The organism is Spirosoma arboris, from assembly GCF_009754945.1.
GTDB classification, from domain to species: domain Bacteria; phylum Bacteroidota; class Bacteroidia; order Cytophagales; family Spirosomataceae; genus Spirosoma; species Spirosoma arboris.
On sequence record NZ_WPIN01000020.1, the window covers coordinates 1 to 57,671 of the forward strand.

At 46.8% G+C, this 57,671-nt stretch carries 46 protein-coding genes; 32 read left to right on the plus strand and 14 right to left on the minus strand.

The window, feature by feature from the left end; genetic code table 11:
- Nucleotides 1–132: 132 nt before the first annotated feature.
- From GO755_RS33670 to GO755_RS33680, 3 genes are all read left to right on the plus strand, one after another.
- Nucleotides 133–1,704, plus strand: a complete 1,572-nt coding sequence (locus GO755_RS33670; RefSeq protein ID WP_157589844.1) for an aryl-sulfate sulfotransferase — start codon at nt 133–135, stop codon at nt 1,702–1,704.
- A gap of 146 nt (nt 1,705–1,850) precedes the next feature.
- The gene (locus tag GO755_RS33675; protein ID WP_157589845.1) at nt 1,851–2,432 is read left to right on the plus strand and encodes a Crp/Fnr family transcriptional regulator; all 582 of its coding nucleotides are present in this window, start codon (nt 1,851–1,853) and stop codon (nt 2,430–2,432) included.
- Nucleotides 2,433–2,532: 100 nt separating this feature from the next.
- Nucleotides 2,533–3,276 (plus strand): hypothetical protein, encoded by a 744-nt coding sequence (locus GO755_RS33680; RefSeq protein WP_227687188.1) that lies wholly within the window; start codon nt 2,533–2,535, stop codon nt 3,274–3,276.
- Nucleotides 3,277–3,297: 21 nt separating this feature from the next.
- Here GO755_RS33680 and GO755_RS33685 read toward each other — a convergent pair whose 3' ends face one another.
- Complete coding sequence (locus tag GO755_RS33685) at nt 3,298–3,654, minus strand: hypothetical protein (protein ID WP_157589846.1); 357 nt, start codon at nt 3,652–3,654, stop codon at nt 3,298–3,300.
- A gap of 40 nt (nt 3,655–3,694) precedes the next feature.
- Complete coding sequence (locus tag GO755_RS33690) at nt 3,695–5,269, minus strand: FG-GAP repeat domain-containing protein (protein WP_157589847.1); 1,575 nt, start codon at nt 5,267–5,269, stop codon at nt 3,695–3,697.
- A 359-nt stretch (nt 5,270–5,628) separates the two neighbouring features.
- On the opposite strand from GO755_RS33690, the gene GO755_RS33695 reads away from it, so the two are divergent.
- From GO755_RS33695 to GO755_RS33745, 11 genes are all read left to right on the plus strand, one after another.
- Nucleotides 5,629–6,609 (plus strand): peroxiredoxin family protein, encoded by a 981-nt coding sequence (locus GO755_RS33695; RefSeq protein WP_227687189.1) that lies wholly within the window; start codon nt 5,629–5,631, stop codon nt 6,607–6,609.
- A 315-nt stretch (nt 6,610–6,924) separates the two neighbouring features.
- Nucleotides 6,925–7,740 carry a hypothetical protein gene (locus GO755_RS33700; protein ID WP_157589849.1) on the plus strand — a complete coding sequence of 272 codons (816 nt, stop codon included), beginning with the start codon at nt 6,925–6,927 and terminating at the stop codon, nt 7,738–7,740.
- Entirely contained in the window at nt 7,706–8,608 is a 903-nt protein-coding gene (locus GO755_RS33705) for an SEL1-like repeat protein (protein ID WP_198175007.1), read from the plus strand. Before GO755_RS33700 ends, GO755_RS33705 begins: the two co-directional genes overlap by 35 nt.
- A gap of 276 nt (nt 8,609–8,884) precedes the next feature.
- On the plus strand, nt 8,885–12,850 hold the full coding sequence (locus GO755_RS33710) for a hybrid sensor histidine kinase/response regulator transcription factor (RefSeq protein ID WP_198175008.1): 3,966 nt from the start codon (nt 8,885–8,887) through the stop codon (nt 12,848–12,850).
- A gap of 67 nt (nt 12,851–12,917) precedes the next feature.
- Nucleotides 12,918–13,058: a hypothetical protein gene (locus tag GO755_RS33715; RefSeq protein ID WP_157589852.1), complete on the plus strand. Its 141-nt coding sequence runs from the start codon at nt 12,918–12,920 to the stop codon at nt 13,056–13,058.
- A gap of 30 nt (nt 13,059–13,088) precedes the next feature.
- Complete coding sequence (locus GO755_RS33720; RefSeq protein ID WP_157589853.1) at nt 13,089–13,454, plus strand: hypothetical protein; 366 nt, start codon at nt 13,089–13,091, stop codon at nt 13,452–13,454.
- A 114-nt stretch (nt 13,455–13,568) separates the two neighbouring features.
- Nucleotides 13,569–13,991 (plus strand): BLUF domain-containing protein, encoded by a 423-nt coding sequence (locus GO755_RS42240; RefSeq protein WP_157589854.1) that lies wholly within the window; start codon nt 13,569–13,571, stop codon nt 13,989–13,991.
- A 251-nt stretch (nt 13,992–14,242) separates the two neighbouring features.
- Nucleotides 14,243–14,980 carry a (Fe-S)-binding protein gene (locus GO755_RS33730; protein WP_157589855.1) on the plus strand — a complete coding sequence of 246 codons (738 nt, stop codon included), beginning with the start codon at nt 14,243–14,245 and terminating at the stop codon, nt 14,978–14,980.
- Complete coding sequence (locus GO755_RS33735; RefSeq protein ID WP_157589856.1) at nt 14,980–16,353, plus strand: lactate utilization protein B; 1,374 nt, start codon at nt 14,980–14,982, stop codon at nt 16,351–16,353. Before GO755_RS33730 ends, GO755_RS33735 begins: the two co-directional genes overlap by 1 nt.
- 132 nt (nt 16,354–16,485) lie before the next feature.
- Nucleotides 16,486–17,070 (plus strand): LutC/YkgG family protein, encoded by a 585-nt coding sequence (locus tag GO755_RS33740; RefSeq protein ID WP_157589857.1) that lies wholly within the window; start codon nt 16,486–16,488, stop codon nt 17,068–17,070.
- 70 nt (nt 17,071–17,140) lie between these two features.
- Nucleotides 17,141–18,094 carry a hypothetical protein gene (locus GO755_RS33745; protein WP_157589858.1) on the plus strand — a complete coding sequence of 318 codons (954 nt, stop codon included), beginning with the start codon at nt 17,141–17,143 and terminating at the stop codon, nt 18,092–18,094.
- Between the two features lie 19 nt (nt 18,095–18,113).
- Here GO755_RS33745 and GO755_RS33750 read toward each other — a convergent pair whose 3' ends face one another.
- The 4 genes from GO755_RS33750 to GO755_RS33765 all read right to left on the minus strand — a co-directional run bounded on the left by GO755_RS33750 (nt 18,114) and on the right by GO755_RS33765 (nt 24,260).
- A complete protein-coding gene (locus GO755_RS33750; protein ID WP_157589859.1) occupies nt 18,114–19,097 on the minus strand; it encodes an alpha/beta hydrolase in 984 nt (327 codons plus the stop codon).
- A 12-nt stretch (nt 19,098–19,109) separates the two neighbouring features.
- Nucleotides 19,110–21,674 carry a glycoside hydrolase family 38 C-terminal domain-containing protein gene (locus tag GO755_RS33755; protein ID WP_157589860.1) on the minus strand — a complete coding sequence of 855 codons (2,565 nt, stop codon included), beginning with the start codon at nt 21,672–21,674 and terminating at the stop codon, nt 19,110–19,112.
- Between the two features lie 21 nt (nt 21,675–21,695).
- On the minus strand, nt 21,696–23,204 hold the full coding sequence (locus tag GO755_RS33760; protein WP_157589861.1) for a sialate O-acetylesterase: 1,509 nt from the start codon (nt 23,202–23,204) through the stop codon (nt 21,696–21,698).
- Between the two features lie 156 nt (nt 23,205–23,360).
- Entirely contained in the window at nt 23,361–24,260 is a 900-nt protein-coding gene (locus GO755_RS33765; protein WP_157589957.1) for a helix-turn-helix domain-containing protein, read from the minus strand.
- 207 nt (nt 24,261–24,467) lie between these two features.
- Between GO755_RS33765 and GO755_RS33770 the strand changes: the two genes are divergently transcribed.
- The 8 genes from GO755_RS33770 to GO755_RS33805 all read left to right on the plus strand — a co-directional run bounded on the left by GO755_RS33770 (nt 24,468) and on the right by GO755_RS33805 (nt 33,060).
- Nucleotides 24,468–25,229 carry an SDR family NAD(P)-dependent oxidoreductase gene (locus GO755_RS33770; RefSeq protein WP_157589862.1) on the plus strand — a complete coding sequence of 254 codons (762 nt, stop codon included), beginning with the start codon at nt 24,468–24,470 and terminating at the stop codon, nt 25,227–25,229.
- Between the two features lie 28 nt (nt 25,230–25,257).
- A complete protein-coding gene (locus GO755_RS33775; protein ID WP_157589863.1) occupies nt 25,258–25,737 on the plus strand; it encodes a (R)-mandelonitrile lyase in 480 nt (159 codons plus the stop codon).
- A 27-nt stretch (nt 25,738–25,764) separates the two neighbouring features.
- A complete protein-coding gene (locus tag GO755_RS33780; protein WP_157589864.1) occupies nt 25,765–26,940 on the plus strand; it encodes an NAD(P)-dependent alcohol dehydrogenase in 1,176 nt (391 codons plus the stop codon).
- 23 nt (nt 26,941–26,963) lie between these two features.
- Nucleotides 26,964–27,701 (plus strand): carboxymuconolactone decarboxylase family protein, encoded by a 738-nt coding sequence (locus tag GO755_RS33785; RefSeq protein WP_157589865.1) that lies wholly within the window; start codon nt 26,964–26,966, stop codon nt 27,699–27,701.
- Nucleotides 27,702–27,778: 77 nt separating this feature from the next.
- A complete protein-coding gene (locus GO755_RS33790) occupies nt 27,779–28,189 on the plus strand; it encodes a putative quinol monooxygenase (protein WP_157589866.1) in 411 nt (136 codons plus the stop codon).
- Nucleotides 28,190–28,229: 40 nt separating this feature from the next.
- Complete coding sequence (locus tag GO755_RS33795) at nt 28,230–30,440, plus strand: outer membrane protein assembly factor BamB family protein (protein WP_157589867.1); 2,211 nt, start codon at nt 28,230–28,232, stop codon at nt 30,438–30,440.
- A 32-nt stretch (nt 30,441–30,472) separates the two neighbouring features.
- Nucleotides 30,473–31,324, plus strand: a complete 852-nt coding sequence (locus GO755_RS33800; RefSeq protein ID WP_157589868.1) for an NHL repeat-containing protein — start codon at nt 30,473–30,475, stop codon at nt 31,322–31,324.
- A gap of 86 nt (nt 31,325–31,410) precedes the next feature.
- Nucleotides 31,411–33,060, plus strand: coding sequence for a DUF4980 domain-containing protein (locus tag GO755_RS33805; RefSeq protein ID WP_157589869.1), 1,650 nt, complete (start codon nt 31,411–31,413; stop codon nt 33,058–33,060).
- An 83-nt stretch (nt 33,061–33,143) separates the two neighbouring features.
- Here the strand turns inward: GO755_RS33805 and GO755_RS33810 are convergent, their stop codons facing one another.
- Both GO755_RS33810 and GO755_RS41080 read right to left on the minus strand, forming a co-directional pair.
- Complete coding sequence (locus GO755_RS33810) at nt 33,144–37,778, minus strand: glycoside hydrolase family 9 protein (protein ID WP_157589870.1); 4,635 nt, start codon at nt 37,776–37,778, stop codon at nt 33,144–33,146.
- Entirely contained in the window at nt 37,699–37,920 is a 222-nt protein-coding gene (locus tag GO755_RS41080) for a hypothetical protein (RefSeq protein ID WP_198175009.1), read from the minus strand. Before GO755_RS41080 ends, GO755_RS33810 begins: the two co-directional genes overlap by 80 nt.
- 125 nt (nt 37,921–38,045) lie before the next feature.
- Here GO755_RS41080 and GO755_RS33815 point away from each other — a divergent pair, with 125 nt between their 5' ends.
- The 4 genes from GO755_RS33815 to GO755_RS33830 all read left to right on the plus strand — a co-directional run bounded on the left by GO755_RS33815 (nt 38,046) and on the right by GO755_RS33830 (nt 42,519).
- The gene (locus GO755_RS33815) at nt 38,046–39,287 is read left to right on the plus strand and encodes a multidrug effflux MFS transporter (RefSeq protein WP_157589871.1); all 1,242 of its coding nucleotides are present in this window, start codon (nt 38,046–38,048) and stop codon (nt 39,285–39,287) included.
- A 72-nt stretch (nt 39,288–39,359) separates the two neighbouring features.
- Nucleotides 39,360–40,331, plus strand: coding sequence for a zinc-binding alcohol dehydrogenase family protein (locus GO755_RS33820; protein ID WP_157589872.1), 972 nt, complete (start codon nt 39,360–39,362; stop codon nt 40,329–40,331).
- A 9-nt stretch (nt 40,332–40,340) separates the two neighbouring features.
- On the plus strand, nt 40,341–41,198 hold the full coding sequence (locus tag GO755_RS33825) for a phosphotransferase family protein (RefSeq protein ID WP_157589873.1): 858 nt from the start codon (nt 40,341–40,343) through the stop codon (nt 41,196–41,198).
- Nucleotides 41,199–41,406: 208 nt separating this feature from the next.
- Entirely contained in the window at nt 41,407–42,519 is a 1,113-nt protein-coding gene (locus tag GO755_RS33830; RefSeq protein WP_157589874.1) for a sensor histidine kinase, read from the plus strand.
- Nucleotides 42,520–42,541: 22 nt separating this feature from the next.
- Here GO755_RS33830 and GO755_RS33835 read toward each other — a convergent pair whose 3' ends face one another.
- Both GO755_RS33835 and GO755_RS33840 read right to left on the minus strand, forming a co-directional pair.
- Nucleotides 42,542–43,303, minus strand: coding sequence for a peptidase associated/transthyretin-like domain-containing protein (locus GO755_RS33835; protein ID WP_157589875.1), 762 nt, complete (start codon nt 43,301–43,303; stop codon nt 42,542–42,544).
- A gap of 152 nt (nt 43,304–43,455) precedes the next feature.
- Nucleotides 43,456–43,848, minus strand: a complete 393-nt coding sequence (locus tag GO755_RS33840) for a RidA family protein (RefSeq protein ID WP_157589876.1) — start codon at nt 43,846–43,848, stop codon at nt 43,456–43,458.
- 276 nt (nt 43,849–44,124) lie between these two features.
- Here GO755_RS33840 and GO755_RS33845 point away from each other — a divergent pair, with 276 nt between their 5' ends.
- Entirely contained in the window at nt 44,125–44,517 is a 393-nt protein-coding gene (locus GO755_RS33845) for an ASCH domain-containing protein (protein WP_157589877.1), read from the plus strand.
- Between the two features lie 74 nt (nt 44,518–44,591).
- On the opposite strand, the gene GO755_RS33850 is transcribed toward GO755_RS33845, so the two are convergent.
- Together GO755_RS33850 and GO755_RS33855 are read right to left on the minus strand one after the other, a co-directional pair.
- A complete protein-coding gene (locus GO755_RS33850) occupies nt 44,592–45,287 on the minus strand; it encodes a cyclase family protein (RefSeq protein WP_157589878.1) in 696 nt (231 codons plus the stop codon).
- 70 nt (nt 45,288–45,357) lie between these two features.
- Nucleotides 45,358–47,043, minus strand: a complete 1,686-nt coding sequence (locus GO755_RS33855; protein ID WP_198175010.1) for a hypothetical protein — start codon at nt 47,041–47,043, stop codon at nt 45,358–45,360.
- A gap of 209 nt (nt 47,044–47,252) precedes the next feature.
- Here GO755_RS33855 and GO755_RS33860 point away from each other — a divergent pair, with 209 nt between their 5' ends.
- The 3 genes from GO755_RS33860 (at nt 47,253) to GO755_RS33870 (ending at nt 49,651) form a co-directional block, all read left to right on the plus strand.
- On the plus strand, nt 47,253–48,272 hold the full coding sequence (locus tag GO755_RS33860; RefSeq protein WP_157589879.1) for an ankyrin repeat domain-containing protein: 1,020 nt from the start codon (nt 47,253–47,255) through the stop codon (nt 48,270–48,272).
- Between the two features lie 132 nt (nt 48,273–48,404).
- Nucleotides 48,405–48,836, plus strand: coding sequence for an acyl-CoA thioesterase (locus GO755_RS33865; RefSeq protein WP_157589880.1), 432 nt, complete (start codon nt 48,405–48,407; stop codon nt 48,834–48,836).
- Between the two features lie 206 nt (nt 48,837–49,042).
- Nucleotides 49,043–49,651, plus strand: coding sequence for a GDSL-type esterase/lipase family protein (locus GO755_RS33870; protein ID WP_198175011.1), 609 nt, complete (start codon nt 49,043–49,045; stop codon nt 49,649–49,651).
- Nucleotides 49,652–51,048: 1,397 nt separating this feature from the next.
- Here GO755_RS33870 and GO755_RS33875 read toward each other — a convergent pair.
- Entirely contained in the window at nt 51,049–52,026 is a 978-nt protein-coding gene (locus tag GO755_RS33875; protein WP_198175012.1) for a GntR family transcriptional regulator, read from the minus strand.
- A gap of 225 nt (nt 52,027–52,251) precedes the next feature.
- Between GO755_RS33875 and GO755_RS33880 the strand changes: the two genes are divergently transcribed.
- Nucleotides 52,252–54,321, plus strand: a complete 2,070-nt coding sequence (locus GO755_RS33880; RefSeq protein ID WP_157589882.1) for a glycoside hydrolase family 127 protein — start codon at nt 52,252–52,254, stop codon at nt 54,319–54,321.
- A gap of 163 nt (nt 54,322–54,484) precedes the next feature.
- The gene (locus tag GO755_RS33885) at nt 54,485–56,977 is read left to right on the plus strand and encodes a family 16 glycoside hydrolase (RefSeq protein ID WP_157589883.1); all 2,493 of its coding nucleotides are present in this window, start codon (nt 54,485–54,487) and stop codon (nt 56,975–56,977) included.
- Nucleotides 56,978–57,013: 36 nt separating this feature from the next.
- Here GO755_RS33885 and GO755_RS33890 read toward each other — a convergent pair whose 3' ends face one another.
- On the minus strand, nt 57,014–57,610 hold the full coding sequence (locus tag GO755_RS33890) for a hypothetical protein (RefSeq protein ID WP_198175013.1): 597 nt from the start codon (nt 57,608–57,610) through the stop codon (nt 57,014–57,016).
- Between the last annotated feature and the right edge of the window lie 61 nt (nt 57,611–57,671).

The window sequence follows — 57,671 nt, forward strand, 5'->3', positions numbered from 1 at the left end:
GTGAAAATTGCTGAATAGTTTGTCAGATTTTACCGCAGACATAAATTGAGTTTAACGTAGAAAATCCATTAACAAAGCAACACTGTCTGATTAAATCACGTAAGCCATAAAGTAAACCGTAAAACCTGCTTTATGAAATACGTACCATTCCTACTAATTTCCTTGTTAGCGTTTAATAGCTGTAAACAATCCTTAACCGATACGCCTATCGCACCTGTCGCGCCCATCGCTTTTAGTGTGCCTGCCGATTCGATCAAATTAAATCCTTATGGATATACTCCTCTGGCTGCTTTAGTCAGTTTCTCGACTCCAGTGGCGGGTAAAACCTTTATTCGTGTTCAAGGGAAGCATGGCAAATTGACTACTATTGAGCATACCTTTACTGATACAGGTACTCAGCACTCAGTACCTGTAATTGGTTTATATGCAAACTATGCGAATACCGTGGATATACGCGTCGTTAACGATAGTGGCGATACACTCGCTAACAGCACCGTGACTATTCAAACGGGCGATTTACCACCAAATATGCCAGCGTCAATTACAGCGGCTCCTTTTGATGAAACTAAGGTAGCTTCCGGGCTGATTTTAGTAAGTAATTATAGTACGCTTGGTACGAGTAGTCCATCGACTCCGTACTTCATGGATGCTTATGGGGATATCCGGTGGGTATTAGATTACCGAAGTCATGATCAATTAAAAGCCCTGAGCTTTGATGATGGCATTGAGCGATTAAGAAATGGCAATTTCTTTTTTGGCGATATCAATACGTCTGTTATTTACGAAGTTGATCTATTTGGTAAGCTAGTTAATCACTGGGATCTATCCGGTTATATCTTCCACCACAACGTGATTGAAAAACCCAATGGTAACTTTGTTCTGACGGCTAGTAAGCCTGGTAGCACGAAAACTGATGGAACAGCTACTATTGAAGATTACGTAATTGAAATTGACCGCCAGGAGGGAAATATTGTCAATGTGTGGGATCTGAAACAATCTCTTGATGAACAGCGGACTGCATTATCCCAGAGTTCCTATGTCACTGCCAGCGATTGGTTCCACGGTAATTCAGTGGTTTACGACTCCACAGACAATACCATTGTTGTTTCAGGGCGCCATCAGGGGGTGGTTAAACTAGATTATCAGAATAACGTCAAGTGGATTTTAGCCCCCCATAAGGGTTGGACTGTTAACCGACGTAACGAAGATTTAACGCAGTATTTATTAAAACCTGTCGATGCTAATGGCAATTTGATTACTAGTTCCGATGTTATGAACGGCTTAATAACTACGGCTGATTTTGAATGGAACTGGTACCAGCATAGCAACATTTTTTTGCCCAACGGCGATATAATGGTCTTTGATAACGGCGATATTCGTGAGTATAATAGTGCTGCGAGTAGATACAGCCGGGCTGTTGCCTATAAGATCAACCCCACTACTATGACGGTTCAGCAAACCTGGACGTATGGCCAGGAAAGAGGGATAGAAACCTACTCGCAGATCATCAGTAGCGTCCAGTTCCTGGCTGCATCGAACCACGTTATATTTGGGCCAGGCTATCAGGTTTCTAACACTACTGGCCAGGGCGGAAAAGTAGTGGAAATTGATTATGCAACCAAAGAGGTGGTTTCTGAGATTAGCATTTCATCAGCTAATGGCTGGGGTTTTCACCGGGCGAAGAAAATGAGTGCTTATCTTTAATTTAACCTTTCTTGTCCTTCCAACGTTAGAGGGAATCTTAAAGCCCCATATCAACCAGGCTTGAGATTCCTCCTGGCGTGGGAAGGGCAAAAAGTAAGCTCATATTTTCTTGACCGCATTGGAATAATAACGACAAGTGGTAGACAATGAGTAAAGAAGCGCTACGAAATTACATTCAACAGAATTCACCTGCATCCAGGCTAATTGTTGAAACCATTGCAGAACATTTTGAACCAAGAGAATTTTCAAAAAACGATTTCTTTCTAAAGGAAGGTAAAATCAGTAATGACTATTTGTTTTTGGCTGAAGGCTTAATGCGGGCATTTAGTTATGATACTAACGGGAATGAAGTAACCACTTATTTCTATCCTGAGAATCGAATGGTATTTGAAGCGGCTTCTTTTTTTACACATACCATTTCTGCTGAAAATATACAGGCTATCACTGTTTGTAAAGGATTTACGATAACGTTTGAAAAATTAAATATGCTTTTTCATTCCATCCCCGAATTCCGTGAATTTGGTCGATTTATGTTAGTGAAAGGATTTGTTGAATTTAAGCAACGAACACTAGCCTTAATTACTAAACGTGCAGAAGAACGATATGAAGATTTAATTACGTCTAATCCGGAAATTTTTCAATATGTACAGCTAAAACACATAGCGTCTTATCTCGGCATTACCGATACCTCATTGAGCAGGATACGAAAAGAATTTTCAAAAAAATAAGGCCAGTTTCATTTCTTGCCATTTGGCAAGTGCTTTTGTCTGGAGTACTAGTTCCTTTACATCGAAATTGAATCAATGAACAACGAGATTCTTTCTGACGATGACTAGTATCAACACTACCCCAATCGCCTTTAACGGCTCTTTCCCAATACATTATATGGAGAACATGCCACTTTATGTCTATTTGACATTTGGGGCAACTGTTCTGGCAGCGGTCTGGTTATTCTTTATAGCCACCAACCAGTCAAAAATTTTTTTAGTCTCGATCGGTGCATGGATAGTACTTCAATCTGTGCTTAGTAGTATAGGATTTTACAGTGATCCCGTGTCGGCATCTAAGCGATTTCCAATGCTGTTTCTGCCGCCGTTGATTTTCTTTGTATCTCGATTTTTTACTAAACAAGGGAAGCTTTTTATTGACGGTCTGGATATTAAAACACTAACTATTATTCACATAATAAGAATACCTGTTGAGCTCGTTTTATTCTGGTTATTTGTTCATAAATCAATTCCTGAAGCCATGACGTTTGAGGGTAGAAACTTCGATATCCTATCCGGTCTGACAGCTCCACTAATTTATTACTTTGGGTTTGTAAAAAATAAGCTCAGTAAATCTGTGATAGTAGCCTGGAATTTTGCTTGTCTTGCCTTGCTTATCAATGTCGTGTCAGCGGCCATATTATCCTTACCGGATCGATTTCAACAATTCGGCTTTGAACAACCGAACACAGCTCTCGGCTATTTTCCATTTGTGTTGCTACCAACCTGCTTAGTCCCCTTAGTAATCTTTTCAAATTTGGCGGCTATTCGGCAACTACTTATAGGAAAGACGATTGCTGTATAAACTTCACTTTTTTAGAAAATCCTAAGCTGCTTTTTGCGATGGTTTCAGCTCTTGATTCAACGTAGGAGAAATTGCACCATGTGCTGTATAGGCGGCTAACAAAATGTCGAAAATTCCAAAATAGGCGTAAACATTTGCCAGCATAGTTTCGGGCTTTTGAGTTTTTGTCTGCAACTCTTTATAGCTTATTTCCTGGCCTGTTTGTAAGCCAGAATAGATACCATAAGCAAGTAGCTTTCTGAGTAGGAGAAAAACCGTGTTCCACTCTGGAAACTCCTGATGCAATTCATGTAACTGCTTTGGGGTTTCTCCAGAATCAATTTCAGTAAAGTAGCGCCTAATCTCCTCGATCTCTTGTTGGCTAAATTGTATAGTCATTGGATGTATTGTTTTGGTATGCAATGCAGAAAAGACAACGCTACCGAATCGTGTTTTCCAAAACAATGACCGAAGGTCCGGTTGTTAGCCATTTTTTACCTAGTCCGGTGGTATCGCCTTGTGGTATGAAATACACAAACGAACCCAAAACAAGATCAATATCTCCGTCGGCATCCATGTCGCCAGCATCCATAACCACCCATCTTCCCTTAGAGGCTTCTGGAAATGAATAGTCGTCAAATTTTAAATGCCCTTTATTTTCCAAATAGATAAAGCTTTCCTCTGGATAGCGAAGATAGTCTGGGAAAAATGAGATGGCAGCAATATCCAGGTCACCATCCAGATCATAATCTCGCACCATCGCCTTATAAGCGCCATTCAATTGGTAGAAATACGATTGTTTAAAGTTGGATTTTCCGTCATTAAGAAAAATATAAATGCCGTGATAATTCTTCAATATTGGTGTTTTGTCCGCATTGTCTCCGCAGACATAGACGATATCGTCAAAGCCATCTTTATTAAAATCAGCCAATTCAATATGCTGGGACCCATTGAGTGGCAAGAAGGATAACAACCGCTTCTCCTGAAACTTTCCCGATCCTTGATTTATATAAAGAAAAATACCCTCATCACCCTGCGCCATAAGCACATAAATATCCATCAGCCCATCGTTGTTGGCATCCTTAATAATGGCCGTGATCGCACCGGGCTTATCACGCAAAACTCTTTTCTCGTAGCCTCCTTTTCCATTATTTTCATACCACGCCAATTGACCCGTTTGATTGCCAAATTCACAGGCCACTACGTCTTCTAATCCATCTTTATTCAGATCGCCGTAGGCCATATAAACAGGCCGCCGTAAATCTGGAATCGCTATACTTTCTAGTTTATACCCTGGCTCCGATCCACTTTTTACTAATCGTTGCATGGTTCCATTGGAGGCATCAGTTGGAAAAACTCCCTTTCCAATCGTTGTCAGGTATAGTTCATTTGATTTTTCATAAAACTGAATTGGTGTTGATTCGACCCGCATACTATACTTCTCCTGAAGATCGGGGGTTAGAAATGTCAAATTATTACGCCTACTTTTTCCATCACTAAATACAATCCCTCGATTGTTAGGAAGAATTTTGACCATTGCGGTCAATGCAGGTCGATTCGAGAAAGAGGGCTCTCTGTAGTTGAAATGGGGTAACCCTACTCGAATTTTATGTTTACGAAGAGGAGGTAAAATGGTGTCTGGCGCATTCTCAATATAATAGTTCTCTATTTTACGCCAATCTTCTTTTGCCAAAATTGGTCTTTCCGGAAAGATGTTGGCAGCACGCACAATTGAGCCGCTCTCGCCCTCATCAAACAAACTGTCGGGTCTGGAGCCACCACTGTATATACCCATGCGATGCCCCATTGCCGGAAGTACATCTCGCCAATTCGTTTTTGCTAATAATTCGGGCTTTACAAAAGCATGGCACCGACTACAGTGTGCTATCGACAGTTCTTTTCCCGAGAGTGCCGAAACAGGTATATCGTTAAATTCAATTTTATCATTTTGCCTTTTAGCCGTACATGAGACAAGTAGGTATAATAAAATATAGAATGGGATTAGTTTTCTCATTAGACAAAAAACGAAGTCGGGCGATTGGCAACTAGCATAGGTCAACAAAGCAGAATTGAACTTTGCTTTTTAGTAAAAGTAAAGAATTAACATAAGCCTACTACTTCAGGACTGATGGCTGGCGTGTGATTTCTGGGGTTCTGGAGTTGGTCAATACAGATGATCCAGCGCAGTTGCCTGAACCTTTGTGAAACTGCGAATGTCTATTTATCGACTTTACTAATCAGCAATCAACCAACGCCATGAGATTTGTCTTTTTACTAGTTGTATTCTGTAACCATGTAGCCTTCTCCCAATCAGCTACTGTAAAAGGGTTACTTCCGGTAAGATTTTCTGGAAAGCCGGTGCAGTTAACGCTCATGAATTATGAAACACGGAAAGACAGGAAAGTTCAGGAAGTAGTGACAGATGCGAAAGGGGCGTTTCAATTTACCATACCGTTGAAAGAACCCCTCATTTATACAATTAGCGTTGCAGACTCGGGCTTGGTGCAGGTATTGGCAAAGCCGGGGGATGCCATCAATTTGCAATTCAAAAAAGATGAAATTCTGAGTTCTGGTTCTCAGGACACTCAATACCTGATCGACTATGAGCGTAATCGCAAGAATGTGTTTAACAAATACCTCAAGCGTACTTACGATTCATCGGCAGTGGCCGTAAAAAGTGGAGATAAGGCCCGAATTGAGTATTGGAACGTTGAACATGAGAAAGCATCTGAAAATTATAAGGCCGAGCTGGCTACCTGGGTGAAACAACCTTTCTTTATCAACTCGCTCGCTGCGGTTCATCACAGCATGCGCTGGCATTCAGATAATGACATTGACCTGATGGACCAGATGGTTGCCATCTTTCAGAAAAAATACCCCAATACTGAATTGACGCGACAGCTTGTCAGCAAGGTGACGACAACCAAACGCATTGCGTTGGGAGCTATAGCGCCAGAATTTATGTCAAAGGATACCGCTGGCCATAGCGTTGATTTGAAAAATTATCGAGGAAAATACACCTTGATTGATTTCTGGGCTTCCTGGTGCGGACCGTGTCGGCAGGAGAGCCCAACGCTGGTGCGGCTTTATTCGACCTACAAAGACAAAGGATTCTCTATTTTAAGTGTGTCGATCGATACGGATAAATCCAGGTGGGAGAATGCCATCAAGAAAGATGGTTACACCTGGGAGAATGTGTCCGAACGGGATGGTTACTCTGGTTCAACGGCCGCTTTGTACACGGTTACGGCCATACCTAATAGTTTTCTGCTTGATAAAGACGGGAAGATTATTGCCAAAAATCTGAGGGGAAAAAATCTTGAGGCTAAATTAATTGAGCTCATGGGCAAGTAAGCTAGGCCCCAATGTTGACCGTATACAATTGATTGACGCCTGGTCGGAGCGCTGTACGACTACTAGTTTAAGAATGATCAGATTGATGTCTGAGGGCTGTCTGTATGGAGCTGCACCGAGACAACTTGGCTATCATAAGATTAAGTTTACATATTCCCCATTCGATAAATTTGTAATTACATACATAGTACAGAAGTGCTACTCTGTTGTTTTCACTATTGAAAATATCAATACTTTTGTGGGGTAAATTGTCCCTTTGGCCCCCGAATAGACATTGCCTAAGGCATCTATCTGCATTTAACTTGTACTATAAACATGAGAAAAACTCTGTTAAGTTTCGGGGTTTTAATTGCCCTGGCAAACGAAATTCAGGCCCAAGACAAAGTAGGCTCTTCTGTGGAAACGCTTACGCAGCAGTTAACCTATTATCAACAGAAATCGGTCTATTTATCGAAACGTTCTAAGGTATTAACGCGAAAGTTATTACTGGTTGACAACAGGAATAAGAGGCTGATATTTAAGGTTGAAGAACTACGTCGTGACAGTCTTCAGTTACGCAAGGTTCTTCAGGATGCCCTCGACGACAATCAACAGCTGGTCAAATCTTATGAAATGCGAATTCAGGGAATGGCCGGTGAGTTGCATGCGCTTCATGATTCGCTCGCTGATCTGAAAATAGTCAAGCGTGATATGGATATTATCAAACGCTATTTTGACTCAGCTTTACTAGCTAAACGAGAATACGGCTTGCCAGTCTACAAAGTTGTTCAGGCGCTGAACGATAGATTCAGGAAAGCAGACTCTCCCTACCAAATTAAGCTCAGTTCTGGCCAGGAGCTGGTTATTACGGAAGACTTTACGTTGAAACGGCCAGCATTTCTTTTTTTGAAATCGAACATTCACCTGCAAGGGGAGTATAAAATTAGCTTAAAGCCTCACCCATTTGACGAAGGGAGAACCCTGGTTGATTGCCAGAATAGCTTTCTGAGAAAGCATGGCAATACGTTACTTTATGATAGTCAATACGGAAATAAGGAACAGACTGAAAATCGGCTCTTCCGTTTTATAGATCAAGCTATCTATTCAAATGACGTACATGCTAAAGTATCTAGTCATAGTCTTGTCTATTAAAACTGTTTGTCTGGCCAAATTAGATGACACGCTTATCCATAGACAGATTCATTTTCCAGATACAACGGCTACCTCTTTTTTACGATCTCAAATCGAAGATGGGCTTTGTTATTGGAAAGTAGGTGACTATAATCAGGCTGAGCGGTGCTTCAGATTGGCTGCCGATCATAAATATAGTTGGGGCCAGTATAACCTGGCTCTTTGCTATTTCCACGGCAAAGGCGTAGCAAAAGACCTGGTAAAAGCAGCTAGCTTAATGCGACTGGCATCTAGTCAGGGTAATCAGGAAGCTCAAAGTGCATTGGGTAGTATGTATTGCTATGGGCTAGGTGTTGAGAAGAATTATGAAGAAGCTTTGAAATGGTATCAGTTAGCGGCTAAAGCAGGGAACACTACGGCCTATACATATATTGGTTATCTGTATGAGTTTGGACTGGGCGTTCCACAAAACTATTACATGGCCTATGAGTGGTATCAAAAAGCGGCTGATAAAGGCAGTGGCGATGCAATGCAATGCTTAGGGGGATTGTATGAAAATGGAAAGGGTGTTGAAAAGAATATAAACGAAGCGTTAAAATGGTATAGAGCAGCTGCTGAACAGAGTCTTCCTGAAGCCTGCTATCGAGCTTTTCGCATTTACTACTATGATCTATTGGACACCGTAAACAGCTATAATTATTTGGCTAGGGCAGCGGCTCAAAATCATGTTGCGGCACTATATGAACTGGCAGAAGCCTATTATCTGGGCCTGCTAGGACGCTCAATTGATAAGCAAAAGGCATTTCAGTATTATCAAAAGGCAGCAAACTCAGGTAGCTCGCTGGCACACATGGCGCTCAAAAACAGAACCTTTAGTAGTTCTAATTAGACTGGATTTTCGGTAGTAAGCCTGATAGCTATTAAAAAAGAAGCTGCAATTATACCTCTCCTAACAATCTTCCTCCGATACTGGAGTATCAGAAACTTGCCCGGCTAGTGCATTTATAAGTATACGTATATAGATTATCGTTAGCGTATACTTAGTGAATGACAGATAAGAACCTAAAGCTATACCAGCCGAAATAAAAAGTTGCTCAACTTACCAAAGCTGGATGCTTACAAAGAAAAGTAAATGAGAAAGGCGGCCCTGACTCATATCTTACTAATGCTAGTTGCCTTTTACGCAACGGCGCAAAAGGCAACGTTCGAGTTTTTCACAACCGCCGACGGACTAACAGGAAATCGAACTTCTTCGGTTACTCAAGACGATCAGGGGTTCATCTGGTTGGTGAATGATGGCAAAATTCACCGTTATGACGGACGAAATTTTGTTGTGTATCCAGTTCCGAAGAAACTACTAACTAATAAGGAACACTTATTGGGTTTAGCTTCCTGGCAGGATTCGTTGTTGTTTGTATGGAGCGAGAATTTTCCATTCCTCTTCAATCCCAAAACAGGGAATTGGCAATCCATAAAATTAAAGGAGAAGGGGACTAAAAACGATGGAAGCCATTTTTGGCAAGGTTTGGGGAGCGAGAATGCTGTAATGAGCAGAGTGAAAAAAGGCTTTGGAGCAGCTTATGTCTGGCGTTCTCAGGATAGTCAGTTGGTGCCTGGCCCTCTTTATAAAGCCCCTAGCTTGCTAAACACCTACTATTGGTCTGGTATTGATTCCTTCGACTATACAGAGTTAGCTTATCAAGATACGCTATACCACGTAGACAAATCAGGCAGTATTACCAAAGTAACACTACTGGATAATATTTGTACTGACTGCTCTAATCTTTGGTTTCAACCTGGTTCGAATGGGACAGTAGTAATGCTGTCAAAAAATCAATTTTATAAGCTGGATAAGGCTAAAAATAGGTTTGTGCCACATCCTGCCAACCGCTTCCTACATTCAGATAAAGGTTATTTGCTCCGATTTATTTTGGAAAAAAATGGTAGCATCTGGGCTTGTGGTCCCGACAGAAACCTCATTTATTATGATGTCGAAAAGGATACCCTGTATAATTTTCAGGACGAATTGAAACAGTTACTGCCCCATCGCAATGATTTTATGGGGTTATTTCAAGACAAAACCGGGATTATTTGGGTAGATACAAGGTTGGGGTTACTAAAGGTAAGGCCCCGGTATAATCCGTTTGATACGTATCTTAAGGGATTGGATCAATCCAATTCCTACTATAGTTTCAGAGGATTTACGGAAGATCCACAGGGAATGATATACGGGGTATATTACAATGGAATTGCAAAGTTTGACCCCGCAAAAAAACAACCGCCACGACTTTATACATTCAATCCGCTTCCCGCCTTATTTGACCTTTCTACAGAAAGGAATATGATCTGGATAAACGGCGGACAGCTATTAGATCCAAAATCAGGTAAGGTAACCAATGTGCCAAGTCCATTTCATGAAAATCCACTTATTGACAACGGTTTTTTTGCCAGAGATAAGGATGGGACATTATGGTGGGCTTCCCATTACGTATTGTATCGATTAACTAAGTCGACAATCGGTTTTTATTGGACGAAGGAATTGACATTGCCGGAGAAAATTTTAAATAGAACTGAGGCACTTTATTCAGGGATGCAAAGCGGAAAATTATGGCTCAGCTTTAACGGGAAATTACTACAGTACGATCCGAAAACGAAAAAACAGCATTGGCTTGACCCCAAAGACTGGGGATTGCCGGTTGCCCGTATCCTGACCATTCAGGAAGATCGGGTCGGGAAACTTTGGCTAGGTACCGATGTGGGTCTTGTTCAGGTTGACCCTGCCAGGGACATTAGCTGGCACTACACCGTAACTGATGGCTTGCCCAATAATTTTATTTGCGGTATGCTGACCGAAGGCGATTCCTGCCTATGGCTGAGTACGAATCATGGTCTTTCCCGCTTTCATATCCCAACCAAAACGTTCATCAACTTTTTTGAAGAAGATGGCCTGACTTACAACGAATTCAACTGGAAATCTTATTTCAAAGCTCGAAATGGCCGACTGTTTTTTGGCGGAATGCGGGGAGTTAATGCCTTTTTTCCTCAGGAGGTGATGAAAGCGTACCGAAACAGGAATCAGGGAGCCAATATGGTGCTTACGGCATTTGAGTATACAGATGAACGCCGGGATACAGTGATGCGGGAAACTCAATTTACAGCTACTCCCCAAATTGATATCAATCACTGGGACTGGTCGTATTCATTTGAATATGCGCTGACGGACTACAAAAATCCGAAAGAAGTAGTCTACAGTTACAAAATGGAAGGCTATAAAGACAGTTGGTCAATACCTTCTAAATTCAACTTTACTCGATTCAATAGTTTACCTAGCGGACATTATATTTTTCGGGTAAAAGCGCGGGATAGCCAGGGGCGATGGCATCCTAATGAATTGGCGGTGAAGGTAGTTGTCTATCCGCCCTGGTGGGCTACCTGGTGGGCTTATGGCACTTACTTTCTGCTGCTTTCTGGCATTTCCTACGCCATTTATTCGTTTCTGAAAAATCGTCTGATGCTCCAGAATGAATTACGACTGAAAGCGGAGGAAGCCCGGCAACTGAAAGAACTGGATTTGGTCAAAAGTCGTCTCTATACGAATCTGACCCACGAATTCAGGACTCCACTTACGGTTATTCTTGGGATGGTCGAGCAAATCCTCGCCCAACCGGAAAAATACCTCGGAGAGGGAATGCGACTCATCCAGACCAATGGTAGAAATCTGTTGCGACTAATCAATCAATTACTCGACCTATCCAAACTTGAAAATAAATCGTTCCAACTCAATCTACAGCAGGACGATGTTGTATCCTATCTTCGGTACATCGCTGAATCGTTCCGATCCTACGCCAACAGTCTGAATCTGTCACTCCAGTTTTTTACCAATCTGGAATCACTGGTGATGGACTTCGATCCTGAACAACTAAAACAGGTGCTGACCAATCTGATTTCCAATGCCCTCAAATTCACGCCATCAGGAGGGGATATCATGGTTCAATTGACAGAGATCGGAGATCAGTTGTGGATTGAAGTCCAGGATACAGGCATTGGCATTGCAGAAGACAAGTTGCCGTATGTATTTGACCGTTTTTATCAGGTTGACAGCTCACATACTCGCCAGAATGAAGGCACTGGTATTGGCCTGGCTCATACACAGGAGTTGGTAAAGTTGATGGGTGGTACCATCAGTGTAAAAAGTGAACCTGGTCAGGGAACCACTTTCATAGTTAAGATTCCGGCAACAAAAACTGCCCCAAGAAGTGATGGAATGGCTTTGGGCTATGTCTCAACAAATGAGATAGTTGCTTCAAATGATTTCCGTGTATTCTCAGATGATACACCCTACACCCTACATCATACAGCCCTACCGCAGCTCCTTCTTATCGAAGACAATCCTGATGTTGTTAGTTATCTCAAAACCTGTCTCGATGGGTTATATCAATTGGATGTGGCATATAATGGGAAAATCGGTATCGAAAAGGCGCTCTCGACTATTCCTGACATCATTATCAGCGATATAATGATGCCCGAAAAAGATGGTTATCAGGTTTGTGACACCTTAAAAAACGACGATCGTACCAGTCATATTCCAATTATATTGCTAACCGCCAAAGCGGGCGTCGAGGCCAAACTAGCTGGTCTGAAACGAGGTGCAGATGCCTACCTGCTCAAACCGTTCGATAAACAGGAGCTACTGATACAACTGGAAGTATTAGTTGAGAGGCAAAAGCGACTGATGGCTCATTTCTCAAAAAACGGTCCTGTTGAAGTACCCCCTCTGTCTCCAGAAGCTCAACCCGACGAAGCATTTGTGCTGGAGGACGTTTTCGTGAAAAAAGTGCAGGAGATTGTGGCCAAAAATTTTGCCGACGAAGCATTTGGCCTGACTCAACTTTGCGAGGAAGTCGGCATGGGCCGATCTCAACTGTTCCGCAAAATGAAAGCCTTGATGAATACCACACCTGCCGATTTTATTCGTTCTTATCGCCTTGCCAGAGCAAAAACTCTGCTTGAGACCGGTACATTTAGTATCTCGGAAGTGGCCTGGCAAACGGGCTATAAAAGCCCCAGCCATTTTTCGAAATCCTTTCAGGAGGAATTTGGGTTCTCACCGAGTGAAATTAGAAATAGCTGATTATAAGCAAAAAAAATACGGTTTCATTAGCTACTAGTAGCTAATGAAACCGTATTTTTTTTGCTTAATGGAACGAATAGACACGAATTTGGGACGAATTGACCAGTCATTTAAGCCTGGTACACTCAACTTTGCACCGGTATCGCTAAAAGAAAAGAAGTTGATCCAGGCTTATTTCATACCTCCTGGCATTGCTTACCAGTTTTAAATCAATGTCCAAAAGTCCCCACCCCAAATCATGAAAACTAGTTCACTATTTGATGATGGCCGTGCCAATACGGTTTCAGGCATATTAATAAATTGGCTTGATGCCATAGAGCACTTTTATTCAAACTATAAAGCACTCTCATTTCTATCGGAGAGCAAAGCAGGACGCTCTTATTTACATCCACAAAACCAATTCATTGGTCAATGCCCCATTCGCCGAATAAATCTGCTAATGCTGCAATTCGACAAGCAAATTACCGTACTGCATAAAGATATAGATTCATCTACCAGTGCGCCTTCCAATTATCGTCTCTTAATCGCTCATACCCAACTCCTGAACGAGTTGAACCGTCAGGCCCAGGAACTTCTATTGCTGGCAGCAGTTAGCAATGACTAAGATTACGTATATAGGTCATAGTGCCTAATTTACTAGCTCACTTCTTTTGTCCAGTAGTACCTCGCCAATCGCCGGGTTGCCTATCTAATCCATAATACACTTTATTTTATTAGCATGAAATGCTGTATCGTTTATACCAGCTGTTTCCGCGATTTGTTGTCAATCAGTGAATTAACCCAAATGCGGTGCCAGGGTCAACGCACTAATCAGGCATTAGGGATAACGGGTGTTCTACTCTATTGCAATGGGAGCGTTATACACGTATTGGAGGGTTCGGAAGCAATTGTAGAGAGACAATATAAAATTTCCCAGAAAGATTACCGACAAAGCCTTATAATCCAATTGTACAAAAGACCGATTGAGCACCGCTGTTTTTCGAACTGGTCAATGGGATACAAAACTTCATCTGTAAGCGAGTTTACTCATTTAATGGATTTGCTCCCATTTTTAAAAGACCCCTACTTCCCGTGGCCAAAGCAGGATAATGACGTTCTGTCTTTATTGCAAATCTTTTATCTAACCAATTATCGAAACTGAAAGACAAGCGAGTGAAAAGCTAGTCTAGGTGCAGCCAGGCAAAGATTCAGTAGGTTGCTGGTGGCTTGCCTGCTTACGCTACTCCAGTCTTATGGGATTCTCTGGATTATATCCTGATAGAAACAGCGGTAACCGCCGTGGTCGCGTTAGCCGTTTATCTGATCAACCGAAAGTTGATAAGTTAGTAAGATAGCCGACTTCACAGCTTTAGAGGATAATACGCCTACTAACGCTGATCTATATTTCCCTCTATGAGAGTCGGACTTTTTATTCCCTGCTACGTAAATCAGTTTTATCCGCAGGCAGCGATTGCTACGTTGCAATTGCTGCGAAAACTTGGGGTCGACGTGGTTTATCCGCCCAGGCAAACCTGTTGTGGACAACCCATGGCCAACTCGGGATTTGAACATCTTACACAGGAATGTAATGATCTTTTTCTGGAAAACTTTTCCGGATTTGATTACATCGTAGCCCCTTCTGCCAGTTGCGTTCTGCATGTGAAGCAGCACTTACATTCGGCTACTGATCCGGCTCTGGCAGATCGAATTCGATCAAGCGTGTATGAATTGGTCGAGTTTTTAACCGATGTCCTGAAAGTAGACAATCTGAAAGCTCGTTTCCCGCACAAAGTGGGTATTCATCAGAGTTGCCACGGGTTGCGGGGGTTGTACCTGGCTCAGATGAGCGAACTCAATGCGTTGCCTTTTTCTAAACCAGTCCATTTACTAAACATGGTAGACGGCCTGGAACTGGTTACGCTGGATCGCCCGGATGAGTGCTGCGGCTTTGGCGGAACCTTTTGTGTAGCCGAGGAAGCCGTGTCTGTAAAAATGGGGAAAGATCGGGTTACCGATCATACAAAAAATGGCGCGGAGTACATTACGTCCGTCGATCTTTCCTGCCTGATGCACCTGGAAGGAATTCTACAGCGGAATAAAAGCGCCGTAAAAGCCGTACATATTGCTGAAATTCTAAACTCGACCTTGTGATGGAAAAACAGACAAAGGATCACGCTGCCCTGGCCGAAGCGTTTATCCAGGATGAGGAGCATGTCAACTGGCACGATGGGGCGCTCTGGTGGATACGGCAAAAACGGGATATTGCGTCTAAGCAAATTCCGGAGTGGGAAGCCTTACGGGAAGCGGCATCCCAGATAAAAAGCAACGTGTTATCTAATCTACACGACTACCTGGTGCAGTTCGAGGCCAATGCGATCAAGAACGGAATAAAGGTGCACTGGGCGGCTGATGCCGAAGAACATAATGCCATTGTTTATTCTATTTTGAAAGAAAAGGACATTCGCCAGATGGTCAAGAGCAAATCGATGCTTACCGAAGAATGTCATCTGAACGAATACCTGATTGAACGGGGCGTCGACGTTATCAACTCCGATCTGGGGGAATACATTCAGCAACTGGATAACGAACCACCCAGCCATATTGTGCTACCCTGCATTCATAAGCGAAAGGAAGAAATTGGGGAGCTTTTCCATGAACATCTGGGAACAGAAAAAGGAGTATCGGATCCCACCTTGTTAACTCGGGTTGCCCGTGGTCACTTACGTAACGTTTTCGTTACCAGACGGGCTGCACTGACGGGGGTGAATTTTGCCGTAGCAGAAACCGGCGAATACGTGGTATGTACCAACGAAGGAAATGCCGACATGGGTGCTCATTTATCTGAAGTGCAGATTGCTTCGATGGGACTCGAAAAGATCGTTCCCCTAAAGAAACACCTGGGCGTTTTTCTGCGACTACTGGCCAGAAGTGCAACCGGCCAGCCGATCACCATCTACTCCAGTCATTTTAAAAAACCGCGCGAAGGTCAGGAAATGCACCTGATTCTGGTCGACTATGGTCGCAGTCGCCAGCTGGGTCGGCCCGAATTTCGGGATTCGTTAAAGTGTATTCGTTGTGGAGCCTGTATGAACACCTGTCCGGTGTATCGGAAGAGTGGCGGATTAAGTTACCACAACACTATTTCCGGACCTATCGGAGCCATTCTGGCACCTAACCTGGACATGAAAAAACATGCTGATCTTCCCTTCGCGTCGACGCTTTGCGGCTCCTGTTCAAATGTGTGCCCTGTAAAAATCAATATTCATGATCAACTGTATCAATGGCGGCAGGTGATTGTCCGGGAAGGCTATGCGGCTAATACCAAAGTGTTGAGTATGAAGGCTATGGCCTGGACGTTATCCTCGCCGACGTCATACTCTACAATGGGGAGAGCCGGGCGATGGGTTTTAAATAATATTCCATTTGCGGTCAATAATAAATTCAATCCCTGGTATAAACAACGGGAAATGCCTGATGGCCCGAAAGAGTCATTTGGCGAATGGTATGCCAAAAACAACGGCTAGACCAATGAAGAGGGGAGTCATTCGAAATAGATTGTTTTTTTTCGACAGGATTGACAGGATAAAACAGGATTGGAGAATAGAAAGAATCCTGTTTTTATCCTGTCGAAAAACCTTTAACCAACGAAAACCGGAATGAGTATCCGCGAAAATATATTAGCCGCTGTGTTGAAAAATCAGCCACCAGCCAGCCCATTACCTGATATTGATTCTTTTAAGGGCGACGCCCAGGATATTATCAGTACGTACTGCGATGTTTTTACCAGCATTGGTGGACAGGTATTCGTAGTAAAGAATTTTACAGAGGTTGCCGCGCTCATCAAAAAAAACTTCGACTCCACGAAGCGTATTGTTACGACTTTGTCGGAGTTGAGTGATGTGTTTGAATTGCTCTCAACTTCCGTTGATCCGCATACCTTCAATGATGTTGAACTAGCCATCATTAAAGCTGAACTCGCTGTCGCTGAGAATGGAGCGGTTTGGCTCCCAGAACAGCGGATGGGCCAACGAATCATTCCCTACATCTGTCAGCATTTAGCCGTAATCGTACCGGCCGAAACCATCGTTCCTACACTGCATGAAGCGTATCGTCAAATTGGAGAAGGGCAATACGGTTTCGGTGCGTTTATTGGGGGACCATCCAAGACGGCAGATATTGAACAGGCATTAGTGTTGGGAGCGCATGGACCCATTACCATGACGGTTTTCGTTCTGAAATAGAATAATGACTCGCCTGTCCCCATTTAATTCCGCCTTGTCGTTTATCCGTAAAACAACGTACGTTTGCTGTATGAGAAATAACCTCATTATTCACTTGTTTTTTGTCCTTTTGTTAGTGCTTTGTCGGGCCGTTCATGCGCAACCTTCCCCAGACATATATCCGTCCCGGCAGTTACTGCTACGTGACGAGGGCCTCTCCAAATTGAACTACATAGACTTGGCGCATCCCGAACGAAACTACTTCGTATCCGTTCCGGCGGGTCGGGATTTACAACTGATTGGCCAGGGTCGGGTGATGATTGGCACCGGCAAAGGCTACGAAGAACGAGACATTAAAACGGGTGCCAAAGTAGCCGAACTGACTACGTTCGACGGTACTATTGCCGCCCGACGTTTACGCAATGGAAATACGATGCTCGTGGGCTTAAACTGGCAGCAGAAAAAAGGCATCGTCCTCATTGAGCTGGATAAAAACCTGACACAGAAACGAATCATTAATTACCCTGACTTTACCTATGTTCGGCTGATTCGGGAAACAGTTGACGGTAATTTCCTGATTACGTCCAATGATCAGGTCTTTGAAGGCAAACCAGATGGCTCTATCCTATGGCAGGCACAGCTTGCGAAACAGGCCAAAGCTCAACATGCCTGGCAGGCGCAGCGACTGGGTAATGGCCATACGCTGGTAAGTGGTGGCTATTCAGGCAATTTTCAGCGATTCGACCAGAAAGGGGTTTTGGTGGATAGCGTCAGTGGGCCGCCAGTTGTACATCCAGATTTTTTTGCTGGTTTTCAGATATTGAAAAATGGGAACTGGGTAGTCGCCAATTGGCAGGGACACGGTCCCGGACACGGGGCAAGTGGTACGCAGGTGCTGGAATATACTTCAGCCGGCAAGCTGGTCTGGTCTTGGAAACAAGATCCCAACCAGCAGTCGTCTATACAGGGCGTTTTGGTATTGGATGGCTTGGATATAAACCGCCTGCATGTGGAAGATGCACAAGGACGGTTGGTACCTAATTGAAAAACTTAAGCATCCCAGCTTATTTACCCGGCAAGACTTTATTCAGAAAATCAGTTATATACGCTAGCGTGGGCGTGAACCAGGGATTAAAGAACATGAACGTATGGGGAGCCTCAGGAAACGTATGGACTTCCGAATAGATACCCAACGCATTTAGTTTTTTTATGAGATCGTCACGCCCGCCGTGCATCCGGTCTACTGAACTGTTCAGGAATAAAACTGGGGGTGTATGCTTGTCGATGTGGTTAAGCGCCGAAGCTTGCTGCCATAAATCGGGGCGTTGCGTTTTTGAGTAACCAAACCAGTAGGTAGCTGCCGAAGTCGACTTCGAGTCATCGCCCTCGCCCGATTCGGGATGAATAAATGCCAGCACCCCGTCGATGTCGACGATACTCTGTACGGTGCTTGAATAACGTGCATTACCCCCTGACCCTTCAAAAGTTGCCAGCCCGTTTGTCGTTCCAATCAAAGTGGCTAACTGCCCTCCTGCCGAAAAACCCAGTACTGCAATCCGTTTAGGATCAACAGCGTATTTAGTCGCATTAGCCCGAATCCAACGAATGGCCGCTTTGATGTCATGCACGGCGGCTGGATACAAAGCTTCTGTCGATAAACGGTATTCGACGGGAATAGCAACAAAACCTTTGGCAGCCAATTGCCCGGCCAGCGTGTTGTTGTGCGATCGGTCGCCAGAACGCCAGCCTCCCCCGTGAATCATCACAACCGCCGGGCGAATTTTACCAGAAACGGCGGGTTGAGCATACACGTCCAACAGGAGATTTCTTCCTGCGATGGGCGTACTATACGTAATCGCTTTCGCAATGCGGACTCCGGCTGGCAATGTTGAGTCGGCCAGCGTAATCTCGGGGTGGTATTGCTTCTCGCGCAGGTAAGAGCCTCGTACAGAGAACGACGTATCTTTCCCACCAGTCGGTCCTAATTGGGCATAGGTGACGTTGGTACTCAAGGCCATGATAAGGAATAGAGAAATAAGTCGATGCATATAATTTTAGGATTAATATCCTTTAAAGTTTTTCAGTCGAATAGTTCGCAGGCCAAACCGAGGCATACCCACCATCAGGGCACTGGTTGACTGGTTCTGTTGTAACGTCAACGTTTCCTTGACATTCCCGTTCAATTCAATCAGCTCGGCTGCTGTGGCATGCCCGCCAATGGTTACTTTTTTCCTATTGCTGTCGCCTTCTGCGTTGAAAAGACGTACCAGTAAATCAGTTCCATCGGCCAAAACGGTGGTTACCTGCAAACCCGTTCCTGTTACGTCTACCAGCGACTTTTCTGGGCTGCCGCTGGTGGAGGTCAGTGCAGCCGCTAATGGCTCATTCCACTGCATGGCTTCGGTCGAAATTCGGGCTTTGTCCCATCGGCCTGCGTGCGGCACCAGGGCATAGTTGATGGTTGTCGGGCCGGTTAAAGTGTGGTTTCTTCCCCACAGGCCGGCTCCTGAATACTGAATGTTTAAGGCAAGAGGAAAATCTTTGCCATGTGCGTAGGTAGTGGTGTGGTCGGTCATTAGGGCAAAACCCTGATCATTCTTCTCGTCATACACATCCACCCAACTGATCAGAAGGTTGTGTTTGATGCTGTCCCAGCGACTGAAAAACGTATCCGTCAACTTGCTTTCCGTTACGTCGAAGGGGGCATCTTTATAAATTTTCTGCGACGAAAAATTGACCGGGAAAAAGGCGAGCAGTTTCTGACTGTCGTCATAAAATGGTTTGGTATAATCTGTTTTATCCAATCCGCCGTGTTGTTTGTAATCGCTGCCAATGCCGATGTTTTTCTGCCAGTCGATGGTGAGGCTACACGCAATCTTTCGGTCGCCCTGTTTCAACGTAATCGTTTGGGTGTAGGGATTTGATACGATCTCACCTTTCAGTTCGACTTTCACCACCAGTGGGCCATTCTCCACAACGCGCACCGTCACTGGTTTTTCGGAACTGGAATGAAAGCCGCCATTGTCGAAGAAGTTGCCCCGTAATTCAGTAAAGCCCCGCTCGTTTTTCGTATCCACCAATTCTTTGTTGTTCAGCGCTTTATCGATCAGACTCTTAATCGTGCCTTTTGATTTGTCGATAACCAGTTTGTATAGATCGCTTTCCAGAATAACATCGCCGTTTTTGGTAACCACCGCCCGCGCTCCTGATGAACGGGTTGATTGTTGATTCATCAATGTATAGGTACTGAAACCCATTGCCGGAACACGCGCCCTGAAGTAAACCGTGGTACCTGACTGACTTCCCAACGTACTGACCTGGATTGGTACTACGTTGTTTTTGCCATCGACCACACGAATTGCATTTGCCTGAGTGCCGGTCGGTAAAACCAGCTCAACTGTTTCGTTTCTAACCGTACCCGTTGTGTTGTACACGTTTACGGTAGGTCTGTTCGCCGATTCTGATACGTGCTCGCGACGAACCGCACCGCCGATTATGTCATCACTAATGCGGTTGGTGTTGTTAGTCCAGGCCACAACTTTATCGGCCCAGGTCTGGCCGGGTTTTCCGTTGTAAGGCACAATCCAGCAGTCATGGTGTTGTGATAGCATGAGGGTTCGCCAGGCTTCATCAATCGCTTTTTGCGGCCAGGGAGTGTTTTGATACACCTCACTAAGAGCCGCTATTTTTTCGGCCATCACGAGTTTATTTTCCGATACCCGTACCTGCTGTGCTATTTTTTGTAACACCTGCGAGCCCCAAACCAGGCTGACTAACATATCCTCCTGCGAAAAATGCCAATCCTGTGTGGGCGTTTTGATCGATAGGTTAGCTACGTAATCCCGCCAGGTTGTGTATTCCGTAGGTTGATAGCCCTTGTCCCCGTTGCCAATCCAGGGGCCGTTTCGCCAGCCTGCATCCTGTAAGGTCATGGCCACGGGATGTTTTATGCCGTAAGCGAGGGCATCGTTGATGTATTTCGGGGAGTTTGTCCAGGCTTCGGTTTGCCAGGTCGAGTTTGGGAGCAGGCCTTCTGTAGCGTATCGGGGCACGGTAGTGATCTGGGTGCCATCGGGACCAATCCAGTTGACTAAGTCACCCCCAAACGCTCTTGTATAGCCGCCCCAGCAGGTGTTGGGGTTTTTCAGGGAAGCGTACTTGTATCCGAATGAGGTCAGAATTTGTGGTAAAGCAGACGTAAAACAAGGCTCCTCCGACGAATAGGTTGTAAAGACGGCCCCCGGAAAATGCTGCCTGACTTTCTTCATGCCATAGTCGAAATGCCGAATGATACTCTCGCCCGATACGTTGTACATGTAACTTTGCCCATAGGCCGGGCTGATGTATTCAATTCGGCCCGTAACGGATTGATCGGCAAATAGCTGTTGTAATTCTTTCAGGGCTTCTGGCTCTCGCACCAAAACCGAATCCCAGGTTTCAGGCTCAATTTCGAGATTGATTTTCCAGAACGGATTCTTTTTCAGTTGATCAACGATGAATGGGGTATAGCCTTTGGGGTAATGCCCGTAAACACCTCCGTGGTAGCCATCGATGAAATACGCTTTCTGGGCCGAGCTGGACAGAGCCAAAAACAGAAACGGAATAATGAACAGGGGACGAGGCATGTTGGGCGAGTTGAGCAACGGTTACTTTTTGGTAGTCCAGACTGGCTCTTTCCAGTCGTCGCTTCGGAAAGGCAGCGCAGGAATATGGTCGGTATTCTCCAGATTGGTCACGGGATAGTTAGTGAAGGCATACCGGACCGCAACGGGTTTTCGGACTTTATCGGAATAAACCTCGATTCTGTTACCTACGATTTTGGCGCCTGCCGGATAAAATACCTGATCGCTTCCGGACAACTGAAAATGCTGGGGTAACTTACCATCATTCGTCGTTAATCCGGTATTGACCGATTCCGGTTTAAAATGAACAAATGCCTTATGTCCATTAAATTCAGCGTATTCGAATTGTGGTCCCTGGTAGCGAACGTCCAAAAAGCCATATGTCCTGTTCAATGCCGTATTGGCCAGCCGGACACCAATTGGTTTCTTGTTTTTCGGATGCAGGTCTTTCGATTCGCCTACGTCCATCGTAACCACCATTTCGGTATTGCCCAGTTCAGAAATCCGTTCCTGAGCTTCGCGGAAAAAGGCGTAATCTGCCCGAACCGGGTCTTCAATGTCATAAAAAAAGGGCGCTACCTGTACATAATAAAACGGCAGATTTCCCTGACTGAAATTTGTTCGCCACGACTCGATCATCGCATACATCAACCGGGTATAGGTACCGCGCTCGTTCCGGTTCGATTCGCCTTGGTACCAGCAAAAGCCTTTGATCGATAGATTGGTAAAGGGATTGATCAGAGCATTATATAAAAGATACGGCCTGGTTACCTTCTCGAACGTAAAACCTCCGTCGATTTTTTCTTTGGATTTTTCAGAGCGCAGATAAGGTTCCAGATACGCAGAATCCAGTGTAGGATGCGCCTTCAGCACCTCTTTCGGTACGTATGCCTGGGCTGCTGAGGCCCCGATTCCGGTAAACAAAAGGCCGACTGGAACATTCAGCTTTTTCTGGAGTGTTTCGCCAAAATAGTACCCCACCGCCGAAAACTCCCGGACACTCTGGGGTGTGCATTCCATCCAGTTGCCCGTCACGTTTTGAATCGGCGTGTCGCTAAAATTTAATTTCGTATTGAACAGCCGGATATGGGAATTGGTAGCCTTCGCAATTTCTGCTTCGGCATTGGGAACCTCCTTCATGGAAAATTGCATATTGGACTGGCCACTGCAAATCCATAGTTCGCCAATGAGTATGTTGGCTAATTGCTTGCTTTCTGTGCCCGACAATAAGGTTAACGTGTGCGGCTTATAATCACCTTCCTGAATAGCAGGTACCGGTACAATCCCCTTGAAATTCCCTGTTTCAGTGGATTTTACCGTAATGGGGGCGGTCCAATCCGGAGTTATGGTTATCTCAGCATTCGGATTCGCCGTTCCCCAAACCGTAAAGGGTTTGTTTTGTTGAACGACCATGTTGTCTGTCAGGGGATCAGCGAATTTCAGGGGAGTTCTATCCTGCGCCTTTATGAACGGGAGAAAACCCATCCCCAACAAAACAACCAGTATGACTTTTACCGACTTGTGCTCTATCATCTTTCGCTACGATTGACGCTTATAAACGCACTCCTATTTACCTGCAAATTCGGAATGGTGCTGTAAAGAGCAAATTCAGATCGTATGTTACTGATTGAAACGTACTACACAACGATAATATCAGTATGACCAGTTGAATGGGTTAACAATCAGGTCTCAATTGAGCGAGTTTCGGTACTCTTTGGGTGTGTGACCGACGTGCTGTTTAAAGAGCCGGGTGAAGTGTTGCGGGTACTTGAAGCCAAGCTCGTAGGCAATTTCACTGACCGAGGCCGTATCGCTCAGTAGTTTTTCTTTCGCCACATCCAGCACTTTCAACTGGATATATTCCAGCGTGGTTTTACCAGTTTCCTTTTTGATCAGATCACCAAAATAGTTGGCTGATAAATTCAGCTGATCGGCGCAATAACTGACGGTTGGCAGACCTTCCGTTTGCGGTTTGTCAGAGTTAAAATAGGCAGTCAGCAATGCTTCGAATCGTTCGATGGTGTCGCTGTTAGCATCGCTGCGGGTGATGAACTGCCGGTCGTAAAACCGTCGGCAATAATTCAGGAACAACTCAATGTTGGCCGCAATCAGGGTTTTGCTGTGCTTATCGGTTCCCTGTTCCAGTTCGTATTGGATCTTGGCAAAACAATCCAGCACCAGCCTTCTTTCCTTTTCCGACAGGTGCAGGGCTTCCCTGGATTGATACGCGAAGAACGTGTACTCATCAATGTGTTTGCCCAGCGATGTGCCGCGGATCAGGTCGGGGTGGAACAATAAGGCAAAGCCCTGCGGCTTGTAATCCTGATTGATGTCCACGTTGATTACTTGCCCCGGCGCGACAAATACCAGCGTCCGATCCTGATAATCATAGGTATGCCGACCATACTTCATATCTCCGCATTTCACATCTTTTAGATACACGGCATAAAAACCGAAGTTCATTCGGGATTCATATTGCTCGGGTACCCGACCCGTAAAGTCGATCACACTGACCAGCGGATGCAGATTTTCCTGATGGTAAAAGGCATCGTGTTCACTGACTATATCAATCCTCAGAATGGTATCCATTGCCTTGTTGGTTATAACGGATACAAAATTACCCATTCCTTCCCGCCAGCCATATCCGCCAGCGCCAATCAGTGAAATTGGTAGGTAAATCCGTAACCTGTATAAAAACGGATGCGGGTCGGTGCAAGACCTTTGTACCACGAGACTGTGGAACCGGAAAATAGTCCATTGAAACGGCCATTTCTCGGCGTAAACCAAGTAATAGATATGGAAAATTGGAAGGATAAAGTCGCTCTGGTAACCGGAGCCGCATCTGGAATTGGGCTGGCAACGGCCAGAGCATTTGCCGAAGCGGGCGCGTCGGTGGCGTTGGCCGATTGGGATGAAAAAGCGGTTCAACATGCGGCCGCACAACTGGCCGCGGAAGGGTACAACACGTTGGCTATCGTTTGTGATGTGTCGGACGATGAGCAGGTTGAGGCCATGATCCAGAAAACGGTCGCTGCGTTCGGTCGGCTGGACGCGGCTTTTAATAATGCTGGCGTACAAAACGAACTGGTCGGGGCTGCCGATCAAACCCGAGCCGACTTCGACCGGGTTACGGGCATCAACCTGCGGGGCGTCTGGAGCTGCATGAAATTTGAGTTACAACACATGCGTCAGCAGGGCAGCGGTGCCATTGTCAACTGCTCGTCGATTGGGGGCATTTTGGGTGGAGCCGAGCGGGGAACGTATCACGCGGCCAAACACGGCGTTATCGGTCTGACCAAAAGTGCGGCACTGGAATACGCTTCGCAGGGAATTCGGATCAACACCGTTTGTCCGGGCCTTATTCATACGGCAATGGCCGATAAGATGATTGCCGGTGGCCAGAAAGAAGCGTTGGATGCCATGCTTCAGGCCGTGCCAGTCGGTCGGCTGGGTCGCCCGGACGAAATTGCGTCGACGGTTGTCTTTCTGTGCAGCGATGCCGCCAGTCTGATCGTAGGGCATACGCTGGTGGTGGATGGCGGGTACAGTATCCAATAATCACGTCAACCCCCAATCAACAAACGCTATGAAAACAATCATTCTGCTTGGTGGCCTGATGCTAGTCGGCAATCTGCCTGGCAAGGCTCAGTCGACCGGAAACGCAATTCCGGCGCAAACCGCCATTTTCCCCAAAGGCGACAAAGCTCCGGCTACAAACTTCACCGGGACTGTATGGGTACAAACGCTGGTGCCCAACGATTCCACCATGAACTGCCTCGTGGGAAGCGTCACCTTTGAACCCGGAGCTCGAAGCAACTGGCATACGCATCCGACCGGACAGATATTACTGATTACGGCTGGTACGGGCTATTACCAGGAAAAAGGAAAGCCAATTCAGATCATGCATATGGGCGACGTATTCAAATGTCAGCCCAATATTGAGCATTGGCACGGCGCTTCGCCTACCAGCATGATGAGCCATATTTCGATCCTTCCCAATATGGAGAAAGGGAATGCCGTGTGGCTTCGAAAAGTAACGGATCAGGAATACAATAACCTCAAATAAAGCCATCACCTGTTGGCATCAACGACTATGAACAAACCGGAAAATCATACACCCAGACGACAATTTATCCAGCAATCGGCGGCTCTGAGCGCCACGGTTATGCTGGTAGGTCCCACACAACTACTGACAGAAAATAAGGCCATGAAAAATACCGCGTCGAAAGGATACGCTGCCAAAAGCAAATCGGATAAACTGGATATCTGGTCGTTCGAACGGCGGGCTGTTGGCGACAACGACATTCTCATTGATGTTAAGTTTTCGGGAATCTGCCATTCCGATATCCACCAGATTCGGGGCCACTGGGGTGCGCAAACCTACCCGCAGATTCCCGGCCATGAAATTGCCGGTGTGGTTTCGGCGGTGGGAAAAAACGTGACCAAATTTAAAGTGGGCGATCAGGCCGGAGTAGGCTGTATGGTAGACAGTTGCATGACCTGTACCAGTTGTACCAACGGGGAGGAACACCACTGCGACAACCACGCAACGGTGTTTACCTACGGGAGTCCTGATAAAACCTCGCCGACAGGGATAACGCAGGGCGGCTATGCCAATAACCTTGTCGTGAAAGAGCATTTTGCGATCAGGATTCCCAACACCATCCGGCTTCAGGATGCGGCCCCATTGCTCTGCGCCGGAATTACGACGTACTCGCCCCTGATGCGGTCGGGTTTTGCCAAGGGCGACAAAGTGGGCGTTGCCGGCATTGGCGGACTGGGCCATCTGGCCATCAAATTAGCCGTTGCCAAAGGGGCTGAGGTCTACGCCTTTACCACCAGCGAAAGTAAGCGTAAGGATATTCTGGGGTTTGGTGCCAAAGAAGTTATCGTTGTCGATTCTCTTGACAAGCTCAAACCCTACGCCGGTAGGCTCGACTACATGATTTCGACGATTCCGTATGCGTATGAGGTGTCGAACTACCTGGCCTGCGTCAGACCATATGGCAGTTTCACGCAGGTGGGTCAGCCCGTTGGCGGCCAGTTGACCATTAATAACTCGATTTTTATGTATAGCCGGGTCAACTACAACAGCTCCCTGATTGGCGGCATTCCCGAAACGCAGGAAGTAATGGACCACTGTGCGGAAAATAAAATCTATCCTCAGATCGAGGTTATTTCGGCCAAAGACATCAATGCGACCTGGGATAAAGTGGTGAACAAAGAAGCCCGCTATCGTTATGTTATCGACATGGCTACGATTTCCTAGATGACCAACTCGTAAATCGAATCATGAAGCCACTATGTTTTTCCATTTTTCTGACATTTCTGGTGTCACTCGTACCTATGAATCCCATAAACGCCCAAACCAACACGGCTTCCACCCACGCGTTAGATGACAAACAGCAAAGTCTAGTAACTATCTCAGCCTTAACGGCCACCGGCGATTTAGTCAACCTGAAAACCGCCCTGAATGTGGGCTTAGACGCCGGAATGACGATCAATGAAATCAAGGAAGCACTGGTGCAACTGTATGCCTACTGTGGGTTTCCCCGGAGTCTGAACGGCCTGAACACATTAATGACTGTGCTCGACGAGCGAAAGGTTGCCGGTAAAACGGACGTTGTCGGCAGGGATGCTACACCGGTTTCCTGGGCAGACAACAAGTATGAAACCGGTAAAAAAACGCTGGAAACACTGACCAAAATGCCGGACAAAGGCCCGACGGTCGGCGCCAACGGATTTGCTCCGATCATCGACACATTTCTGAAAGAGCACCTGTTTGCCGACATTTTTAGCCGGGATATTCTGACCTATCAGCAGCGGGAGTTAGTGACCGTTTCCGCATTGGCGGCCATGAGCGGTGTGGCACCCCAATTACAGGCGCACATCGGTTTGGGGATGAATACTGGCCTTACAGAAGCGCAGTTATCAGCGGCATTTCAGCTCATCGATCAAACCGTGAGCAAAAGCCAGGGCGATCTGGCCAGAGCGACACTCGCTAACGTGCTGGCTGCCAGGAAAAAATAAAATACGCGATAAAGCCCGGCACTGAAACTGGGTGTCGGGTTAATAGATCATATTACGTTTGGATTAACCAGAATCACATGAAAACTACGTATTCAACCAGCACATTTTTCCTTTTCGTCATCATGCTCACGATAGGCTATACAACTGCTTCGGCCCAGCAGGACAACCGGAAAGTCAGGATTGCGAAGATCGAAATTTACCCGGCCAATCTTGACGAGTACAGGTCGGCACTTGCCGAGCACGCCAAAGCAGCCGTGCAGGTTGAACCGGGCGTGCTGGCCCTGCAGGCCGTATACGATAAGGCACATCCTACCCAGGTTACGGTTTTTGAAGTGTATGCCAGTGAGGAAGCGTATCAGGCGCATTTGAAAACGGCGCACTTTTTAAAATACAAAAATGGGACGCTAAAAATGGTCAAGTCGCTGGAACTGGTTGAGGTAATGCCTATCGCGCTGGAAATCAAGCCAGCCTTGCTGAAAAAAGACTAATAGTGAGTGCCATGACGCAATAGATCATTAATTGAACCAAATGAAAAAACAACGAAGATTCAGACCTATCCTGTTTGGCGCTTTTCCACTGGTCATGGCTTTGCTTTTCACCGGTTGTTCTACCGATGAGAATAAGGAAAGGACTTGGTCGGTTTACAAAGCGGATGAAAACAGTTCCAGCTATTCGCCTTTGGATCAGATCAATGCATCCAATGTGGGGCAGTTAAAGCCAGCCTGGACGTTTGCCATTCACGATGCGCCGAAAGGCAGTACCGCTGGTGCAGTGAAACCGCAAGTGGCCAGCACGGGTAATAGCCAGTGTAATCCGATTATTGTTGACGGAGTCCTGTATGCGACTTCTTCCAAACAGTGGGCTTACGCCGTTGATGCCGCCACGGGTAAAGAAATCTGGTCCTTCGATCCGTTCAACGGGGCCGACAGAGGCAACATCAGCCGGGGCGTTACTTACTGGGAAACCCGCGACGGTGGGCCGGATTCAGACAAACGCATTCTGTTCACGGCAGCCGACCGCCTGATTGCCCTTGATGCCCGCACCGGCAAACCCATTGAGTCGTTTGGTGAACAGGGAAAAGTGAACCTGAATGTTGGACTTCGGGGTGACCCGAACGCCATTACGGTAACGCCAACGTCGCCGGGCATCGTTTACAAAGACCTGCTCATTCTGGGAAGTCGAATCCCCGATACATACGATGAGCAACCCGGTTTCGTGCGTGCCTATGACTGCAAAACCGGCAAGCTCGTCTGGACGTTTCACACGATTCCGCAGCCCGGCGAACCCGGTTACGAAACCTGGCCCAAAGATGCCTATAAATCAGTCGGGGGCGTCAATAACTGGGCGGGTCTGAGCCTCGACAGTAAACGGGGCCTCGTATATCTGGCCCTGGGATCGCCCACGTACGATTTCTACGGGGCCGACCGCAAAGGCGAAAACCTGTACGGCAACTGTCTGGTAGCCGTCGATGCCGCAACGGGTAAGCATGTCTGGCACTTCCAGACAGTACACCACGATCTGTGGGATTACGACTTACCCGCTCCCCCGAACCTGGTGACGGTACATCAGGATGGGAAGGACATCGACGCCGTTGCTCAGATTACCAAACAGGGCTTCGTATTTGTGTTCAATCGCGAAACGGGCAAGCCGATCTTTCCCATTGAAGAACTTAAGGTTCCGGTTTCGCACATGCCCGGCGAGACGGCCTGGCCAACGCAGCCTTTTCCAACGAAACCCGCGCCATTTTCCCGGCAATCGATGACGGAGGCCGACCTGACCCATTATTCGGATGCCGACCACGAAGCTATTCTGAAGAAGTTCCGCTCGTTACGCAACGAGGGCATTTATACTCCGCCAGATTTAAAGGGGACTTTGGAACTGCCCGGCACACGGGGTGGCGGAGAATGGGGCGGAGCGGCCTACGATCCGGCTTCGTCGTATCTCTACATCAAATCCAACGATGCGCCTGATATTCAGACTATAACTAAAGTTGATCAACTGGATGAAGGCGGAAACCTGACGGTTTTTGATCAGGGTAAAAAGTTATACACGACCTATTGCGCTGGCTGCCACGGTGCCGATAAAAACGGAATCGAACCCAGTTACCCATCGCTGGTCGGGCTGAAAAACCGGATGAATCGGGATGCGGCCTTATACAAGATTTCCGTTGGTGGCGGACCCATGCCTGCCTTCAAGACAATTTTACAGGGTAAAGAAGAAGCCATTTTGGCCTATGTCTACGACCTCAAACAGGGCGACTCAAAAAGTAATCCGAAAGAGGTTAAATCGAAACCGGCTCAGACCAAACCGGGCGCTCCCCGCTACCTGAACACAACGGGCTACGTGACTTTCAAAGACCCAAGCGGCAATCCGGCGCTGCGGCCACCCTGGGGTACACTGCACGCGCTAAACCTGTCGACGGGGGAATACGCCTGGCAGATTCCGCTGGGCAACGACGAAAAACGGCAGAAAAAAGGCGCTCCCGAAACGGGGCAGGAAAGTAAAGGTGGCCCCATTGTCACGGCGGGCGGGCTGGTATTTATCAGCGGCACTGCCGACAAAAAACTGCGGGCTATTGACAAGAAAACCGGCAAACTGCTCTGGCAATCGACGCTGCCCGGTATCGCCAACGCCACGGCCTGCTCCTATCAGGCCAAGGGCAAACAGTACGTGGCGCTGTCAGTGGGTGGTAGTGATGCGAACCCGGCTGGCTACATTATGGCGTTTGCGTTGCCGTAACTCTGTGTTTACTTTCTACTACGATTTTGCTTATGAAGAATGCCTGTCTCCGCCTGTTGCTTCTGAGCCTGAGTGTACCTGCGCTCGGTCAGGCCCAGTCCATCGATCTGAAACCCGTTTGGGAAACGGACACCACACTCCGCACGCCCGAAAGCGTCCTGTTTTACGCACCGCAACAGGTGTTGTATGTGTCCTGTATCAATGGTCAGGCAACTCCGGAAAACAAAAGCAGCTACATCGCTAAAGTGGGACTGGATGGCAAGGTGATTCAGTTGAAGTTTACGGACAATCTGAACGTCACGAAAGGCATGGGTATCCTGAACGGTAAACTGTACGTGACCGAAATGACGCAGGTTGTTGAGATCGCTTTGGCCACGGGCAAAGTACTGAAGCGGTATCCAATCGAAGGAGCCGTATTTCTCAATGATATTGCCGTTGACACCAAAAGGCAGGTGTTATACATCACCGATTCAAAGGAGAGTAAGGTGTGGGAGCTCACCAATGGGAACGTAAAGCCTGTCGTGGCCGGTGGTCCGCTCAAAGGCACCAATGGTCTTCTGGTTGATAACAATGACTTACTGATCGGTAATGGCGACGGTTCACTATTTCGCCTGAATCTGACGACAAAGCAAATTCAACTGGTCACTAAAGTGGTCACTACAAGCAGTATCGATGGCATTGTTGCCCTGGGCGACGGAACTTACCTGATCAACGAAGTGGCCGGAAAAGCCTGGTTCATGCGAGCCGATGGAACGACCGAATTAAAACTGGATATCGCAAGCCAGCAGATCAAAACGGCCGATACCGACTATGATCCCACTTCCAGAATGCTGTTTGTTCCGACCCTGTTTCATAACACAGTTCGGGCTTATTCGGTGAGGTAACTTTACGGGCGTTTGCTACTAAGGCGTACATGTGTAAAAGTATAAATGCTACCTCAGCTACTTCGGATGGTAATCACTCCGATACCATGAAATCGCCAGTAAAACTCATTATCCTACTTGTATTGACCTGTTTCGGTAGTCGCTTGCTTTACGCACAGCCGCTGTCCATTACGATTACCAAACGATACCTAAATCTGCCCATATCGCAAACCCAAAAACGGGAAGCGATGCAATTCATGGTCAATGATAAACAGGAACGCTCGTTCAAAATAAGGCTTGCCGCTGGTGAGCCCGACTATTGGGTGTTTTGTGATATGAGTGCCCTTCAGGGAAAAACCATTACCATTCGCTATGATGGCGATCAGGCGGGATTGACTAAAATCTATCAAGCTGATAAAATTGCCGGTCAGGATTCACTGTATCGGGAGAAAAACCGGCCGCAGTATCACTTTTCAACCCGCCGAGGTTGGATCAACGATCCCAACGGCATGATCTACTACGCGGGAGAATACCATCTTTTTTACCAACACAATCCCTATGAGCGCGAATGGGAAAACATGTCGTGGGGGCATGCCGTAAGCCGCGATATGATCCATTGGGAAGAATTACCAACCGCCTTATCGCCCGATAGTCTGGGAACCATGTTTTCGGGTTCAACCGTGATCGACTACACCAATACCGCCGGATTTAACCAGGGCAATACACCGGCGATGATTGCTTTTTACACGGTGGATAACCCGGAAAAACAGATTCAATGCATGGCGTATAGTCTGGATAAAGGTCGCACCTGGACAAAATATGCTAAGAATCCGTTGATCGACTCAAAGGCGAAATGGAATAGCAAAGACACCCGCGACCCACGCGTGTTTTGGTATACGCCTGGCAAGCATTGGGTGATGGTCCTGAATGAGCGGGATGGGCACTCGATCTATACGTCGAAAAACATGAAGGAGTGGAAATTTGAAAGCCACGTCACCGGTTTTTGGGAGTGTCCTGACTTATTCGAATTGCCCATCGACGGCGATACAAAGAAAACTAAATGGGTTATGTATGGCGCATCCGCTACGTATATGATCGGCTCATTTGATGGGAAAACGTTTACGCCCGAATCAGGGAAGCATTACTACGTTACCGGCACCATCTATGCGGCACAGACCTTCACGAATATGCCTCAAACCGATCCTCGGCGGATTCAAATTGGCTGGGGTCGGGTTCCGCAACCGGGTATGCCGTTCAACCACATGATGTTGTTACCCACCGAGCTGAAACTTCATACGACCAAAAACGGCCTGCGACTTACGAGTGTACCGGTAAAAGAAACGGAGCAATTATTTGAGAAGGTACAGCAGGCTGCGTCACTAAGTGCAGCTGACGCCAATGAGAAGGTGAAATCGTTTAACCAGTTAGACCAGTTTCGAGTCAGGACGACCCTGAAACTGTCGCATGCCACGAGCGCGGGTTTGTCTTTATTCGGGCAGCGTTTGCTGGATTACGATATGAATGGCAACCGGGTAAACGGCGTGTTCTATTCGCCTGAAAACATGACCAGCATGGAAATCACTGCCGACATCTATGTTGATCGGACATCCATAGAAGTGTTCATCGACGGTGGTGCTTACTCGTATTCGTTGGAAAGAAAGCCAGTAGCAGGCAACACCGAAGGGCTTCGATTTTGGGGCACACCTAGTGAGGTGAAGAATCTGGAAGTATATACAGCCAAATCAATCTGGAAATAGTGTGCTTCTGCTAGCTTAATCAAAAACAGCGTGACTAACTACCTTAAAATTTAGCAGTTAGCCACGCTGAATCTTTCAGTGCACTACTTTTTCAGCACCAATCGCTGAGTCAGTCGCTTCGTCGATGTTTGCCACTGGACCAGATACAGCCCCGCTGGTACTTGACTCAGATCGAGTGTGTACTCATTCAGACCAGACTCTACGGATACAGACTGGCTAACAATCGGCATACCCGCCAGATTCAGCACAGACAGTGTGCCTGGTAGGGTCGTACCAACCTGCGCTTCACCTGTCAGGACCTGCACACGCACGGGACCAGTTGCTGGGTTTGGACTGACGGTCATTCGACCTTCGTCGGGAAACTCAGCAGATGCTGCTACCCGCGCCGAGCCGTTAGGCGTCTCGATACGTACATTATCCAGATAGATCGGATTCGGACCGAAGGTTGGCATATTCAGTACCAGCCGTTTAATGCGCGTCGGGTTCCCTAACTGCGGCATTGTGATTACTACCTCCTGCCATATATTGGGCGTTGGCTGGAAGCTGTACGTCTGGCTCGCCTGACTGTCGTTTTCGGCGTAGGTCGTTAGCGCAAGCGTTTTGTTCGTCGTGGGATACATCCAGAATCGGATTGTAGACTGGGACGCAACAGACAGCGCCGTTTTACGGAAGATGGACCAGGCACCCCATCCGTCAAAGGTCAGCGAAGCCGATTTCTGGCCTACTTTCACCGGATTCGTATTCACATAGTTAGTCACTAGTCCCCACGACCAGTCGTCCCAGCCTGGGTTGAACGCTTCATCATAGATCATTTCAACGGCAGACGAACCAGCACAGAAGGCAGTCGATACGCTTAGGGGAACGCTCGTTATTAGTCCATTGCCAGACGCATCATTAGCTCGGACTATGAAGCTGTAACCCGTGCCGCAGGTCAGCCCAGAAACATCCAGCGATGTGCCAGAAACGCTGCCGTTCAGCAGGATACCATTCTGATAGACGGTGTAACCGGCAACATTCGTGACACCCGATGAGGCCGTCCAGTTCAGACGCAGGCTAGTGGTCGTTACGTTGCTGGCCGTCACGTTAAACGAACCTTCGAGACGGACGTTGTCTACGTAAATCAGGTTCGCACCCGGTGCCTGCGACTGGATCGTTAGCCGCTTGATCTTTGCCGGGTTGGCGAGTTGCGGCATGGTGATCACTACTTCCTGCCATACATTGGGCGTGGGCTGAAACGACACGTACGGACTTTGTCCACTCTCATTTCCCGAATTTGTACAAACGCCAATCGTATTGTTTGTCGTAGCGTAAATCCAGAATCGAAGCGTCGTTTGGGGCGTCGTGACAAAGTAAGTAGTGCGGGTGATTGCCCAGCCTCCCCACCCATCGGTATAGCTGATCGCCAGCGATTTCTGATTCACTTTGACCGGATTGGTATTTGCGTAGTTCGAACTGATCGACCAACCCCACTCCTGCCAGTTTGCGTTTAACGACTCATCATAAATTACGTCACTACCCGTAGGCTGTGCGGGTGGACAGTCCAGCGTTATCGCGTTGGTGGCCGCACTCGCTGCTGATTTATTAGTAGCCGCATCTTTTGCCAGCACTGTGTACGTGTAGGTTGTACCACAGGCCAGATTGCTCACATTGAACGATGTACCTGCTACATTACTACTCAATAACACGCCATTTTGATAGACTTCATAGGCCGTAATGCCCACGTTATCTGTTGATGCCGTCCAGGTCAGCGTAAGACTCGTAGCTGTTACATTGCTGGCAACCAGGTTCGTAGGTACGCTAGGGGCTTGCGTATCGGTGCAGGATGTGGTCATAACGTACACCGTGTTACTGTTGGGCGATATGTTTCCGGCGGCATCCTTGGCGCGGACCGTGAAGTTGTACGATGTATTGCAACTTAGGCCCGAGACATCCAGTGATGTGCTCACTACATTGCTGTTTAACACAGTACTACCCTGCAATACCTCATAAGCCGTAATGCCCACATTGTCGGTCGAGGCTGTCCAGGTTAGGCGTAGGCCGGTGGTGGTGACGTTGCTGGTGGCCAGATTGGTTGGCGCGGTGGGCGCTTCGTTATCTTGCGAATCGGTACCTGCTACCAGACGGATATCATCGACGACGAAACTTTGCGTACTGCCAGAACCGTCAGTAATCGAAATCCGCTGAATCTGCGCCGGATTGCCCCATTCGCTCCAGGGAATGCGGACGAGCGTCCAGGTGTTCGGTTCTGCGGTGATGTTATAAAAATCTGTCGTCGAGCCTACATCGACTTGACTCATGTTTACACGCACCCGCTTATCGGTGCCGTAGAACCAGAATTGCAGCCCGCCGGGGTAACTGGCTGTGTTCAGTACCTCGCTGTTACGCAAGCTTAATCCGCCCCAGGCCGTGGTTACGTTTACCTTCAGCGACTTCTGTCCAAGTTTCACGGGGTCTGTATTGCCCGGATTATTGTTGCTATTCCACGACCAGTCAGCAATTGTACTTTTCAGGGCGTCTCCGTAAATAATGAAATCATTGGGGCTGGGAGCGGGTGTATTCACCGTCACGGCGTTACTGGCGTTCGAGCGGTTGGCCGAAAAGTCAATGGCCTTTACTGTAAACGTGTAGCTGTTGCTGGGCGATAACGTCGTGATATTCAGATTCGTCTCCGGCGTTTCAGCAATCTTGGTGTCGTTCTGATATACCTCGTAAGCCGTAACACCCCGGTTATCCGTCGAGCCGGTCCAGGTCAGTTTCACCGAGTAAGGTGACAGGTCCGAAGCAACCAGATTGGTCGGCGCAGTGGGCGGTTCGGTATCGGTGGGGTCTGAGGTAGGCGTCATTAACCGACTGAGCAGGCTGATGTAAGGGGCCTGATTGTAAATTGCCACTTCGGTCAGAATCCACGAATTTTCGGGGAAACCCGTGTTCCAGTCCTTGTACCGTTTCTGGAGCGGTTCGTTGCGGAGATAACCTTCGGTGCCGTCATATTGATCCATATTGTTGGGACCACCCGGTACATAGCCTGGTGCAGGCCCTTTGGGCGAGGTAAGAGCATTGTCCCAATCGGTGCCGTGCTGGAACCAGGTATGGTAAATCTCGTTCTGCGAGTTCTCGGCTCCATAAACACCCATGTTCGATAGCATGACCTTACCTTGTGCGTTCACACCATGAAACCAGTGCAGGTATTCGGCCGCCACTTCCCGATAAAGCGCTTTGTTAGACGGATTCACGTTGAAGTTGACGAAATCCAGATTGGCAACGCCCGCATTGCCACGAACCTGATTGCTTCCCCAATGGTATTGTGCATCGGCCATGTAAGCCCGATAGAGGTCCGTTTTGGCCGTATAATCATTGATGGATAATACCCCATTCTGCTGACTTTTCAATGCTCGAATCTGTGCCGCTACTGTAGGCGTAGGTGCCGGATTAGCGGCATAGCGCAACAATGCCGTATGAACATGCATCGTGTAAGGACCCCACCACTGGTTGGCAATCGGCTGAATCTGATTATACTGCGAATCCACAAACACTTTATAGTCAGCCTTACCCGTTGCCTCGAATAGATAAATAGCCGCCACTACCGCTGACTGCCGTTGAATATCCGCCGGTTTATCGGCATCCCCCGACCGAATGTCCTGATCATCGCAGGTCGTTTCGAAATACGTGAAATTGCGGGTGGTGATCTTTGCCCGATTAAATGCCTGTTCAGCTCGGGCGATCATATCCTGCGCGTAGTCGCTCAGGCCAGGAATGGTTCGATATACTGCTCCGGCAACAGCAAACATAGCCGCTCCTGATAATGTCGACGATGTACATTCGGGCACATAATAGCGTGGCCGACGGTCGGCGCTGGGCGGTAATCCGCCGTTTCGGTCGCTTTCATCGTAGTTGTCGACCCCCACTTTCAAGAACAAGCCGCCCGTACCGGTGGCGTCCTGCATCCGACGCATGAAATCAAGTTCCCATTTCACCTCGTCCAGAATGTCGGGAATCCCATTGCCGGATTCGGGAATGTTGAAATTATCCCCAAATACCGTCGGATTGAGCCGATAGGCTTCCAGCAACAGAGCCACGGGTTCTTCGGCAAACGTCACGTACTTGTTCATGTCGCCTGCGTCCATCCAGCCGCCGTGTAAGTCGTGAGCCGTACTCATATCGCCTTTTGCGTACCGGCTTGTAGCTTGCCGATCCTGACCCGGCCATTCGTGGGTGGCTGCGTCGGCCCACTTCGCGTCGGTGTAAGGAGGCTGCTTGGCGAAGTTGATACGTTGGTAAAAGTACGTCCGCATGGCGGCTTTCAGCACGTCGCCATAAACGTTATCACCAATCTCGAAACGGTATGACCCGGCATTCTTTCCCACATCGAAGATGTAGTATGAACCGGGCGTATTGACCGACGAGAAATCGAACCACCAGCCTTTGTCGCCAGACTGCGTTTGGGTAACACCATCGCGCCAGACTTGCAATGTACCTGTAAATACCACGGCATCGTCGGCCCATCGACGTACCTGATACTGATTCACGCCAGTGCTGGCATTGAATGGTGTCCCCGCATTTGATCCGACCTGCGGACTAACGACGACGGCCACTTTTCGGGCGTTTTGCAGATACCCAAACTGATCGACCCGAATAAACTCAGTCGTACTGGGTGGTGCGGCCAGACTCCGGAATGAGGTAAGGAGCCAGACCAATGTCCATACAATTTGTTGTTTCATAAAAAGTAATTCCCGCGCCCCGAACGGGCGTTTTAGTGAATGAAGCCGCCGAAGCGGGTGCTTTTTCGGGGCTAAAAGCGGGCGAACTTATCGTGCCAAGGGCCAGGAAAAAGGTGCATATAGGACGAACCGACAGAAACAACGGTTGAGTTGGGAGGAAGGGGCACTGGATTATTTACATCTGGTTTGCTCGTTGGGAATCATCAACGTTAAATCTGCGTAGTTACTTGAAAACGCGCTTGCTATTTCTGTTTGAACAAACACGTTATGGAAAACAATAAACGCTCTATAGTTATCCTGATTCTGGGACTGTTGGCAGCAGTATGCCCCTTCTCCATTGACATGTACCTGCCTGGTTTTCCAGCCATAGCCAGAGATTTGCATACAACGGTCGACCAGGTCGCTTATTCACTATCGAGCTTTTTTATTGGGGTTTGCCTGGGCCAGTTGATATGTGGTCCTTTGCTGGATCGCTTTGGGCGGAAAACGCCATTAATGATTGGTCTAGGGTTATATATTCTGGCTTCCATTGGTTGTTCACTTTCTCCATCTGTGGAAGCCCTGATTGGCTTTCGCTTTTTGCAGGCCCTGGGTGCTTGTGTGGGTATGGTCGCTCCGAACGCGATGGTACGGGATTTATTTCCGGCAGAGGAAAATGCAAAAGTGATGTCCTTGTTAGTGCTGATCTTAGGCGTTTCGCCCATTCTGGCGCCAACAGTCGGTAGCTATCTGATTGCAACCAGTGGATGGGGCATAGTCTTTACCGTATTAGCTATCGTTGCCGCTTTGTTGTTGGTGGCTGTTATGCGGTGGCTACCCGAAAGTAGAGAAGCTGATGCAGGCGTCTCTCTGAAACTGACCGCTATGCTACAAGGGTACGGGCAGGTTGTGAAAGAGTCTCAATTTGCTACCTATGCCGGTGCTGGTGCCTTAGCATCGGCGGGCTTATTTGCTTACCTGGCGGGATCACCGTTCATCTTCATGAAATTGTATGGCGTAAGTGAGCAGCAATACGGAATCATTTTTGCAATGATAGCCGCCGGACTCATTGGTAGTAGTCAGCTCAACAACTTGCTATTACGTACTTATACGAGCAGCCAACTGCTAACGGCTGTAATTGCGATTCAATTTCTAATCGGACTACTTTTGTTAATTGGCACAGTAAGCGGTTTCCTCGGTTTATATAGCACGATTGGATTACTATTTTTATTCCTGAGTTGTCAGGGTTTTACGTTTCCAAACTCAGCTGCTCTGGCAATGGCTCCGTTTACCCAACGAGCCGGAAGTGCATCTGCCTTGCTGGGTGCTTTGCAGATGGTCTGTGGGTCTATCGCATCTGCGTTGGTAGGGCTGTTTTTCAATGGCACAGCGGTGCCCATGACTGCTATCATGCTGATTTGCTGCACACTGGGTCTATCGGCCTTACTACTAGGCCACAGGCGGATGGCATACCAGGCGAAACGGGAAGTTGCCGCTCAGCAAAGCCTGGAAATCCTAGAGAAGTTTTAACGTAACGAAGTTGTCTGTCGATAAACCGACTTAATCAGGAGTTTAATGCTGTTGTAATTGACTATAGGTACCATGAAAGCTGCCGTTATCTATCACCCAGGCTCGCCCGAGGAGTTTATCCTTGAGGAACGCCCTGTACCAACTCCAGTAGACGAACAGGTTTTAGTCAAGGTCAAAGCGTTTGGGTTGAACCGCTCGGAACTGATGACCCGCAAAGGCTACTCACCCGGTGTTCAGTTTCCGCGTGTGCTGGGTATCGAGTGTGTTGGCGAAGTAGCGATTGATCCCTCCGGTCAATATGCCAAAGGTCAGCAAGTAATGGCGCTGATGGGCGGCATGGGCCGGGATTTCGACGGTAGCTATGCCGAATACACTGTGTTACCTAAACACCTGCTACGACCGTTCCAGAGCTCATTGCCCTGGGAGACTCTGGGAGCGATTCCCGAAATGTTTCAAACGGCTTATGGTTCGCTGTATCCAGCTCTGAATATTCAGCAAGGCGAAACCCTGCTGATTCGCGGGGGTACGTCATCAGTCGGCATGCTGGCGACTCAACTGGCTAGCTTAGCGGGGTTGACCGTACTGGCAACAACACGTAACCCCCAGAAAGAAACTGCGTTACGTGCCAATGGAGCCGCACATATATTGATCGACAATGGTACACTGAACGAAGTCGTGCGAGCTATTTATCCAGCAGGTGTCGATAAAGTGCTGGAACTGGTAGGGACGTCTACCCTGCATGACTCGCTGCTTTGTCTCAAACCCGGAGGCACTGGCTGTATGAGTGGAATGCTGGCCGAAAGTTGGACGATTCCCGATTTTGCCCCAATGGATTTCATCCCCGCTACGGTGCGCCTGACCACCTACGATAGCGGTCAGATCATTAGCCCGACAGCAGTGTTTCAGGACTTCATCCGCCAGGTTGAAGCGGGACAGGTAAAGCTGGCCGTCAGCCGGACGTTTTCGCTGGATCAGATCGTAGCGGCTCACCAATTTATGGACAGCAATCAGGGAGCCGGTAAGATTGTCGTGCTGATCAAGTGAAGGACTACCATGCTGGAACAGTTTAAAACGACTATCGTTACTTATTTCCCGGAACTTGCTGAGGCTTCGTTTAGCTTGCTGACCATGGGATGGGATTCCATTGCGGTTGATGTAGACGACAAGTTCTTATTTAAATTTCCTCGTGAAGATGATGGCGTCGAAGCCTTACGAAGGGAAGCCGCCATGCTTGCTATTGTTCGTCCCCGACTTACATTGCTGGTTCCTGATCTTGAGTTTTTTGACGCCCCGCAACCCTTTTCGAAGCATACGAAGCTGAAAGGGAATCACTTAGTGACTACGCAATATGAGTTGCTAACAAGCAATGCAAAGCAAAGGCTTGCTGAAGCTATCGCACGTTTTTATGCGGAGCTTCACGCTATCGAGCCCGAATTACTACAAACTGCGGGTGCGCTGCCCGGCGACCAATGGCCGACGCCGGAAATTATTCTGGCTGGCATTCAACCGTATTTATCAAAAGTACTTCTGGTAAAGGCTGAAAAGACGCTCGATACATGGGCAAGACTACCCGACGATCCTCATGGAATCACGTACGGATTTTTTGACGGACACGGCTGGAACATGGCGTTCGACCACGAAAAGCAACGGCTTACAGGCATATATGATTTTGGCGATTCTGGATTTGGTGAGTTGCACGAAGAATTCATCTACACCAGTTTTATTTCGCCTGAACTGACTTTGCGAGTGATTGCTCAATACGAACTCCTAACAGGTCGCCTAATCGACCGTGAGCGTGTTTCTATCCTGACAGGTGTGCTGCTATTAGTAGAGCTGGCCGACATGGGCGACGATCCCAAACATGGAGCGCTTGTTTTACAGAATGCGTTGGCCTGGCTTGCTAACCATTGAATTTGTCGCCTTGATCTAAGTAAGTTGTTGAAAATGAGAGACTATTGTGTCTGCGTTGTTTGGTAATCTATCTAGCCATTATGGGTTTTGTCGCTGTTTGCTATCTTTATACAGCAGTTGATTCGTTAACGATACAAATCAAAAAGATCAGGATGAACTGCCTTTATGATTGTGGACGAATGGATAGATTAGGTATAGCCAGCGAAGGATGAGGCACACCGTCAAGGATATCTGGATACGTGTGGTTGGGATTGCGTTGCTGACAGCCTTGTTGCTGGTGAGCGATGATACTTATCAGCAACCAATTAACGGGCCGGTACTCGTTAAGTTCCTGTTTGCGCTCACTACAATAATTATTACCTGGCATTTGAACCGGGCTATAATCATTTATTACCGGACCCGCGCATTGTTTCCAACGAATCGGACCAGCCGATGGCTATTCACGTTCCTAAGTTGTGGATTGGCTACTACTTTAGTTGCCTGGCTTATGGCTGCCTTCGAATATGGCGCTATTCACGGAACCGTGCGAGGTTTTGTAGATCAGCTCCAAACGATATCCATAACCCTTAACCAGGTAACCGTCCGCCTAAGTAGTTATGGTTTCGATTGGCTTCATGGGTTAGTTAACGCGTTGTTTTATACTTTTTTATATGGGATTGTGTTCTTTATCCGGGATTCGTCGCTTTACCGCCAGCGACTGGAGCAGGCTGAGCGGGAGAAAGAACAATTACGCGTTACTAATTTGCAGAGCCAACTGGATGTTCTCAAACAGCAGGTAAATCCCCACTTTTTATTCAATGCCCTGAATTCATTATCGGCTCTGATTGCGGAAGACCCGAAGCAGGCTGAGGAGTTTCTGGATAAGTTGAGTGGCGTATATCGCTATGTGCTACGGGCCAACGAGCAGCACTTGACCACATTGGAAGCGGAGCTATCGTTCATCGACGCTTATTATCACCTCCTCAAAACGCGATACGGAGACGGGTTAACACTTACGGTTGCGGTTGAAGCGTCTCATCGCTCCAGCCAGCTTCCTCCACTAACCCTGCAACTGCTGGTCGAGAACGCAGTGAAGCATAATGTGGTTTCACCAAAACGGCCACTAAGTATTCAGATTATCAGTACTAGCCAGACTGAACTGATCGTGAGCAATACACTCCAGCGCAAACAAACCCACGTGTTATCGAATGGAGTAGGGCTGACTAACATCATCAGCAAATACCAGTTGATGAACCTGCCCATACCCGTGATCGACGAAACCAAAGGGCAGTTTATTGTTAGCCTGCCCTTGCTCCTTGAACCGACGGCTTTAGTAAAATGATCTCATTTCTACTTGAATGAACCTACAGATCAGCAACCTGAATAACTAATTGATAACGGTCAGAATTGGTGAGAATTGGTTCGAAGACACCTGTTGTCGACGCCTGATACCCTTTGTCGTAGAGGTAATTTTTGACCGCTAACGCCTTATTGGTGGCTACATCACGAGCCGTAATCTTATACTGACCAACAGGAACGTTGTAGGAATACAGCCAGTCAGGGCGCGCTACTTGCGTCTCACCCGTGCTACCGTCCACCAGCGGGCCAACCGGCTCCATCGTTACTTCAATATCGGGGAAGTGCGAATTACTGGTATGATTATCTACCTCAATCGTGCCACCATAGTAGCCACTATCGCCAAAATTTGATCGAGGGCCAGCGACTTTCAGTCGCAGATTTTTCACAGCCCCTTCTTCGGGCGCGAAGGCGCTGTCATCTTCAACGAACAACGCCAGACGGAAAGGGTAATTCAGGTAGTTAACAGTAATGTGGCCCCGCACGTAGTAGGAACCAATCAAAGGCCCACCGCCTGTACTGAGCTTGATCTTGTAGTTGCCATTGGCGTCAGAATAGCCGATCAGGTTATTAACTACACCACCAGTGTTGTTGACCGTAATTTCGGCGCCTTTAATAGGCTGACCTTTTGTATCGACCACTTTACCAGACACATAGCCCGCTTGAGGTGTAGAACTGTCGCCTGGTGGAATCGTATCGCCAGCCTGTTTTGAGCAGGCAGCCAGACCAATCAGGCTGACTACCAATAGAAAGTGTCTTAATGATTTCATGATTGAAAAATGAGTTGTTGTTTACGAATTGGTAGTTGATTTTGGCGAAATGCCACAGGATTTGATTTCTTGCCTAGATAACGATAATCTATATACGTTACCTAGACAATACTTGTAGTTCTTCTCAGTAGACAAGTGTTCCGAATAAGACTTTAGCGTACGACAGTTGCTTCGATCTCAACCGCTAATTCTGGAAAGGCCAGTGCCGTAACCTGAACTAGTGTACTGGATGGCGCTACCTGATGCGATTGAAGCCAGCTGACAATGCTACCATACGCAGCAAAGAAGTCCGGTATAGAGGTGGTGTAAAAGTTCAGACGGACGATATTGCCGGGCTGATAGCCAGCTTGTTGAATAACCTGCTCCAGATTTTGGAGGCTCAATTGCAATTGTTCCGCCATGTTGCCACCCACTGGATTTCCATCGGCATCCATTGCCGCCTGTCCTGAGCAATATAGAGTGCCCTGATTGTTTTTGATCTCTACGGCCTGGGCATAGCCAAAATTGTTCTGCCATTGCCAGGGATTTATTGTCGTAATGTTCATACTGATTGTTGTGTAAGAGGAGTTAAATTGGTTGTGAAAAGGCTTGTCGCCGTGTTTGTTTTGCCAAATTTGAGCGTATAGGGAAACGCTTAAAATAGCGTTGTGCTCAAACTAGCTTATTGCTGTAATCAACTGTTGAAAGTAGCCCATGAGCTGCACGAGTGCTAAACTGCCCATCAGTGCCTTTTCCACTAAATAGTCGGATCGGTAAAAAAAGGAGACCATTTTCTAAAAGCTGGTGATCTCTATATTCGCATTGCATTTCTCAATTGGTACATGGACGATACAAAGCCCTGGTGGCACGAACTCAATCAATTCTCTTTTGGCGACAGTGCAGAAATGGCTGATGAGCTGGCTGCTTTAGTCGTTCAGGGCATTAAAACAGGAACTTCCTGGCTCGTTAGTGAAGGTCAACAAACGTTTGTTGGTCAGCAGCATGTTGTACTCAATGGAGCAGGACGCCCCGTCGCGGTCATTGAAACAACTGAATTGAGGCAACTGCCTTATAATGAAGTAGATGCTGCGTTTGCTTATGATTCCGGTGAAGAAGATAGATCGTTGGCTAACTGGCGTCTGGGCTACCAACGTTTTTATGAACGCCAGGGTAAGTTTGCGATCGATATGCTTATGTATTGCGAGCGGTTTAAACTAATTGACGTAATCAACTAATCGACTCCCACTCGCCCTAACACCTCTAAAAATTACGTATACGCTGTGTCCTCTGAACCTCTGCGTTTAAAAAATTAGCTCTCAAAAACCGCAATCGCTCGCACGGGTGAGCCCGTTCCCCCACGAATCTTCAACGGGAGGCCAATAAAGCGAAATCGTCCCCGACCAACCAGGCGATGTAAATTGATCATGTTCTCGTAATGAGTAAAACCCAGTTCACCACAAATACGATGGACTTCTTTGTTGGAAACGCCCGACACACCCGGCGACATGGTTTCAACTCCAAAAGCGGCTATTTTGTGGCGACCTAACCAACGAGTGGTTTCGGCGCTTATACCCGGCCCATGTGGCCAGTCTGCATGGCCATAAGTTTTTCGATAATGATCCGTATAGATCAATACCGTGTCTCCTGGTCGAATCTCGCTATTGTTTTTGACACAGGCTTCCTCCATTTCGGATGGTTCGATTAACTCCCTAAGCCCTTTGTGAGAAAAATCTAAACAAATGCCTTCCGTATAAAACATGGATAGCGGCATGGTGTCGATAGACTGTTCTTTATAGGCGATACCCATGTGATTCAATGCATCGACGTGGGTGCCCGTGTGTTCACTTATCTCCAATTTATAAACGCTTGGTGTAACCGTGTTTGCATCGGTAATGCCTTCCCACTCTTCATGCGAAGCATGCATATCGATTGTTACACCAGGAAGGCTTTTATGAACCGGCATTCCTGAAAAGATTTCCTGACTTAAATCAATGATCTCGGTCATAGATTTTACCTGGGTTGACTGGATGGTGAAGCGAAAATAATCCTGTAAATCAATTACTTAGCTTGTTGGTTTAATTGCTATTGGAAAGATCTAAGAGTAGTACGTTTTGGGTTGGAATCATGGTGAAATGGCCTTTATCGGCCGACGGCGAGAAGGTTCCTCTGTCTGCTTTCACGCTATAGTTCATGCCTTCAAATTCACAATCAAGCCGGTTTGAGTTTATACGTTTGAACGGTAGTTCATTAGTTTTGTAGGCGTCGAAACTCAACTCCCACTTCGGTAGATTGTCGCCTTTTACCTCAATTTTGACTTTTTTCTCATCAATTTCCATCTCCAATACGCCTTTAACAGTCGTTAGAGGCCAGGAAACATGCAATTTCCCTGGTTCAGGATTGCTAATGATTGGGTCACTACCTTGTAGTATATCTTCTTTACCATTGACTACGGCTTTAAACCGTAAGCCCGCTAACGGCCCCTGCTTATTACTCCAGAGATAGCCGTCCACAACGGGCAGTGTAAAAAATGAGCACTCATTCGATGTGGCTTTTTGTGTTGTATACACCGATGGAAACCGCTCGTCGAACAGATGAATGTCACGAATGCGCAGACTCCCGTTTTCCCATAACAGGTTTAAACGATAAAATCGACTGTTGAACCAGACCGTTTTTCGATCCTCTCCCGGAAGATCATGTTTGACCGTGAACGAGGTGGCGGGAGTCGTTTTGAATGTTTTTCTGAACCAATTGCCGGAAGCTTCCAGGGTTTCGACCCGTATCTTTCCTTCGTCACGCAAGCGGGCAATCAGCGGCATCTGAATCGCGAAGCCTTTGGCCATCGCATCCCAGGTAAACGAATTCTCCTGGCCTGCCTGGGTGTAGTTAAACGCCATGGATTCACCATTCACAAATTCATTGAAGAACCAGTGCACCCAGGTGCTGTCTCCACCCGCTTTGGGGTAAACTGGTTCGAGCGTGATAACTCCCTGTCGACTAGAGCCTAACCCCGTATCATACTGGCGAATTGGATCGCTGCCCAGCATCCGAAAGATGGGGACAGGGAGCTGCTTTTCCGCATGCTGAGCTGGCATGTATGAATTGAGTCGGCTTGGGTAATAAGCCTGATTCCAATAACCTCCCCATAGCGTGTAGCCATCTGTTCCATACTGATCTTTGCAGTTGCTGGAGGCAACGATTTTGTATTTGTCGTACAGATAGTTTAAGGTATGCGTATCGATGAACCATGACCCTACCGATTTGGGATAATACCCAAAAATGGACTTAAAATCAGCCATGTATACATCGACGATTTTCTCCCGCTCGGCTGGTGTATAGCCGGTTGAAAACCCAATATCCGCATGCCAGTCCCAGGGGAAACGGCCACGCCAGGGAAGTCCGGCCTTTTCGATAAGCGGTTGTGGAAGTTCCCACCAGGCGCCAATTTCGAAGGTTCCTTTGGGTAAACTTTTCAATAATTTCTGATACCGGGAGTCCATCAGGGCATCATACTGTAGCAGGAACGTGCCGCCGAGTTTGTATTTCTTCATGATAGCCACCTGTTTGACTACCGTTTGGTACAGAACATCCTGGGTTATTTTGGGATCACGGGGCTCCAGCAAGCGGATAAAATTGACAATGTTTACCAGTTTAGGTTCGGGTTTTTTTATCGTACTACTAGCATCAAGGGATTGGTGTTCTACGAACGAACAAATAAGTATAATGCCTAAGCACCCTATAATAAGCTTTAGTTTTTCTCTCATCGAAATAGGAATCAGTTACAGAGTCGTAAAAATAGGTATTGTTAGTTACCCTGTTAACGAGAGGTCTCCACTAAATCAACTACTTATTAACTCAGCGCTACCAACTATTCATTCCCCTCTGGAAAACACAAACGGTTCCTGGTACTTTGTTAACTGGCTAGAGATTTGGCCAAACAGTTCCACTTTTGTTGACTTTCGACATGCATCGAATGAAAACTATTGCACTCATTAACTGGTTGTTACTGGTCATATATGGCCTTTTTCTTAGCTATGCAGCCTTAACTATCGATCAATCGGGGGGAGATGCCGCAGGTCGGGGCATTGCGAGGGCATATCTCTTGTTCGGTTTTATTCTGCTGGCTCTACTGATTGGCGTTAACTGCCTGCCCTTTCTGTTGAGCCGTCAAGTGGTGCTCGTGAGCTTAGCATTCCTCATATGTGCCTGTATTTCTCAGTTACTCAATCAATTGACGACTCAACAAGCGCGCAAACAGGATGCTGAACGGCGCAATGGCAGGTATTATTTTCATGATTCAGCCCGTCGGGAACTCGCCCAGGCGATTGTGGACCGGGATTTTAAGCGTTTTCAGGCCGGACTACAAAAACCAATTCCACAACTCAACGAAAGTGGAGAAGAGCACCTGACATTGCTCGATTTTGCGACTATCGAAGGGGCTTTTAGCAGTCCACAAGACTGGGTAATTCCTTTCTTAACGGAGTTACTTGCCAAGGGAGCTACTTTCAATAACGCAAATTCGCATCACTTGCCAATGTATAGCGAAGTAAGCGGAAGTTTCTCGCCAACCTTATTGGAATGGTTTCTCAAAAACGGCGCTGATCCAAACGAAAAAGTCCACCAAAATAAATCTAAACCACTTCTGTTGACGGTGTTAGAGGATGAAACGGAGCGATTAACCAAACTGAAATTGTTGCTCGATTACGGCGCCAATCCTAATTCAGTATATCCGGCCACCCTATCAGACAGTCTGGCAGGTAATTCGGCATTGTTGACGGCTACCCGTCTGGAAGCCTGGGATGTGTGTCAACTGCTGCTGACAAAAGGAGCCGATCCGAATCTGGAAGGTCCACATCATGTGCGAGTTATTGATCTGGTCCGACGCCGTGCGGAATTATATACGCAACAGGGTACTCCTCCAGCTACGTTTACGACTTTTGCGGAAATCTTGCAGTCTAAAACTGATAAGCCAGACAAAAACAACCCTAAATGATTGAGTTGAAAGGTCGTTTTCGGGAATGCAGATAGAGGTTAAAAATATTGCTAATTTTAACTATTACTCAGTCCATAGCAGACGGTTTGTGAAATTCTGGGTGATCGGGCGTATTTATCGTTTAGTAAATCGATGCGAGTTGCAGTCAAATCACGGAGCGATTTTCGCTACTTTCAACTGATCACCACACGGTGGATGGACAATGATGTGTATGGCCATGTCAATAATGTGGTGTATTACAGCTGGTTCGATACCGTAGTTAATCAATACCTGATAACAAATAAGGCACTGGATATTCACACGGGTACGACTATCGGTTTGGTGGTCGAAACCCAGTGCGTTTATTTCAATTCTATTTCATTTCCTGATGTTATAACAGTCGGGCTTGCGGTTGGCCACATTGGCAATTCGAGTGTGCGTTATGAGCTGGCTATTTTCAAAAATGACGATCAACAGCCCGCTGCCCAGGGCTATTTTGTCCATGTCTATGTGGATCGGAATACACGTCGGCCGGCTCCATTACCCGAAACACTGCGCGAACTGCTACATCAAGCCCTTCTGTAAACAAAAATCAGCCATCACCTAGTAGATGATGGCTGATTACCATTGCGTATTTTTTTATGTCTAAGCTTTTGACTGGACTTGCTGATAAGAAGTCACTTAGGCTAAATTCGATACCACCCCCGAACGACTTAGCCATGGCGTTGTTTTAAAAAAAATGCAGGTAAAACGTCCATGGTTGTGATATATTTATTCATAATCTGATGGACATGAGACAATTTTTAAAACACGTACTTGCTTATCTACTGAGATTGCTTCAACCTGAAGCGAAAAACCCGTCGATTATCCTTTTAGGCGATTCACTGGTTGAACTGGGTAACTGGGAGCAGTTGTTAAATCGGGCCGATTTTATTAACAGGGGTATTGGGGGCGATACACTTAGCCACATTCAAAAACGGATGAAATCCCTAGGTGCTATCAGGGCCAGAATTATTTTTATTGAAGGAGGCATTAATGATTTCCCTCAATCAGAGCCAGACAGTCTCTTTGGTAAGTATCAGGAAATAATTGCCTTCTGGCAGTCAAAACAGATTACTCCTGTCGTAGTAGGGTTAGTGTATATATCTCCACTAGCTGCCAAAACATATCCCTTTCGAAGTGACTGGAGAGGTATCAATAATCAGGTGTCTACTTTAAATGAGAATCTAAAGAGCTTTTGTAACGCTCAAAAAATTGACTTTATAGATCTGAATTCTTTACTATCCGACTCAATCCAATTGCGTTCTGAGTACACAACTGATGGCGTACACTTAACCGAAGCTGCTTATCATATCTGGGCAGGAGAGATTTTACGGTTCTTAAATCAATACCAGCTCTAACTATTTTCTGGCAAAAACGATTGAAGGATTTTGTTTCATATCAATATTGGGCGATATGAATTGATTTAATTAAATAAAATATTATTTTTAACATCTTTTTAACGTTAAATGCATCTGCCTAGCCGAGTTTATGAATCGAAAACCACATGGTGTAGTCCGAATGGTGACCTGGATAGTGATATGGCTTATTGCCTTCCTATTGGTTTACTGGGCATTCAGGCGTTTATTTTAGTATGAAGAAATTTTTTGAGGAGTTTGACTTCGTTTCCTTTTTTGTCTCTTTGCTTACTTTAATTGCTATGCTAGGCATTGCCTTTTGGCTAGTCAAGGCTCTCGAATGATTGGAGATATTCCTCTCCAGTTAATCGCCGAATAATTACTTTAGTTATAATTTACTATTTACTAATCCGCTCGGGTGCTAATTTGGGCAAATGAAAAAGAAGCTCTTCCGTATCTTCAGTATAGTTTCATTGCTGATTTCAGTTATCTTCATTGCCACCTCATTTTATTTTTCCTTCAAGAGTTACAATACGCTGTTGTGCTTTCTTGCTTCGCTGGTTTTTACTGGCCTGGGACTTTACTTGTCGAGCAAGACTGCCGAATAACAATTTAGCTTATATCTCAGTCGAGAACAGCAGTCAGATGTAGAGAGTGAGTGGTCGTTGATCGCTGTCTGAACTCCATATGAATTTCATTGGCTTTATTAAGTTTTGATAATTGTACAATCATTATCTTTAATTGTATCTTTTATTAATTAATTTGCGCATTTGGTAACTAATACCTTACTTGAAATCAAAAAAAATACTGTTGCTATACCGTTACTAGTATCTTAGAAATCATAAGCATTAAGCCAGTCCCTACTAGATTTTACTAGTAGGGACTTTTTACAAATGTCCAGCCTTTACTCGCCATATACTCTATGAAAAATATCTCTCTACAATTATTGAGCTTAGCCTTTTTCAGGCTTCTCTTCCTTGTCAGCAGAGTCTAGTTCTGCTGGTTAGTAGATTCGACATGTACATTGTAGTTCTCAAATACCCCCCCTAATTTCCTCTAAACCATGACACTCAAACTTATTCTCCCGCTAACTGGTAGCAGTATTGCCCTCTTCTATGCATTACGGGCTTTCACAACGAAGAAAGGCTGCCCGAAATGTGGTAATCCCCATCCAGATCGAATACGTAGACCTCAGTTTTTGAAGCTTGTCCCCTGTAGAGCCTATCACTGCACCGCTTGCGGAAAACGATTTTACCAGATAGGGGCAACTGATTCATCTTCTTTGATACCATCTTAATTTTTTATTTTAATAAGCCAAACGCACCAAAGCTATTAATTAGCTCTTACAGGACAGTCAACAGCTTTGGTGCGTTTGCCTTGTAGAGTAGAGGTAGGGCCGCTTACAGGGATTTTCGAACGTTTAACTTCCAGGGATTCTCAATCGTACACACAGTCTTCTGTTGGATTAGGTCGGCCATTGTTTTTCCCATTAATGTAAAGTCTGTGGATAGCGTTGTGATTCCTCCAGCCAAGATCTCTTTTAACGGAGTGTCGTTGTAAGAGATAATACCAAAATCAAGACCTGGAATCATGTTCTGATGATCGGCCTGTTTTAATAAATCCACCAGATCTTTATCGTTCACGACCATAAATAAGTCACCCTTCTGAATGCTCCTGTTCTTTACGGTATCAAAGTAGTCATGACCGAATTTATTTTCCCGGCAGAAAGCTTCTAGCCCCTTATAGCGTTCCTGAGGCTCTTTTTCTTCTTTTTGCACCATATAAATACGGGTGTACTTTTTAATATGAGGGAGACCAAAAACCAGAGCCTCATACGTGTCCTTTTCAAAATTCTGAAAAACGGAAGAGTATTTCCCTGTCAGTTCCGGATGAAAATGATCTAGCAAAAAGACTCTACCCGTCAGCGTCTGCAACAGCGGCTCAATACCCTGAAACTTCCCCGACATAATAATGTAGGTTGTATACTTGCCATTAGCGTCATTCACCAGTGTTTCAAACACTTTCCGGTTGTAGTTGTGGAAGTATAGATCAATCGTTACAGCTTTGCCTGCGGCTTCCACAAACGAATTGTATAAATCCTCTTTAAACTCATTGAATTCGTTGAACAGCAGGAATATATTCTGCCCGGTACGTAGTTTGGTACTGGTCACAAAATTGCCGACGCCAGGATTGGACTCAATAATTCCCTTTAGTCGTAGCTCCCGCAATCCGGCGTAGACCGTATCGCGCGACAAATTATACAGATCTCTGAATTCGTTGATCGAGGGTATCCAATCGCCTTTCTTATATTCCTCGCTGTCGATTCGATCAGTTACGTGACTGACAATCAGTTTGTATTTTGATTTATTTTCTTTCACGCGTACGGCTTATTGAACCCGAAAATCAATAGTATTTTTCGTACTGGCAGTCTTTTAATGTATCAATGGTTACCAGCTATTTCTCAGTAAATAACATGCTGAGTTGTAGCCAAACTTACGCTTTCCCAACCGATTCTACCAACTTTTCACCCCGATTGCAACCCGGCCTTGAAATAATTCGTACCAGTTCGTACCAGTTGGGGTATTTTACTATCTTTGCCGTCTATGAGAAGCTATCATATTGTTATCACCACTTGCCTCGGTTTGAGCCTTTTAGGATGCTCTGCCAATCGAAGCGTTCGCTCCCAAAAAGAGGGCGTTCAGTTATCAAAAGTTGAACATGCTCAGGTTAATGACCCCTTCTGGAGTCCAAAATTTGACAAGTGGCGAACAACGACAGCCAATGACGTATTAGACAAGTTTGAAGCAAAACACCTTCCCTCGTCCGAAGAGCAAACGAAGAACAACGTATTTGCGAACTTTGATGATGTATCGCAGGGCAGGAAAGGAACGGGCCATCACGCGGGTTTACCCTGGTTCGATGGGCTGATTTACGAAACGATTCGGGGTATTGGCGACCTGCACCCGGATCCCAAGCTGGAAAAGCGACTGGATGGCTACATAGACCGGATCGCTGCCGCCCAAAAGGCAGATCCCAATGGATACCTTAATACATATACGGACCTGATGGAACCCAACCACCGCTGGGGTGATAATGGCGGTTTTCTACGCTGGCAACACGATGTCTACAATGCCGGTATGCTCGTTGAAGCGGGTGTTCATTACTATAAAGCTACGGGCAAGACCAAACTGCTGGAAGTAGCCACCCGATTTGCCAATCACATGAGCACCTTGATGGGGCCAAGTCCTAAACGAAACATTGTTCCCGCTCATTCTGGTCCGGAAGAGGCCCTGCTGAAACTGTACTGGCTATACAAGGAGAATCCGGTACTGAAAAGTAAGCTGAACGTTCCGGTCAACGAAAAAGCCTACTATGACTTAGCTACCTTTTGGATCGAAAACCGGGGAAATAACGCGGGTTACCCGTTATGGCAGACCTGGGGCAACGACAAATCCGAGAAATGGATAAAAACTGGACAATACAAAAACACCCAGTCGCGCCCAAGTTGGGGCGATTATGCCCAGGATTCGATATCCGTTTTCAACCAGAATACCATCGAAGGACATGCGGTCAGGGCTACGCTATTAGCCACGGGTGTTACGGCTATGGCCCTGGAAAATCATTCTCCGCGTTACGTCCAAACGTCGAATCAGTTGTGGAACAATATGGTGGGCCGACGCATGTTTGTTACCGGCGGTGTGGGCGCGATTCACAAAGATGAGAAATTCGGTCCCGATTATTTTCTGCCGACCGATGCATATCTGGAAACCTGTGCCGCTGTTGGAGCCGGTTTTTTCAGCCAACGCATGAATGAACTGACCGGAGACGGTAAATACATGGATGAATTTGAACGGGTGCTGTACAACAATATACTCACCGGCGTTTCTCTGTCCGGCACTGAGTATACGTACCAGAATCCGCTGAATGCCCATCATCATTCACGGTGGAACTGGCACTCGTGCCCATGCTGCCCGCCGATGTTTCTGAAGATGGTATCCTCTCTGCCGGATTACATTTATGCGTCAACTTCCGACAATCTGTATGTCAACTTATTCATCGGCAGCACAGCCGACGTTAAGCTGCACAACAGCAATACGGTCGCTGTTGTGCAGGAAACCAATTACCCCTGGAACGGAACGGTAACGGTTAAGTTGACTCCTGAAAAAGAAGACAACTTTACGATGAACCTGCGCATTCCGGGATGGGCCAGGGGCATCGAGAATCCGTACGATCTGTACCGTTCTAATCTTAAATCGGCCATTGCGTTAAAGGTGAACGGCAAACCGACAGAGGTGACCATCATAGATGGGTACGCGGTCATCAAACGAAGCTGGAAAAAAGGGGATCAGATCGAATTGACCCTTCCCATGGAGCCACGACTTATCACAGCCAATGAGAAGGTGAAGGATCTGGATAATCGAGTCGCCATCGCATCAGGTCCAATTATTTATTGCCTGGAAAGTCTGGATAACAGCAACCTGGATAGCCTGAAACTGGACGCCACCACCCCACTCAAGTTAACGTATCAGAGCGGCCTCCTGAATGGCGTAAATGTTATAACCGGTGTAGCCAAAGATGCTCAGTCGCGCACGGTGCCTGTTAAAGCCATTCCTTACTACGCGGTTGGAAATCGGGAAGGAGAAGGCTATAAAGTATGGTTGCCAAAGAATTAAATTAAACACAGAGATACGGAGGCCACACGGAGTAACACAGAGCTAACAGATTGGCTGTAACTACTTATCTCTGTGTTACTCCGTGTGGCCTCCGTATCTCTGTGTTAAAAATTTAACTGACCACAGATCAACTCGAATACAATTTCACCCGCCCTAAGCCCGTATGATACGTTCTCTATTCATTGCCCTTACTTTCCTGAGTGTTGCTGACGTATGCGTTGCGCAAACAAACCAGATTTCCGTCGATGCGAATGTGGTTTTAAATAAAATCCCCGCTACGTTATATGGGTCATGCATGGAGGATGTCAATCACGAAATATATGGCGGCCTGTATGATCAGAAGATTTTTGGCGAAAGTTTTGAAGAACCCGCATCGGGTATCAATTATACGTACTGGAAGAAATCCGGTGGTTATTGGGCTGCGGACCGGGAGTACAGCGACGGCAGTATTTCCATTGTACCCGGCAGACATACCCGGCGTATGGTTGCAAAAAATGACCTTGACGTTGAACCCGACCGAAATGCCAAGCTGATCTACCAGGCTTCGGACGTTAACGACGGAGTAATCGATGTTGACCTCCGTTTTTTGCAGGAACGCGGTATTGGCGCCAGTATTCTGTTGCGTGTGTCGAATGCTGGCATCGGCGAAAATGCACTCACTGGCTACGAACTGAGACTGAACCGCGAGAACCGGAAACTACAACTCATCAAACATTTAAATGCATTTAAGCTGCTCGCAGAAAAACCGATTTCTTTTTCACCGGATCAGTGGAACCATCTTAAAATTGAGCTAGCAGGTATGCACCTGGTCGCTTACCTGAATGGGGCAACGCAGGCAATCCTGGATTATTCGGATACCGACGCACCCATCCTTACAGGAAAATTAGGGCTTTGCACCGCCGGATCGCCAACTAGTTTTAACAACATCCAGGTCGTTAGTGGCGGGAAAACGACCGTACTACCCCTGGTTTATCCGGTCGACCAGCAGGTGTCTGATTTGTGGGACAGGATTCAGTCGGGAGCGGTGAACGCGGAATTTTCACTGGAGCAAAAAAATGCGCTGAACGGCTCCACGACCCAGGTCATCAATTTTGTATCGGGCAGCGGCAAAGTAGGACTGGCCAATCGCAGCCTGAACCGATGGGGAATTGCCGTCAAAGAAGGTCAGTCCTTTACCGGCTCGTGCTACCTGCGTACACCTGTTGGTTCATTACCCGTGACCATAGCTTTGGAAAATGCCGACGGGAGCAAAACCTACGCCAAACAGACGGTGAGCGTTAGCACAACCACCTGGAAAAAATACACCTTTTCGTTAGTGACCAATTCGACGGACCCAAACGCTCGGTTTACCCTGTATCTCGGGCAAAAGGGTAAGCTGTACGTCGATCAGATTACGTTACTGTCAACCGGCGAAAATCAGTTCAAAGGGCTGCCATTGCGAGCAGACATTGGGAATGCGCTGGTTTCACAAGGGCTTAGCTTTCTACGTTACGCGGGGTCGATGGTTAATGCGCCGGGCTATCGGTTCAAGAAAATGATTGGTGACCGGGCCCATCGACCTCCTTATACGGGACATTGGAATGAATACAGCACGAATGGCTTTGGCTTTGAGGAGTTTCTGCAATTCTGTGAAGCCGCCAATCTCCCGGCCGCCTTTGCCATCAATATCGAAGAAACCGAACAGGATGCAGCCGACATGGTCGAGTACCTCAATGGCAATGTCAGTACGCCCTGGGGAAAAAAACGGGCCGAAAACGGTCATCCTAAACCATATGCTGTTAAGTATATCGAGATTGGCAATGAAGAGGTGTTGTTTGAAGGCGACGATAAAAAAATCAGTGACCATTACATCGAACGCTTTTTAGCACTGTATAAAGCGATTCAGGAAAAAGATCCGTCCATTTCGTTGGTTTGTTCAGCCTGGTGGCGTCCGAAATCGCCCAATACGGAAGCGGTTTTTAAAGCATTGGATGGCAAAGCTGCCTACTGGGATTACCATGTGTGGGCCGATGATAAAAACTCCGGGCCGGGCGTTGATAAAGAGATTACGCGCATGGATAGTTTGTTTCATGCCTGGAGCCCCAACACGACCATGAAATGCGCCATTTTCGAAGAGAACGGTGGATTGCACAACATGCAGCGTGCACTGGGTCATGCCACTATTCTGAATGCGGTTCGACGACACGGCGATTTTATACTAACCTCCTGCCCAGCCAATGCGTTAGAGCCTTACCTGCAAAACGATAACGGCTGGAATCAGGGACAAATTTTCTTTACACCTACCCAGGTTTGGGGCATGCCGCCTTTTTACGCCCAACAAATGGCGTCCCGGAATCATTTACCGCTACGGGTAAGTGCCTCTGTACAGGGCACTTTGGATATTACAGCCACCAGAAGTGAAAATGGCGAAATCCTGGTGCTTCACATTGTGAACGTTGATTCATTGGCTCAGGAAACAGCAATCCGATTGCAAAATTTCTCAATGACGAAGCAGGTACAGGCAACAACACTAGCGGGTCCGCTGGACGGTCAAAACCTGCCCGATTCTCCTAAGGCAATCTCAGCCGAAGATAAAACCATCGACTTAGCTTCGGAGATCATGAATTATCGTTTCCCGGCTCATTCCTACACCATCCTTCGATTCGAACGACCTTAGGTTTTTCCTTTTCGGAAAGGATAGCGGATGGATTACTCATAGGTCACCATAAGCAATAACCGCCAGGCTTCCATCCGCCTTAGAGACGGTGGACAATCGGTTTTGGCTATCGTATGTGTAAGTGGTATTAATAGAGCCACCGTGGACTGTTTTTAGCCTGAGTGGGGTAGAAGATACAAGGAAGCCTACCTGCAACCTGGAAGTAGAATCTTCATATAATGAGTGCCCATTAGAATCATAAATCAGGCGTTGAACTTCAGCCAGGACACCTGAAGGTATAGTAATTGCATGTAACAGGAGTGCCTCATTACCCGAAGTAGGCACTTTACCAGTTGACCATACCGTAGGGTCTGTCCATTGCCCATCTTTCAAACTGCGAATCGAGTCTAGGCTCTGAACCTCATAAGCGCCTATAGTAGCCCCGCTGCCATCAGAAAAAGACAAAGGAAATCCAGTGGCCAAATCAGGTAAAATCATTAGAATCTTACTAATGATAATAAAGCGTAATAGAGTGTTCCATCCACTAGCCCACATCTGGCCTAAATACAGCAACAGCTTTCTGAAGTCATCATATCCATTATTTTTTAAACAATACTTGCTGAAACGGCTGGAATCTATTCGTTTACTTTTCATGCGAATGGTCCACCTCATAAAGGGAGAGGTTTCTACTAGTATGGATTGGTCTGGCACTTTT

Excerpts from the sequence above, each read along its gene's own strand:
- GO755_RS33670 (WP_157589844.1), top strand. The coding sequence starts at position 133 with ATGAAATACGTACCATTCCTACTAATTTCCTTGTTAGCGTTTAATAGC.
- GO755_RS33675 (WP_157589845.1), top strand. The coding sequence starts at position 1,851 with ATGAGTAAAGAAGCGCTACGAAATTACATTCAACAGAATTCACCTGCA.
- GO755_RS33680 (WP_227687188.1), top strand. The coding sequence starts at position 2,533 with ATGACTAGTATCAACACTACCCCAATCGCCTTTAACGGCTCTTTCCCA.
- GO755_RS33685 (WP_157589846.1), bottom strand. The coding sequence starts at position 3,654 with ATGACTATACAATTTAGCCAACAAGAGATCGAGGAGATTAGGCGCTAC.
- GO755_RS33690 (WP_157589847.1), bottom strand. The coding sequence starts at position 5,269 with ATGAGAAAACTAATCCCATTCTATATTTTATTATACCTACTTGTCTCA.
- GO755_RS33695 (WP_227687189.1), top strand. The coding sequence starts at position 5,629 with ATGAATTATGAAACACGGAAAGACAGGAAAGTTCAGGAAGTAGTGACA.
- GO755_RS33700 (WP_157589849.1), top strand. The coding sequence starts at position 6,925 with ATGAGAAAAACTCTGTTAAGTTTCGGGGTTTTAATTGCCCTGGCAAAC.
- GO755_RS33705 (WP_198175007.1), top strand. The coding sequence starts at position 7,706 with ATGCTAAAGTATCTAGTCATAGTCTTGTCTATTAAAACTGTTTGTCTG.
- GO755_RS33710 (WP_198175008.1), top strand. The coding sequence starts at position 8,885 with ATGCTAGTTGCCTTTTACGCAACGGCGCAAAAGGCAACGTTCGAGTTT.
- GO755_RS33715 (WP_157589852.1), top strand. The coding sequence starts at position 12,918 with ATGGAACGAATAGACACGAATTTGGGACGAATTGACCAGTCATTTAAG.
- GO755_RS33720 (WP_157589853.1), top strand. The coding sequence starts at position 13,089 with ATGAAAACTAGTTCACTATTTGATGATGGCCGTGCCAATACGGTTTCA.
- GO755_RS42240 (WP_157589854.1), top strand. The coding sequence starts at position 13,569 with ATGAAATGCTGTATCGTTTATACCAGCTGTTTCCGCGATTTGTTGTCA.
- GO755_RS33730 (WP_157589855.1), top strand. The coding sequence starts at position 14,243 with ATGAGAGTCGGACTTTTTATTCCCTGCTACGTAAATCAGTTTTATCCG.
- GO755_RS33735 (WP_157589856.1), top strand. The coding sequence starts at position 14,980 with ATGGAAAAACAGACAAAGGATCACGCTGCCCTGGCCGAAGCGTTTATC.
- GO755_RS33740 (WP_157589857.1), top strand. The coding sequence starts at position 16,486 with ATGAGTATCCGCGAAAATATATTAGCCGCTGTGTTGAAAAATCAGCCA.
- GO755_RS33745 (WP_157589858.1), top strand. The coding sequence starts at position 17,141 with ATGAGAAATAACCTCATTATTCACTTGTTTTTTGTCCTTTTGTTAGTG.
- GO755_RS33750 (WP_157589859.1), bottom strand. The coding sequence starts at position 19,097 with ATGCATCGACTTATTTCTCTATTCCTTATCATGGCCTTGAGTACCAAC.
- GO755_RS33755 (WP_157589860.1), bottom strand. The coding sequence starts at position 21,674 with ATGCCTCGTCCCCTGTTCATTATTCCGTTTCTGTTTTTGGCTCTGTCC.
- GO755_RS33760 (WP_157589861.1), bottom strand. The coding sequence starts at position 23,204 with ATGATAGAGCACAAGTCGGTAAAAGTCATACTGGTTGTTTTGTTGGGG.
- GO755_RS33765 (WP_157589957.1), bottom strand. The coding sequence starts at position 24,260 with ATGGATACCATTCTGAGGATTGATATAGTCAGTGAACACGATGCCTTT.
- GO755_RS33770 (WP_157589862.1), top strand. The coding sequence starts at position 24,468 with ATGGAAAATTGGAAGGATAAAGTCGCTCTGGTAACCGGAGCCGCATCT.
- GO755_RS33775 (WP_157589863.1), top strand. The coding sequence starts at position 25,258 with ATGAAAACAATCATTCTGCTTGGTGGCCTGATGCTAGTCGGCAATCTG.
- GO755_RS33780 (WP_157589864.1), top strand. The coding sequence starts at position 25,765 with ATGAACAAACCGGAAAATCATACACCCAGACGACAATTTATCCAGCAA.
- GO755_RS33785 (WP_157589865.1), top strand. The coding sequence starts at position 26,964 with ATGAAGCCACTATGTTTTTCCATTTTTCTGACATTTCTGGTGTCACTC.
- GO755_RS33790 (WP_157589866.1), top strand. The coding sequence starts at position 27,779 with ATGAAAACTACGTATTCAACCAGCACATTTTTCCTTTTCGTCATCATG.
- GO755_RS33795 (WP_157589867.1), top strand. The coding sequence starts at position 28,230 with ATGAAAAAACAACGAAGATTCAGACCTATCCTGTTTGGCGCTTTTCCA.
- GO755_RS33800 (WP_157589868.1), top strand. The coding sequence starts at position 30,473 with ATGAAGAATGCCTGTCTCCGCCTGTTGCTTCTGAGCCTGAGTGTACCT.
- GO755_RS33805 (WP_157589869.1), top strand. The coding sequence starts at position 31,411 with ATGAAATCGCCAGTAAAACTCATTATCCTACTTGTATTGACCTGTTTC.
- GO755_RS33810 (WP_157589870.1), bottom strand. The coding sequence starts at position 37,778 with ATGAAACAACAAATTGTATGGACATTGGTCTGGCTCCTTACCTCATTC.
- GO755_RS33815 (WP_157589871.1), top strand. The coding sequence starts at position 38,046 with ATGGAAAACAATAAACGCTCTATAGTTATCCTGATTCTGGGACTGTTG.
- GO755_RS33820 (WP_157589872.1), top strand. The coding sequence starts at position 39,360 with ATGAAAGCTGCCGTTATCTATCACCCAGGCTCGCCCGAGGAGTTTATC.
- GO755_RS33825 (WP_157589873.1), top strand. The coding sequence starts at position 40,341 with ATGCTGGAACAGTTTAAAACGACTATCGTTACTTATTTCCCGGAACTT.
- GO755_RS33830 (WP_157589874.1), top strand. The coding sequence starts at position 41,407 with ATGAGGCACACCGTCAAGGATATCTGGATACGTGTGGTTGGGATTGCG.
- GO755_RS33835 (WP_157589875.1), bottom strand. The coding sequence starts at position 43,303 with ATGAAATCATTAAGACACTTTCTATTGGTAGTCAGCCTGATTGGTCTG.
- GO755_RS33840 (WP_157589876.1), bottom strand. The coding sequence starts at position 43,848 with ATGAACATTACGACAATAAATCCCTGGCAATGGCAGAACAATTTTGGC.
- GO755_RS33845 (WP_157589877.1), top strand. The coding sequence starts at position 44,125 with ATGGACGATACAAAGCCCTGGTGGCACGAACTCAATCAATTCTCTTTT.
- GO755_RS33850 (WP_157589878.1), bottom strand. The coding sequence starts at position 45,287 with ATGACCGAGATCATTGATTTAAGTCAGGAAATCTTTTCAGGAATGCCG.
- GO755_RS33855 (WP_198175010.1), bottom strand. The coding sequence starts at position 47,043 with ATGAGAGAAAAACTAAAGCTTATTATAGGGTGCTTAGGCATTATACTT.
- GO755_RS33860 (WP_157589879.1), top strand. The coding sequence starts at position 47,253 with ATGAAAACTATTGCACTCATTAACTGGTTGTTACTGGTCATATATGGC.
- GO755_RS33865 (WP_157589880.1), top strand. The coding sequence starts at position 48,405 with ATGCGAGTTGCAGTCAAATCACGGAGCGATTTTCGCTACTTTCAACTG.
- GO755_RS33870 (WP_198175011.1), top strand. The coding sequence starts at position 49,043 with ATGAGACAATTTTTAAAACACGTACTTGCTTATCTACTGAGATTGCTT.
- GO755_RS33880 (WP_157589882.1), top strand. The coding sequence starts at position 52,252 with ATGAGAAGCTATCATATTGTTATCACCACTTGCCTCGGTTTGAGCCTT.
- GO755_RS33885 (WP_157589883.1), top strand. The coding sequence starts at position 54,485 with ATGATACGTTCTCTATTCATTGCCCTTACTTTCCTGAGTGTTGCTGAC.
- GO755_RS33890 (WP_198175013.1), bottom strand. The coding sequence starts at position 57,610 with ATGAAAAGTAAACGAATAGATTCCAGCCGTTTCAGCAAGTATTGTTTA.